Source organism: Sphingobium sp. YR768, assembly GCF_900111125.1.
Taxonomy (GTDB): domain Bacteria; phylum Pseudomonadota; class Alphaproteobacteria; order Sphingomonadales; family Sphingomonadaceae; genus Sphingobium.
The window spans coordinates 57,672-110,401 of the sequence record NZ_FOGE01000001.1; the positions used below are offsets into that span (position 1 = coordinate 57,672).

At 62.9% G+C, this 52,730-nt stretch carries 68 protein-coding genes (2 of these 68 cut by a window edge); 36 read left to right on the top strand and 32 right to left on the bottom strand.

The annotated features are described in order from the left end of the window. The 3 genes in view from BMX92_RS00210 to BMX92_RS00220 are tightly spaced (each overlapping or abutting the next) and all read left to right on the top strand, a layout consistent with a single transcriptional unit that may run on beyond the window. Positions 1–585 carry the 3' portion of a hypothetical protein gene (locus BMX92_RS00210; RefSeq protein ID WP_093010306.1) on the top strand. The gene continues 495 nt to the left of window position 1, outside the view, so 585 of the gene's 1,080 nt are visible here — the last part of the coding sequence; its start codon lies off the left edge, out of view; its stop codon occupies positions 583–585. Then, positions 585–1,010 (top strand): hypothetical protein, encoded by a 426-nt coding sequence (locus BMX92_RS00215; RefSeq protein WP_093010308.1) that lies wholly within the window; start codon positions 585–587, stop codon positions 1,008–1,010. The genes BMX92_RS00210 and BMX92_RS00215 overlap by 1 nt, the downstream gene beginning before the upstream one ends. Beyond that, positions 1,000–1,623 carry a hypothetical protein gene (locus BMX92_RS00220; protein WP_093010310.1) on the top strand — a complete coding sequence of 208 codons (624 nt, stop codon included), beginning with the start codon at positions 1,000–1,002 and terminating at the stop codon, positions 1,621–1,623. The genes BMX92_RS00215 and BMX92_RS00220 overlap by 11 nt, the downstream gene beginning before the upstream one ends. A 307-nt stretch (positions 1,624–1,930) precedes the next feature. On the opposite strand, the gene BMX92_RS00225 is transcribed toward BMX92_RS00220, so the two are convergent. The 5 genes from BMX92_RS00225 to BMX92_RS26770 form a co-directional block, all read right to left on the bottom strand. Further along, on the bottom strand, positions 1,931–2,191 hold the full coding sequence (locus tag BMX92_RS00225; RefSeq protein WP_093010312.1) for a hypothetical protein: 261 nt from the start codon (positions 2,189–2,191) through the stop codon (positions 1,931–1,933). A 245-nt stretch (positions 2,192–2,436) separates the two neighbouring features. Further along, positions 2,437–7,407, bottom strand: coding sequence for a thermonuclease family protein (locus BMX92_RS00230; protein WP_143066687.1), 4,971 nt, complete (start codon positions 7,405–7,407; stop codon positions 2,437–2,439). A gap of 92 nt (positions 7,408–7,499) precedes the next feature. Further along, positions 7,500–8,618, bottom strand: a complete 1,119-nt coding sequence (locus BMX92_RS00235; protein WP_093010316.1) for a hypothetical protein — start codon at positions 8,616–8,618, stop codon at positions 7,500–7,502. After that, entirely contained in the window at positions 8,615–9,055 is a 441-nt protein-coding gene (locus tag BMX92_RS00240) for a hypothetical protein (RefSeq protein WP_093010318.1), read from the bottom strand. The genes BMX92_RS00235 and BMX92_RS00240 overlap by 4 nt, the downstream gene beginning before the upstream one ends. Next, on the bottom strand, positions 9,052–9,201 hold the full coding sequence (locus BMX92_RS26770) for a ribbon-helix-helix protein, CopG family (RefSeq protein WP_177184884.1): 150 nt from the start codon (positions 9,199–9,201) through the stop codon (positions 9,052–9,054). The genes BMX92_RS00240 and BMX92_RS26770 overlap by 4 nt, the downstream gene beginning before the upstream one ends. 248 nt (positions 9,202–9,449) lie before the next feature. On the opposite strand from BMX92_RS26770, the gene BMX92_RS00245 reads away from it, so the two are divergent. From BMX92_RS00245 to BMX92_RS00275, 7 genes are all read left to right on the top strand, one after another. Then, positions 9,450–9,635, top strand: a complete 186-nt coding sequence (locus BMX92_RS00245) for a hypothetical protein (RefSeq protein ID WP_143066689.1) — start codon at positions 9,450–9,452, stop codon at positions 9,633–9,635. Positions 9,636–9,790: 155 nt separating this feature from the next. Next, a complete protein-coding gene (locus tag BMX92_RS00250; protein ID WP_093010321.1) occupies positions 9,791–10,252 on the top strand; it encodes a hypothetical protein in 462 nt (153 codons plus the stop codon). A gap of 109 nt (positions 10,253–10,361) precedes the next feature. Further along, positions 10,362–10,664 (top strand): hypothetical protein, encoded by a 303-nt coding sequence (locus BMX92_RS00255; protein WP_093010323.1) that lies wholly within the window; start codon positions 10,362–10,364, stop codon positions 10,662–10,664. A 489-nt stretch (positions 10,665–11,153) separates the two neighbouring features. Beyond that, positions 11,154–11,624 (top strand): hypothetical protein, encoded by a 471-nt coding sequence (locus BMX92_RS00260; protein ID WP_143066690.1) that lies wholly within the window; start codon positions 11,154–11,156, stop codon positions 11,622–11,624. Continuing rightward, the gene (locus BMX92_RS00265; protein ID WP_093010327.1) at positions 11,621–12,034 is read left to right on the top strand and encodes a hypothetical protein; all 414 of its coding nucleotides are present in this window, start codon (positions 11,621–11,623) and stop codon (positions 12,032–12,034) included. The genes BMX92_RS00260 and BMX92_RS00265 overlap by 4 nt, the downstream gene beginning before the upstream one ends. Continuing rightward, positions 12,034–12,255 carry a hypothetical protein gene (locus tag BMX92_RS00270; RefSeq protein ID WP_093010329.1) on the top strand — a complete coding sequence of 74 codons (222 nt, stop codon included), beginning with the start codon at positions 12,034–12,036 and terminating at the stop codon, positions 12,253–12,255. Before BMX92_RS00265 ends, BMX92_RS00270 begins: the two co-directional genes overlap by 1 nt. Beyond that, the gene (locus BMX92_RS00275) at positions 12,255–12,611 is read left to right on the top strand and encodes a hypothetical protein (protein WP_093010331.1); all 357 of its coding nucleotides are present in this window, start codon (positions 12,255–12,257) and stop codon (positions 12,609–12,611) included. The genes BMX92_RS00270 and BMX92_RS00275 overlap by 1 nt, the downstream gene beginning before the upstream one ends. A gap of 198 nt (positions 12,612–12,809) precedes the next feature. Here BMX92_RS00275 and BMX92_RS27210 read toward each other — a convergent pair whose 3' ends face one another. Continuing rightward, complete coding sequence (locus BMX92_RS27210; protein ID WP_177184885.1) at positions 12,810–13,097, bottom strand: hypothetical protein; 288 nt, start codon at positions 13,095–13,097, stop codon at positions 12,810–12,812. Here BMX92_RS27210 and BMX92_RS00285 point away from each other — a divergent pair. From BMX92_RS00285 to BMX92_RS00300, 4 genes are read left to right on the top strand one after another with little or no spacing between them, the layout of a single operon-like run. Further along, positions 13,096–13,365 carry a hypothetical protein gene (locus BMX92_RS00285; RefSeq protein ID WP_093010335.1) on the top strand — a complete coding sequence of 90 codons (270 nt, stop codon included), beginning with the start codon at positions 13,096–13,098 and terminating at the stop codon, positions 13,363–13,365. The two genes, BMX92_RS27210 and BMX92_RS00285, sit on opposite strands and share 2 nt — an antisense overlap. Further along, a complete protein-coding gene (locus tag BMX92_RS00290) occupies positions 13,359–13,706 on the top strand; it encodes a hypothetical protein (RefSeq protein ID WP_093010337.1) in 348 nt (115 codons plus the stop codon). The genes BMX92_RS00285 and BMX92_RS00290 overlap by 7 nt, the downstream gene beginning before the upstream one ends. A 2-nt stretch (positions 13,707–13,708) precedes the next feature. Beyond that, positions 13,709–14,191, top strand: a complete 483-nt coding sequence (locus BMX92_RS00295; RefSeq protein ID WP_093010339.1) for a hypothetical protein — start codon at positions 13,709–13,711, stop codon at positions 14,189–14,191. Next, positions 14,188–14,379, top strand: coding sequence for a hypothetical protein (locus tag BMX92_RS00300; RefSeq protein WP_093010340.1), 192 nt, complete (start codon positions 14,188–14,190; stop codon positions 14,377–14,379). Before BMX92_RS00295 ends, BMX92_RS00300 begins: the two co-directional genes overlap by 4 nt. Before the next feature lie 334 nt (positions 14,380–14,713). On the opposite strand, the gene BMX92_RS27215 is transcribed toward BMX92_RS00300, so the two are convergent. Beyond that, the gene (locus BMX92_RS27215) at positions 14,714–14,884 is read right to left on the bottom strand and encodes a hypothetical protein (RefSeq protein WP_177184886.1); all 171 of its coding nucleotides are present in this window, start codon (positions 14,882–14,884) and stop codon (positions 14,714–14,716) included. 562 nt (positions 14,885–15,446) lie between these two features. On the opposite strand from BMX92_RS27215, the gene BMX92_RS27220 reads away from it, so the two are divergent. From BMX92_RS27220 to BMX92_RS00315, 4 genes are all read left to right on the top strand, one after another. Then, the gene (locus tag BMX92_RS27220) at positions 15,447–15,623 is read left to right on the top strand and encodes a hypothetical protein (RefSeq protein WP_177184887.1); all 177 of its coding nucleotides are present in this window, start codon (positions 15,447–15,449) and stop codon (positions 15,621–15,623) included. A gap of 139 nt (positions 15,624–15,762) precedes the next feature. Beyond that, a complete protein-coding gene (locus BMX92_RS00305; protein ID WP_143066691.1) occupies positions 15,763–16,041 on the top strand; it encodes a hypothetical protein in 279 nt (92 codons plus the stop codon). A gap of 89 nt (positions 16,042–16,130) precedes the next feature. Continuing rightward, complete coding sequence (locus BMX92_RS00310; protein ID WP_093010344.1) at positions 16,131–16,400, top strand: hypothetical protein; 270 nt, start codon at positions 16,131–16,133, stop codon at positions 16,398–16,400. Between the two features lie 83 nt (positions 16,401–16,483). Continuing rightward, positions 16,484–16,783, top strand: a complete 300-nt coding sequence (locus tag BMX92_RS00315) for a hypothetical protein (protein WP_093010346.1) — start codon at positions 16,484–16,486, stop codon at positions 16,781–16,783. A 24-nt stretch (positions 16,784–16,807) separates the two neighbouring features. Here BMX92_RS00315 and BMX92_RS00320 read toward each other — a convergent pair whose 3' ends face one another. The 12 genes from BMX92_RS00320 to BMX92_RS00370 form a co-directional block, all read right to left on the bottom strand. Further along, positions 16,808–17,062: a helix-turn-helix domain-containing protein gene (locus BMX92_RS00320; protein ID WP_093010348.1), complete on the bottom strand. Its 255-nt coding sequence runs from the start codon at positions 17,060–17,062 to the stop codon at positions 16,808–16,810. Continuing rightward, on the bottom strand, positions 17,059–17,397 hold the full coding sequence (locus BMX92_RS00325) for a hypothetical protein (protein ID WP_093010350.1): 339 nt from the start codon (positions 17,395–17,397) through the stop codon (positions 17,059–17,061). The genes BMX92_RS00320 and BMX92_RS00325 overlap by 4 nt, the downstream gene beginning before the upstream one ends. 164 nt (positions 17,398–17,561) lie before the next feature. Continuing rightward, entirely contained in the window at positions 17,562–19,082 is a 1,521-nt protein-coding gene (locus BMX92_RS00330; RefSeq protein ID WP_256213225.1) for a DUF3987 domain-containing protein, read from the bottom strand. Beyond that, positions 19,079–19,996, bottom strand: a complete 918-nt coding sequence (locus tag BMX92_RS00335; RefSeq protein WP_093011211.1) for a DUF7146 domain-containing protein — start codon at positions 19,994–19,996, stop codon at positions 19,079–19,081. Before BMX92_RS00335 ends, BMX92_RS00330 begins: the two co-directional genes overlap by 4 nt. 47 nt (positions 19,997–20,043) lie before the next feature. Next, positions 20,044–20,199: a hypothetical protein gene (locus BMX92_RS27225; protein WP_177184888.1), complete on the bottom strand. Its 156-nt coding sequence runs from the start codon at positions 20,197–20,199 to the stop codon at positions 20,044–20,046. After that, positions 20,196–20,516 carry a hypothetical protein gene (locus BMX92_RS00340; protein WP_093010355.1) on the bottom strand — a complete coding sequence of 107 codons (321 nt, stop codon included), beginning with the start codon at positions 20,514–20,516 and terminating at the stop codon, positions 20,196–20,198. Before BMX92_RS00340 ends, BMX92_RS27225 begins: the two co-directional genes overlap by 4 nt. After that, positions 20,509–20,718, bottom strand: coding sequence for a hypothetical protein (locus tag BMX92_RS00345; protein WP_093010357.1), 210 nt, complete (start codon positions 20,716–20,718; stop codon positions 20,509–20,511). Before BMX92_RS00345 ends, BMX92_RS00340 begins: the two co-directional genes overlap by 8 nt. Beyond that, positions 20,711–20,905, bottom strand: a complete 195-nt coding sequence (locus BMX92_RS00350; RefSeq protein WP_093010359.1) for a hypothetical protein — start codon at positions 20,903–20,905, stop codon at positions 20,711–20,713. Before BMX92_RS00350 ends, BMX92_RS00345 begins: the two co-directional genes overlap by 8 nt. After that, positions 20,898–21,110, bottom strand: coding sequence for a hypothetical protein (locus tag BMX92_RS00355; protein ID WP_093010361.1), 213 nt, complete (start codon positions 21,108–21,110; stop codon positions 20,898–20,900). Before BMX92_RS00355 ends, BMX92_RS00350 begins: the two co-directional genes overlap by 8 nt. Next, on the bottom strand, positions 21,110–21,298 hold the full coding sequence (locus BMX92_RS00360; protein WP_093010363.1) for a helix-turn-helix domain-containing protein: 189 nt from the start codon (positions 21,296–21,298) through the stop codon (positions 21,110–21,112). Before BMX92_RS00360 ends, BMX92_RS00355 begins: the two co-directional genes overlap by 1 nt. A 143-nt stretch (positions 21,299–21,441) precedes the next feature. Then, a complete protein-coding gene (locus BMX92_RS00365; protein WP_143066692.1) occupies positions 21,442–22,164 on the bottom strand; it encodes a hypothetical protein in 723 nt (240 codons plus the stop codon). Next, positions 22,161–23,336: a tyrosine-type recombinase/integrase gene (locus BMX92_RS00370; RefSeq protein WP_093010367.1), complete on the bottom strand. Its 1,176-nt coding sequence runs from the start codon at positions 23,334–23,336 to the stop codon at positions 22,161–22,163. Before BMX92_RS00370 ends, BMX92_RS00365 begins: the two co-directional genes overlap by 4 nt. A gap of 265 nt (positions 23,337–23,601) precedes the next feature. Here BMX92_RS00370 and BMX92_RS00375 point away from each other — a divergent pair, with 265 nt between their 5' ends. Further along, complete coding sequence (locus BMX92_RS00375) at positions 23,602–25,623, top strand: calcium-binding protein (RefSeq protein ID WP_093010369.1); 2,022 nt, start codon at positions 23,602–23,604, stop codon at positions 25,621–25,623. A 152-nt stretch (positions 25,624–25,775) separates the two neighbouring features. On the opposite strand, the gene BMX92_RS00380 is transcribed toward BMX92_RS00375, so the two are convergent. The 4 genes from BMX92_RS00380 to BMX92_RS00395 all read right to left on the bottom strand — a co-directional run bounded on the left by BMX92_RS00380 (position 25,776) and on the right by BMX92_RS00395 (position 31,213). Further along, entirely contained in the window at positions 25,776–27,392 is a 1,617-nt protein-coding gene (locus tag BMX92_RS00380) for an NAD(P)/FAD-dependent oxidoreductase (RefSeq protein ID WP_093010371.1), read from the bottom strand. Beyond that, positions 27,389–28,684: a PepSY-associated TM helix domain-containing protein gene (locus BMX92_RS00385; RefSeq protein WP_093010373.1), complete on the bottom strand. Its 1,296-nt coding sequence runs from the start codon at positions 28,682–28,684 to the stop codon at positions 27,389–27,391. The genes BMX92_RS00380 and BMX92_RS00385 overlap by 4 nt, the downstream gene beginning before the upstream one ends. Next, positions 28,684–30,720 carry a TonB-dependent receptor family protein gene (locus tag BMX92_RS00390; RefSeq protein WP_093010375.1) on the bottom strand — a complete coding sequence of 679 codons (2,037 nt, stop codon included), beginning with the start codon at positions 30,718–30,720 and terminating at the stop codon, positions 28,684–28,686. Before BMX92_RS00390 ends, BMX92_RS00385 begins: the two co-directional genes overlap by 1 nt. A gap of 82 nt (positions 30,721–30,802) precedes the next feature. Continuing rightward, positions 30,803–31,213, bottom strand: coding sequence for a DUF2946 family protein (locus tag BMX92_RS00395; protein WP_093010377.1), 411 nt, complete (start codon positions 31,211–31,213; stop codon positions 30,803–30,805). A 105-nt stretch (positions 31,214–31,318) separates the two neighbouring features. Here BMX92_RS00395 and BMX92_RS00400 point away from each other — a divergent pair, with 105 nt between their 5' ends. Continuing rightward, positions 31,319–31,729, top strand: a complete 411-nt coding sequence (locus BMX92_RS00400; protein ID WP_093010379.1) for a MerR family transcriptional regulator — start codon at positions 31,319–31,321, stop codon at positions 31,727–31,729. A 48-nt stretch (positions 31,730–31,777) separates the two neighbouring features. Continuing rightward, the gene (locus tag BMX92_RS00405; RefSeq protein WP_093010381.1) at positions 31,778–33,580 is read left to right on the top strand and encodes an acyl-CoA dehydrogenase C-terminal domain-containing protein; all 1,803 of its coding nucleotides are present in this window, start codon (positions 31,778–31,780) and stop codon (positions 33,578–33,580) included. A gap of 124 nt (positions 33,581–33,704) precedes the next feature. Here the strand turns inward: BMX92_RS00405 and BMX92_RS27230 are convergent, their stop codons facing one another. From BMX92_RS27230 to BMX92_RS00415, 3 genes are all read right to left on the bottom strand, one after another. Continuing rightward, entirely contained in the window at positions 33,705–33,854 is a 150-nt protein-coding gene (locus BMX92_RS27230) for a hypothetical protein (RefSeq protein WP_177184889.1), read from the bottom strand. 186 nt (positions 33,855–34,040) lie between these two features. Further along, positions 34,041–34,565: a GNAT family N-acetyltransferase gene (locus BMX92_RS00410; RefSeq protein ID WP_093011214.1), complete on the bottom strand. Its 525-nt coding sequence runs from the start codon at positions 34,563–34,565 to the stop codon at positions 34,041–34,043. Positions 34,566–34,596: 31 nt separating this feature from the next. After that, positions 34,597–35,448: a metal-dependent hydrolase gene (locus BMX92_RS00415; protein ID WP_093010383.1), complete on the bottom strand. Its 852-nt coding sequence runs from the start codon at positions 35,446–35,448 to the stop codon at positions 34,597–34,599. 54 nt (positions 35,449–35,502) lie between these two features. Here BMX92_RS00415 and BMX92_RS00420 point away from each other — a divergent pair, with 54 nt between their 5' ends. The 4 genes from BMX92_RS00420 to BMX92_RS00435 all read left to right on the top strand — a co-directional run bounded on the left by BMX92_RS00420 (position 35,503) and on the right by BMX92_RS00435 (position 39,519). After that, the gene (locus tag BMX92_RS00420) at positions 35,503–36,120 is read left to right on the top strand and encodes a TetR/AcrR family transcriptional regulator (RefSeq protein ID WP_093010385.1); all 618 of its coding nucleotides are present in this window, start codon (positions 35,503–35,505) and stop codon (positions 36,118–36,120) included. A gap of 131 nt (positions 36,121–36,251) precedes the next feature. Further along, positions 36,252–37,349, top strand: coding sequence for a GTPase ObgE (obgE, locus tag BMX92_RS00425; RefSeq protein ID WP_093011217.1), 1,098 nt, complete (start codon positions 36,252–36,254; stop codon positions 37,347–37,349). Positions 37,350–37,468: 119 nt separating this feature from the next. After that, positions 37,469–38,599: a glutamate 5-kinase gene (gene proB / locus BMX92_RS00430; RefSeq protein WP_093010387.1), complete on the top strand. Its 1,131-nt coding sequence runs from the start codon at positions 37,469–37,471 to the stop codon at positions 38,597–38,599. Positions 38,600–38,622: 23 nt separating this feature from the next. Further along, positions 38,623–39,519, top strand: coding sequence for an NAD-dependent epimerase/dehydratase family protein (locus BMX92_RS00435; RefSeq protein ID WP_093011221.1), 897 nt, complete (start codon positions 38,623–38,625; stop codon positions 39,517–39,519). Between the two features lie 80 nt (positions 39,520–39,599). Here BMX92_RS00435 and BMX92_RS00440 read toward each other — a convergent pair whose 3' ends face one another. Together BMX92_RS00440 and radA are read right to left on the bottom strand one after the other, a co-directional pair. Beyond that, positions 39,600–40,118, bottom strand: a complete 519-nt coding sequence (locus tag BMX92_RS00440) for a CvpA family protein (protein WP_093010389.1) — start codon at positions 40,116–40,118, stop codon at positions 39,600–39,602. 137 nt (positions 40,119–40,255) lie between these two features. Beyond that, the gene (radA, locus tag BMX92_RS00445; protein ID WP_093011224.1) at positions 40,256–41,623 is read right to left on the bottom strand and encodes a DNA repair protein RadA; all 1,368 of its coding nucleotides are present in this window, start codon (positions 41,621–41,623) and stop codon (positions 40,256–40,258) included. A gap of 88 nt (positions 41,624–41,711) precedes the next feature. On the opposite strand from radA, the gene BMX92_RS00450 reads away from it, so the two are divergent. The 3 genes from BMX92_RS00450 to BMX92_RS00460 all read left to right on the top strand — a co-directional run bounded on the left by BMX92_RS00450 (position 41,712) and on the right by BMX92_RS00460 (position 45,475). After that, a complete protein-coding gene (locus BMX92_RS00450) occupies positions 41,712–42,410 on the top strand; it encodes an endonuclease/exonuclease/phosphatase family protein (RefSeq protein ID WP_093010391.1) in 699 nt (232 codons plus the stop codon). Between the two features lie 225 nt (positions 42,411–42,635). Further along, on the top strand, positions 42,636–44,969 hold the full coding sequence (locus tag BMX92_RS00455; RefSeq protein WP_093010393.1) for a patatin-like protein: 2,334 nt from the start codon (positions 42,636–42,638) through the stop codon (positions 44,967–44,969). Beyond that, positions 44,966–45,475 carry a hypothetical protein gene (locus tag BMX92_RS00460; RefSeq protein ID WP_256213226.1) on the top strand — a complete coding sequence of 170 codons (510 nt, stop codon included), beginning with the start codon at positions 44,966–44,968 and terminating at the stop codon, positions 45,473–45,475. The genes BMX92_RS00455 and BMX92_RS00460 overlap by 4 nt, the downstream gene beginning before the upstream one ends. A gap of 48 nt (positions 45,476–45,523) precedes the next feature. Here BMX92_RS00460 and BMX92_RS00465 read toward each other — a convergent pair whose 3' ends face one another. After that, positions 45,524–45,865 carry a hypothetical protein gene (locus tag BMX92_RS00465; RefSeq protein ID WP_093010395.1) on the bottom strand — a complete coding sequence of 114 codons (342 nt, stop codon included), beginning with the start codon at positions 45,863–45,865 and terminating at the stop codon, positions 45,524–45,526. A 90-nt stretch (positions 45,866–45,955) separates the two neighbouring features. Further along, positions 45,956–46,246 carry a 4a-hydroxytetrahydrobiopterin dehydratase gene (locus BMX92_RS00470; RefSeq protein ID WP_093010397.1) on the bottom strand — a complete coding sequence of 97 codons (291 nt, stop codon included), beginning with the start codon at positions 46,244–46,246 and terminating at the stop codon, positions 45,956–45,958. 39 nt (positions 46,247–46,285) lie between these two features. On the opposite strand from BMX92_RS00470, the gene BMX92_RS00475 reads away from it, so the two are divergent. From BMX92_RS00475 to BMX92_RS00490, 4 genes are all read left to right on the top strand, one after another. Then, a complete protein-coding gene (locus BMX92_RS00475; protein WP_093011230.1) occupies positions 46,286–46,693 on the top strand; it encodes a metallopeptidase family protein in 408 nt (135 codons plus the stop codon). After that, on the top strand, positions 46,690–47,301 hold the full coding sequence (gene ccmA, locus BMX92_RS00480) for a heme ABC exporter ATP-binding protein CcmA (RefSeq protein WP_093010399.1): 612 nt from the start codon (positions 46,690–46,692) through the stop codon (positions 47,299–47,301). The genes BMX92_RS00475 and ccmA overlap by 4 nt, the downstream gene beginning before the upstream one ends. Further along, a complete protein-coding gene (locus BMX92_RS00485) occupies positions 47,298–47,945 on the top strand; it encodes a heme exporter protein CcmB (RefSeq protein WP_093010401.1) in 648 nt (215 codons plus the stop codon). The genes ccmA and BMX92_RS00485 overlap by 4 nt, the downstream gene beginning before the upstream one ends. Positions 47,946–48,318: 373 nt before the next feature. Next, the gene (locus BMX92_RS00490; protein ID WP_093010403.1) at positions 48,319–48,570 is read left to right on the top strand and encodes a hypothetical protein; all 252 of its coding nucleotides are present in this window, start codon (positions 48,319–48,321) and stop codon (positions 48,568–48,570) included. A 207-nt stretch (positions 48,571–48,777) separates the two neighbouring features. On the opposite strand, the gene BMX92_RS00495 is transcribed toward BMX92_RS00490, so the two are convergent. After that, complete coding sequence (locus BMX92_RS00495; RefSeq protein WP_093010405.1) at positions 48,778–49,062, bottom strand: DUF6881 domain-containing protein; 285 nt, start codon at positions 49,060–49,062, stop codon at positions 48,778–48,780. 215 nt (positions 49,063–49,277) lie between these two features. On the opposite strand from BMX92_RS00495, the gene BMX92_RS00500 reads away from it, so the two are divergent. Next, positions 49,278–49,472 carry a hypothetical protein gene (locus BMX92_RS00500; protein WP_143066693.1) on the top strand — a complete coding sequence of 65 codons (195 nt, stop codon included), beginning with the start codon at positions 49,278–49,280 and terminating at the stop codon, positions 49,470–49,472. Here BMX92_RS00500 and BMX92_RS00505 read toward each other — a convergent pair whose 3' ends face one another. Next, positions 49,473–49,856, bottom strand: a complete 384-nt coding sequence (locus tag BMX92_RS00505; protein WP_143066694.1) for a DUF6966 domain-containing protein — start codon at positions 49,854–49,856, stop codon at positions 49,473–49,475. Between the two features lie 105 nt (positions 49,857–49,961). On the opposite strand from BMX92_RS00505, the gene BMX92_RS00510 reads away from it, so the two are divergent. The 3 genes from BMX92_RS00510 to BMX92_RS00520 all read left to right on the top strand — a co-directional run. Then, on the top strand, positions 49,962–50,852 hold the full coding sequence (locus tag BMX92_RS00510) for a DMT family transporter (protein WP_093010411.1): 891 nt from the start codon (positions 49,962–49,964) through the stop codon (positions 50,850–50,852). A 283-nt stretch (positions 50,853–51,135) separates the two neighbouring features. Next, positions 51,136–51,753 carry a hypothetical protein gene (locus BMX92_RS00515; RefSeq protein ID WP_143066695.1) on the top strand — a complete coding sequence of 206 codons (618 nt, stop codon included), beginning with the start codon at positions 51,136–51,138 and terminating at the stop codon, positions 51,751–51,753. A 375-nt stretch (positions 51,754–52,128) separates the two neighbouring features. Next, a protein-coding gene (locus BMX92_RS00520) for a cupin-like domain-containing protein (protein WP_093010415.1) crosses the window boundary here: on the top strand, positions 52,129–52,730 show its 5' portion. The gene runs 343 nt beyond the window's last position; 602 of the gene's 945 nt are visible here — the first part of the coding sequence; it begins with the start codon at positions 52,129–52,131; its stop codon lies off the right edge, out of view.

The following is a 52,730-nucleotide window of genomic DNA, read 5'->3' on the forward strand; positions in this document are numbered from 1 at the left end:
ATCAGGCATATTAAGCGTCAGGCCATGGATGTGGTATGGATCCCCGCTGAAGGCGGCACGATTGATGTCCGTATCGATTTCCCGCGCGGCATGTTGATTGAACAGGGGGTTTTCGCGCACGATCAACTGCGCGAACAGCTATCTTTGCTCATTGGGCAAGACCATCTCGCAGCCCCGGTTAATCTCTTCCCTGTCGTAGATAAACTCTATCGGAATCCGACCGATGGAATAGTGGTCGAGCTTGCATTTGGCACTTCAACCGCTTCTTTGAAGCATGAGAAGATGCGGCGGACAGCTATATGCCTGCGGACCGAGACATACCATATGGGTGGAACCGCTGCTCTCACTGTTCCCATTGAACCCTATCGCATCAGTGTGCAGTGGGACTGCGAACATGGTGGAGTGAGTTCGCGTCCGGAGTTGAGTTTGCAAGGGCAATTCCGCATGACGCATTTAGTCGATTCACCGTTGAATGAAGCCGTGATTAGGAAGTGCCTCGATACGGACGATTATAACTTCGTGCGCGCGCGGGTGGAATCCTATATGGATGAGGAAGAGGCTCAAGGATCTGCCCCGGCGGCGTAATGAGTGAAATCGAAGACATTAAACAAACGATAGAAGCAAGCTGGCCCGCCCTTCCCGGTGCGGAGCTTTCTATTCGTTTGCTCGATTTTGTCGTTCACCTGCCAGAGCCAGAAACGCGCCTGCTTACCATGCCAATGCTGGCCAAGGGCATTGGCCTAAAAGGCATCGACGATAATCTGCTGACCGCCATCACCATCCTGATCAGTTCCCGGCTTGAGCTTTTGCAAGCCAGAGCGATGTTTATAGAAGATGATGACAGTGAGCACGATTTCGGACCGGCAGATTTAGCCGAGGCCCGGCGCGAGGGCGCCCTCACCCACCCAGAAACCGGTGAAGCAATCCAAGACTTTGAGGACCGACTATACCCGTTCTTTGTTCCGACAGACCGTTTGAAAGCAATCATGCAGAGTGAGCATGGAGCTTAGTTTCACCCTCCGCGATCTCGAAATGATGACGCGAAATAACGAGCCGGATCAGATCCGCGTGGGGATGTGGTTCGCCACCACTCATGACGAACGCCGCAAGCTGGTCGAGCGTGCGATTGACTGGGTATCGTTGGAATTCACGAGGACGCGGCAAGATCGCCAGGATCGGACGGAAGATGCCCTTACCGGTGATGTCGTAACGGCTCTCAAAGCCATGGGCTTCCAGGCCAATCACGACACCAAGATTGGTGGGCACTGTGACCTCATCATCGAAGCAGCGGGCAACTTCATGTGGCTGGGCGAGGCAAAGATCCATGGGGCATACGACTGGCTGGTAAGCGGTTTTCAGCAACTCGATACACGGTATGCAATGGCTCTCCCCGGACAGGATCACGGCGGGATGATCATCTTTTGCTACAATAAGAACACCAAGGCGCTGATGGATGAGTGGTGCAACAGGCTGCGCGCCGCACGTGCAGACGTAGAAGGCGGGTTCGATGAGGAGGCTCCTTTAGTCCTTCGAACGCGCCATATTCACCAAGCCACCGGCCTGCCCTTTAATGTAAGACACACTCCAATATCATTGAATTTCGAGCCAGCAGATAAACGCTGACGGGGCATTGCCTCCGCTCAATAGATCATGAGCAACCACAGCTTATGGCAGTGACAAACGCGGGGAGAGTAGTAGGCACTAAGGGCGCGATGCGCCTCTACGCCGCCTCCTGACCATCTTCACCTGCTGCTCGGCTTATTCGGCAATTCCCGAAAAACACTGCCAGAGGGTGACGAAACCCCATATCCCAGCACGCGACATGGCCGAACGCCCGGAAATCTTGCGGTAGTTGACCGGCGCGGAAAAAGGTTGGGATCGCCAACATTAATGGGTGAAGGAGGTCGGGATATGTCGCTTTGCGGGGGCCTCAGTGCGCTGTCACCGGATTGACGAACAGCAGCGCGCATCGTCGTTCGGTGCGAGCGCTGATCACTGCGCGAGCCGTCAACTGGCCGGCGATGATCGTCACCGGTTCATGCAGCGCCGGGATGCCCTTGCCTGAGAATACCACGCCATACTCAGTGACTTTGTGGACCGTGATCGGGCTGACAACAGGCCCATGCTGCACCTCAGCGTAAAGCGCTTGGGGATTGATTTGAAACTGTGACAGGATGAACGCCGCGTCCACATTCGCCTCCGCTGGATGAGCTGTCACAAAGCGCGCGGGCTGCTGAACCCGTGCTGCATAGTCATGGTTAACCGCGCAATAGGGATCTTTATGACCTGCCCCTGATCGAGGTTAGGCACTTCCGTCTTGCGCGCCAAGCCGCCCTGTGGCCTCATGCTCAGGCAAGCCCACCTCCCATGGACTTGCCCTTTCGATACGGTCCCGCCTCATCCCCTCCCAGAGGCGGGGCTTTCGATTCCAGGCTGTTACTGCACTGGCGTCCCCGGCCAAGCATCAGCGCCCGTCCGATTTGGCGACCGAGAGAACTTACCAAACATCCCGATCTTGGTCTGCTTGCGCGCCTTGGTCGCGAGCGACCGGATCTCATCCTGCCTGTCGTCAAGCGGCATCGCCAACCAGTCAGGCGATGCCAGCAAATCCGCCACGCCGTTATAGGTTAGGGCGCCCGCCTCTTCGCGAAACCGCCCATAGTCAGCCGATGACATGCCGTCACGGCGGAAGTCTGGAACGGTCAAATCCTGATCGAGGAGCGCGTTATTCACCGAATCGTTTCGCCGCGTCGAAAGCCAGATAGGAGAAACGATATCCGGGCCTATGCCGCCCTCACTTGTGACCGGTTGCCCCCACACGTCGCGCCGCTCAGGCAAGGACTGCGAAAGGCCAGGCACACGACGACGCACCGCGTCTAGGACCGTGTCCGCTTCCCGAAGGGTCGGATCAATCGTGCGCGCGACCTGCGCAACCCCGGCCGGCACCGCCAGCGATCCCGCCGTGCGTTTCATCCAGCCTTTCGCATAACGGGCCGGGTCATTCACCGCGTCAACCAGATCGCCCATTCCCGATAGCCATGTCTTGGACGAGAGATTCTGCATGACCGAAGCCGTCACCAGCAGGGCGACATCCTCTTTCTGCTTGTCGGTCATATGGTCCTGCAACTCGACCATGCCCGCAGCCACGCCGAGGGTTGAAGCGAAGGGGTCAAGCCGCTGATAGCTGACATACTGGTCCCCGATCTTGATCGAATAGGGTTGCCACCCGTCTGCCAGCAGGAGATTGCGCGCCTTCTCGTCAGCGGGTCCGTTGCCGGTAATCATGCCCTGCGAGGCCATTTCCGCCACCAGCGCGCCAACGCCACTCCCAACAAGCGCGCGAGACAGCGCAAGGTCGCGCTTGGCACCGCCGGCCCGGAAATCCTTACGCCATTCTCGCAATAATGGCGCGGCCGGAGAGCGCTCCAGCGAGAATTTCAGCAGGTTGGTCGGCGTCCGAACGAACGGCAGCACCACCTTCATGACCGGGCTGGAATTGCTGAGCATCGTCGCGGCGGTGCCGACCTTGCCAAGCGGACGCTGGAACGTCAGATAGCGCCCATAGTCAAACGCCTGATCCAGCATTTCATCGGAAGGATTGGCGACCAACTCAGCCGCCCGACGCTTCCCTTCCTCGCCGCGCAGCCCCTCGGCAGCGGCCTTGCGGACGGCGAGGCCGTTCAACTCCATGCGCCGCGCCATGCCTTTGAACAGCTCGTCAGCCGATGACAAAAGGCGCGTGGGCGTGCGAATAATCTTGCCCTTCACTCCGCTGATCGCGTCCCGATGCACCGTGTCGATCTTGTTGGCGAAATCCGACCCTTCGCCAGTCCGCAAGGTGCGCGCCGCCTGCCGCAGGCCGTCCTTCACCCCTTGCAGCAACCCCACAGATCGCGCGCCCAATTCGGTGAACAGTACCCGATCGGACACCCTGCCACGCGCGGCCAGGTTGCGGACGCCGCCCATCCCAGCCGCGATGGCGTGTTCCGGGATTTGCGCCAGTGCCGTCATCGTGTTCGACACAGCATTGACCACATGCGTTTGCGGCCCAGACAGGAGCGAGTTGATCCACAACTCCTTGAACTTGTCGCCCCATCCCGGCTTGAGCGCATCGCGCGCGGCACGGTTGATCGATCCGGGATCAATTGCATTACCCTCAAGGATCAGGTCCGCCGCCTCTCTAAGGCCAGTCCTCCCGCCTCCCCCTTCAGAGAGAGCATTGAGGACATTCCCGCGCACGTTGCGACTGTCAGCCATCATGCGGAACTGCGCCAGCGCGCGGCCCGCTTCTGCCGTCGCCCCCGAAATCTGCTCCTGAATCGCGACATGGCGGACAAGCGCCCGCCGAAAGGCCGCTAGCACCTCTTCGCCGGGATCATCCAAACGCTGGATGCGACGCGCCATGTTGACCAGCTCATTTGCCGACTTGGCGAGGATTTGACGAGCAGCCAGCGCCTCTTCCGCATTGAACGCCTGCCCCTTGCGGCGGGATAGAAGCTGGTCCGGCGTCATCCCCAATTCGTTGGCGAGACTTTGCGTTTCAGCCTGGGTGATGCGCCCACGCCGAGCTGCATCGAACCCGCTGGTAACGGCCTCCGTCTGGGCCAATGCGCGTTGGATCGACTGCGGGCTGTCTAGATTGGCGAGACGGATATTTCCCGCGAAGTCCGGCGCCTGCTCGCCCCATTCCTCATAGGCCGAAGCGGGCGGCTGGTTAGCCTCCAGATCATCCATGCTGACCGGCTGGCCGCGATCTTCTGCCAGCGGCGCGCCCTGTTCCCGCGCCCGCTCGACCGCAAGACGCTGGTCGCGAGCCGCATTGAACGCCTCGACTTCCGCCAGATCGTCGGGACGGAACGACCGGTTGAGGCCCCGGTTCGTGTTGTCGATCGCGTCCAGAAATTCGGAAATGGTCGGACGCTCAGGATGATCGGGGAAATAGCCGGCGCGCCACGCCGCATCGGCCGCTTCATCCAGCGCCATGCCCTTCTCGTTATCGACCAGTCGGCCAAAGCGCTGCTCGCCGCGCGCAAAGTCGAGATCGCGACCGGCATTGTCACGGATGCCCAGCGCGCGCAGTTCGCCGCCCTGATCGACCATGCCGCCACGGCTGCGCAGGAAGGTGATGAGGTCGGCGGGACCACGCTTGACGACCTCGCGCGCGGGATCATCGCCACGCGGCAACACGCGGCGCTCCAGCGCGGCGGCCTCGTTGGGAGCCTGCACAGGCGGGTAGAGGCCAGCAGCGATCCGGGCCGCCTCGTCCTGACTGGCGACGACATTGGAGGGGATCGGCATCACGTCACCCGGATTGACCCGCTCCATCTGGGCCATGCGCTCCATGTCGCTGGCCGGATCGAGCAACGGGCGGGCGCGGTTGTTGACATCGATGCGATCGACGGTGCGCGGCGAAGTGATGGAGGGCAGCGGTTCCGCCCCCTCATTCGCCATGGCGGCAGGCCGACGCCACACGGTTCCGCCATCCTCCATCGGCTTGGCGGTCCAGCCCTGACTTTCCAGATCGCCCAGGATCATATTCAGACGCGAGCGCTCAGTTTCCGGCATCGCCGTCAGGGCATCACCCTTGATCCTGAAACCCTTGAGCGCGCCTTGCATCGTCTCTTGCGTGACATTGTTGGTCGAATATTCGCCCATGCCGTTGCGCCAGACCATCGCCATATTCGGCTTGTTGAATTGCGGGCGGCCGACGAATGGCGCGGCGTCAAATTCGAACAGGATGCCCTTGTTGGCACCCTGACCGGTCGCCAGTTCCGGCGTGTCGGCGAACATCAGATTGTCCGTACCGCCCTCATTCCGCCAGCGTGGCGCAAAGCGAGACGGGAAAGGAAGCTGGCCGAAGCCGTCGCTGTTGAAACCCATTTCGCGCCAGATCGTGGGCGTCCAGTCGGTCAGTGGGGCGCGATCATAGCGGGGTGCCACTTCCCGCCCCGCATAATGCGGAAGCGTTCCGGTTTCGAGCGGGTCAGAGGGCCGCGCCTGCGGTTGCGGCGCTGTGCGCTGCATGGCGACGTTGGAACCCTCATTACTGGTGAAGGGGACATCATCAGAAACAGAGCGCGGGCTGGACGGGGCCACGCCATCCATTACTTCGCGGCCACGGACACGGCGCAGAGCCGACCGCGCCAACGGGCCAAGTTCCTGCGCCAATGCGCCGGTGCCATAGCCCAGCGCGCTACCGGTGACCGCACCAATACCAGCGCCGGGAAGGCGATCGACAAAATCACCCTCCCCCTGCCCGAAGCCAGCCAGCCCACCATATGCAGCTCCGGCCACAGAGAGGCGCTGACGCACAGCCGCCTTCGCCGCCGCTTCCGCCGCAAACCGGGTGCCACCGTTGCGCAGGACTTGGCGAGCAGCCGCCAGCCCTACGCCCTCGACCGTCCCGCCAGGCAGGACGATGCCGCTCGCGAACTGGCCGCCCATGCGGGCATAGGGATGGTTCGCCTCGTCAAAGGCAAGGATGCTGCGATTCTGATCGAGGTTGTTGTAGAGGATATCCCCGAACCTTCGGCCACTGTCCCAGACGTTTTCTCGGCCTTCGGTGCCGCCCAGCGTATCGACCACCGCGCCCATTTCATCGAGCATGTTGATCGGATCGGACAGGCCGCGAATGGCCGAACCCGTCGCCCCATCGCCTCGATCGGTCAGGAGGCGCGGTGGATCGGTATATCGGATGGTCGGATCAGCGCCGCGCTTGGCCCGCTCGCCATAGGATTTGCGCACCGTATCCGGGTCGATGATGAAGCCGTTCGTCTTGGCATAGGCCAGCAGATCGTCAGGCGAGGATTTCGGGTCGGTCCAAATTCGCTGATAGCCCTCCGCGACTTCCGGCCGCAGCCCTTGGAATGGGGTCGGCTCATCATGGAAGACCGCGATGCTGCCCGGCTGCGGCGCATCGATCCATTCGGGTTTGGCCCACGGATCGGGCGCCCCCTTGCGAAAGTCGGACGGGTTCTGGAACTGCCCGGCATAAGCGCCGCGTCGGTTGAGCCGGGCGATCCGCTCAGCCTCCATATAGGGCGTCAGGCGAGAATCGCCGCGCAGATATTCGGGCGCAGCCACACCCATCCCTTGATTGAGCAGCCCCAGCCCGGCATCGCGCCCGCCCTGTTCCAGCGACACGACGGGACGGCCATAGGTCTGCGATCCTGTCGGCGTCGCAATGCTGTCAGGCCGCAGATAGGGAACCAGCGCGTCGCGCGATTGCTGGCCCAGCGGAACGAGATGGCCGTTCTCCATTGCCTGCTGCTTCAGCTCGAAAGCATCGACGCCATAGAGCCGCCCGTTCTGCCCGGTGTTGAGGCGGAAAGTGTCCCCGTCATGCGCCTCTCCTGTGACCGTCAGAGGCGTTGCAGGCGTTTGCCTGTTCGCGTTCCGGAATGCCATGCCAGCGCGGGGCTTTGCCGGCTCTGGAGTGCCGGGCCACTGGTCGGCCGCAATCTCATCTGCCGGTGATCCCGGCCACTGCTCTCCCGCCATTAGCGCACCATCACCCTTCCATCAGGAGTGCGATACCGCGTACCCTTCGCCAGCTGGGCAGCATCAGCGGGTGTCTTTACGGTAGGGATGCTGCCAGCGCCGCCAGCGGCTCCACCGGCACCGCCTGAACGGTTGCCGCGCCCGTACATCGATATGACCTGCTGTTCGCCCGGCGTGAGCGCCTGCCCCGCCGCCAGCTTCGCGAGGATAGGAGCATAGACATTGCCGGTCGTGCGCGGCGGGCGACCGCCGCCGTTGCCGCCCGATCCGCCGCCAGCGGCAGGCCGGGGGTGCAGGTTCGCATAGGTGGGCATCTGGCGCAGAGCCGCGCGGTTGCCTTGTCTGACACCCTCCAGATCCACCCGGTTGCCTTGGCGCACCCCTTCCAGCGCGACACGGCCAGCCTGCGCAGTAGGCCCGTTGGACCGGAGGACGAAATCCTGCATCGCCTCGTCATATTCGTCGCTGCCCGGCTCCAGCCCAAGAAGGTCCGCATACTCCTGAAAGTCGGTCGCCCCGTCATAGACAACCTGCGATTGCCCCGTAGCGGGATCGAAACGCACCCGATCGCGACCCGACATGAAATAGTCGGGCTGGTTCCGCTTCCAGTCTCGATCTTCTACGGCCCATTCGCGATCCTGCCGACGCAGCGCATCTTGCCGATCCCATTCCGTCTGTTGCTGACGCTGGCGCATCTTCATGGGTCCATACACAGGCTGACCGCCAGCGGCCCCCGCCAAGGCGTCACCCAGAATCCCCACCACGTCACGGAAGCCGCCGCCGCTTTCGAAGAACCCCGGCTTCTTCGGTTGCACCCCCGGCAGTGGGGACAAAGCCTGAGAATCAAGCCCAGATGGTGCCAGAGGAGTATCGAGCGACATAAGGGATGCGGGCGCACCGGTTCCAGCACGACCACCGCCCCGAAATGCCATGCGCGAAGGTCCGCCAGCCGACGCATCCACCGGCTGGCCGGCGGGCGCGTTGTCGAACGCCGCGGGGCCGGTATCGAAAGCCATCCCCCGCAGGAGATCGTCGCCAATGCCGGGCGTGCCATAATAAGGCGGCATATCGAACAGCCCCGCGTTACGGCCACCACTGGCGAAAGCCATCGCCATCATGCAATCTCCTTGGCTTGCTGAAAGATATGGGGGGCAAAGCGCTCTGCCATTTCGTTGATGGCGGTCGCGGCTGCTTCATTGCCATGCGCGGCAAGGCTATTGAGGATGGCAATGGATTCCGCGAGGAGAGCATTGCCCCATTCGGCGCGCGGATCGCGGCGATCATAGCCCCAATACTCCGCAAGCGAGACGAGTACCGCCGCGAGCATCACAGCGTCATCATCATGTCCGTGACTGGCGGCAAGGCGCGCCCAGAACATCGCTTCCGCCGCATGCCCCTGCCCCATGGCATGATCATTGCGCGCGTTGGCGGCGTACATGTCCTGCAATGCCAGAGAACGCCCCGCGCGCTGCGCCTCAAGATCGCCAGCGCCGGCCGCCTTGATGATAGACGAGAGATCGCCAAGCGCGCCGTTCGCATCGCACCCTTCCATCATGCGACCTCCCGCACTTCCTTGCGCAGCGCGTGCCGCATCAGTTCGGACAGGCTCATGCCCTCGCGCCGGGCTTTAAGTGCGGCCTGCGCGACTAGGGCGTCATTCGCCCGAAACTTCACCCACGAATTATGGACCTGACCTTGCATGACCGCCTCCATTCAACGGGTATCTGAATACCACATATGGGGTCGGTCAACAAGCAGACCGAGGGCGATGACTGCTGGCGAAATTCGCGCTCAGAGGGCCTTTTGGCCCTATTGTCCCTATTGTCCCACGGGTCATGTCGCGCTCAGGGTGATCCGGCGGAAGAAGAAGCCGCGACGATTTGACGTAACGCTCTTCCGTACGACCTTTTGGGTCGATATTCTTAGCCTGCTTCAACAGGGAGATGACCATGACCGATCAGTCGATATTCGCGACCAAAGAGCAGCTTTTCAAACATGTCGTAGATCTCGTCGTCCAAGACGGCCCTGCCCAAGCGCTCGGCCTTCACTGCCAAGTGGTCCGCGAGGCTGATGGTAAAATGACTGTGACGTTCCACGGGAAGGCCGACTACCTGAAGGCCGCTGCGCCTGGGTGACACGCATCACCACGCATCCGGCGCGCGACAAAGCATTTCCCACGCTGCGACGGGCTTTTCCTCCAACGGAGGTAAAATGATAACGCCCGGCAAGCCCTTTACCGAACGCTAAGCTCGGCCGCCTAACATGCCCACGAATAACTACGGAGGGTAGAATGCTGGCGGTGATGTTGGCGCTGACGCTGGCCTGCGGGGGCGGCGGAACTGCGGTGAAGCCGGATGCGCGGACAGTCCAGGGGAGCAGCGATATCAGCGGCTCCTACGACTATGGCCGTGGGCAATTCGATGGCACCGCCACGCACAGCGGCACAATCATGGGAACGCGCCAGCAGGGCTATGCCGATCAGGTGGATATCGAACTGACCGACGCCGGGGGCCGCATAAGACTGCCCCGCGTGACGCTCCCGGTCCTGCGCGGGGGTGAAGATGGCTGGTTCGTGCTGAAGGATTTGCAGATCACCGACCGTTCCATTGACGCGAAGGCTGGCGTGAACCTTATCAACAATCCCCGCATCCACATCGACCGCGTGACCGGCACGATTGCCATTACCGGAAAGGGCGGGGATTATAGCGGGCGCTGCCAAAAGGTTGATGTGAGCCAGCAGGCGCAGTTCTGAAGGCGCATCGCGCTGGATATCGGGGCGAGCCGTCATACGTGTGAGCCAGCGCAGGGCGGCGCCTTGCCACGAAATGGAAGGCGTGAGACATCAATGGCGGAGGTGGGACATGAGCAGAGGTAAGACCGGCGCACGCGCCGGGGATCTGATTGAGCGGTGGAAAAGGGGCGCGGCTTTGCTGCTGTTTTTCATACTGATCGGGGCCTCGGCTCTCGTAGCCGCCGGCATTCCAATGATGCTGATTGCGGAAGTTACTGGCGATACTCGATGGTCCTCGATCGCCAATATATCCACAGTTGCCGCGATTGCCATATTCCCATGGATAGCAACCTCCAGCGGGACGGTAGGGGCATTTCAGGCATTATTTCAGACGCAAAGCGATGCCAATCGGGATCGCGCCGCCCGCCGTTAGGATTTCGGAGGCGGGTTCAGCACGGCGTCAACTAGGCCGCCAACTTTAGCCAGAAAAGCGCGATCCGCTGGCGGCAACGAAGCGGGGTAATTGGCGGCGTCCGCACTGCGGGGAAGCTGGTTTATCCAGTTCGAGGGGCGCTGACGGCAGGTCGCTAATACCTCCGCCCACGGCTGATATTGGCTCTCCCAGCCTTCACCCCATTCAGCGATCATACCCTCATGGAGCATCTGCGCTGCGCGTCGAATGTCGGCTGGCGTTACGCACTCTTCAAAACGCTGCTGTTTCCGCTGACGAAAGCGGGCCTGCTTCTCTGCATTGGATAGGGCCATACCCTGCAGATAGCGGAAAGTGCGACTAAAGGCAACATGGTTACGTAACCCTGTTGACATAGTTAATGCGGCTGGTTACGTAACCAACGAGCCGAACGGAAGCTACCAACGACCGCCCGGCTCTAACCGCAACCCCTGTCTAAGAGGGATTGAAGCTATGCACGAAGTAGCAACTTCGCGGCGCGCCGTCATGTGCGCGTTCGCTCTTACTCCACTTTATGCCATCCCGGCCGTTAAAGCTGCCCCAACAGACGCTATTAACGCGCCTGCCATCTCCATGACAAAGGTTGATAGGACCGCGTGGGATGCTGCGTTGGAGCAGTATACCGCCGCCAGATATGCGGAAGATACTTTTGACCGCCATACTTGGACGCCCGCCTATGAGCGCGAGAAAAGTGGCAAGTCCAAGATACCGGACAGGGTATCGGAAAAGATGGATCGCCTGACCGATGTGCGGTGCGACGCCGAAGACCGGCTGATCGCCACCGCCTCGCCCACTCTGTCGGCGGCCATCTGGAAAATTGAATACGCCCGCAATCGCTGGGCCGATTTCGTGGACTGGCCTGACGACTGGTGGATTTCGGTGATGACCGATCTGCGCCGCTTTGCAGGGGAGGCAGTGGCATGACCCGGCCCCTGATTACCTCTGCCTTCATCGCGAAACTGCTCGCGCCCCTGCCCGCAGAAGATCGTGCAGCTATTGAGGCTGATGATCGCTCGGAGCGTGCCAAATGCTGGCACCGCAACTGGCTTTTGGCGAGGCGAGATATCCGCAAATACGAAGCGGCCGAGTTGGATCGAATCCACAACGTCTTTTACGGCGACAAGACCCAGCGGAGTACCGCTGACGCCCAGCGCGCGGCCTTCAACGCCGTTGGCCGCCTCGTCCTCACGCCGGGCACCTCGCAGTCTGACATCAAGGATAAGCGCACGCTGGCGCGCAAGGTCGCGGGGGCCGAAAGTCGGTGGCCTGCGGAATGGGCCGTAGCGCTCGCCGAAGACGAGGCATTCCTCGCAGCCAAGAAGAGGAGGGCGTGATGACCAAGCGCAAGTTCATCCGCCTGTCGCTCAAGGTTCTCGCACCGGAAAGTGAACGCGATCTGCTGGATCAGGGCAAGGCGTTGGCCTTCGATGCCGGCTGGAAAGCTGAGCAGAGCGGCGACCTGATGCAAATTGGCAAAGGCCCGGCATGGATTGCTGGATATTTAGCTGCCGAGCAGGCCCGCCACGCTCGTCACTTTGCAGTCAGGAGGGCGTGATGACCGACCGTCGCACCTTCCTCACCGGCCTGGCGCTCGCCTCGATCGCTGCGCCAGCCGCCGCCCAGACGCTCGTCTGTACGGCTTCGCCTTTCGCCGTCGCCCTGGCTGAATATCGCAGCGCCCGCGCTGTGTTCGACCGCAGCATGCACCTGCCAGACGCCGACGCCTGCACTCTGGCGGGCAACGCTTCGGACGATGCCTTTGAGCGGATGCTTCTCGCGCCCGCCAGTTCCATCGCGGACATAGCCACCAAGCTTGAAATTGCCCTTGTCGAATATGAGGGCTGCGATTTCGATGAGAAGCGGCTGGCCATCATCGCCAAGGACGTTCGGCGTCTGGCAGGGGAGGCCTGACCGATGGACATGGCAAAAACTCCGGGGGCTTCGGCCCCCCTCCGTTCCGTGCGCCCTATTGGCGAGGCCAGCCCGGCTTATGACCTGCTACCGCGCATCGAAAAGGCGATACGCCTCCGCAACTGGCGCCCGACCCGTTTCGGCCGCAGGGCGACGGGTGATCCCCGCCTTGTGTTCGACATCAGAAACGGCCGGAAACTAAGGGAGGATACCCGCCTCCGCATCCTCGCATTGCTGGCAAGGCTTGAAGCCCAGCCCAGCGCTGACAGCAGCTTTGACCCTCACCTGTGGCTTGACCGGTTCAAACAGGCGGGTGGCATGGTTGATGTTCAGAATGGGGTGGTCGTTCTCGCCTGCCCCCTCACCTCGACCGCTCCAGTCCGACAGGCAGAGCGCGGCAGGCTGGTGGAAGTCGTCAGCCAGGACGACGCTAAGCGCGATGCCGTCTGCACCCTCATTCTCGATATGGCGAAGGGAGGCGCACATGACTGACGCCCAACAAGGCACGTCCATCATGGAGACGGCTCCGGTCGCCTTCGATCCAGCCGCATGGCTTAGCGCTTATGTCGAGCTGGGCGGCGGATACACTGTCACCGGCGCAAGCTGCTGCTTCCACTCGCCCAACAGCCTGTCCCACGTCGAGCGAACCGCATTGGCAGCGCATCAACTGCCCTTGCTGGCCGATCCTGCGAAGCGGGAAGCCGTGAGGGCATATCTCACCGTTCGCAGCCCCAAGGAGGCGCTGGCATGCTGATCTATCGCACCAATCTGGCCGCCCGTGGCGAACCCAAGCCCTATAGCCCGTCGATCGATATGGACGACCTCCCAACGGTCTACATCCGACCACTTCGCGTGTCCGCCAAGCGCAAGAGGCGCGGCACTACCAGTCCGGTTGGCCTGACGCGGGCTGCACCCGACTTGTTGGCCCGCATCGATCGCCTTGTTTTAAGTCATGCCCTTTCGGACACGGCGATCGGTTGCGCGGCGCTCAATGATCCGAATGCGGTGCTCGCCATTCGCGATGGCCGGTGCATCCGCGATGCGACGCGAGCGCGGCTCGTCCAGTATCTCGACAAGCTTGAAGGGAGGGGCTGATCATGGCGAGCAAACCAGCCAAACCGGCCCCCTATCGCCCCCGGCACAAGAGGGCATGGGTCCGCCGCAACGATCGACGCTCACGCTTCCCCGCGCCGACCGTCGCCACCTTCCTGCTATCCATGCCGACGCTGCGTCATGAAGAACTGGGCAGGATCGCGGAACGGGCTATCGAACGCATGGACGCAATGGACGGCGATGCCGACCTTGAGAACGCCACCAATCTTGAGGATGATTTCACGCTGACCACAGCGGCAGTCTTATCCTTCGATCGCAGCCCCGGTTGTCCGATCGCGGACGCTGGGGGCCAATGCGACGAGGATGAGATAAACACCGCGTTCGGCAACAAGGATTGGGAGGCCGTGGGAGGGGCGGGATGCCCGATTAGCGATGCCGGGGGCGGCAACGTGGAGGATGAGGGGCAGATCAATGAGGTTGCTCCCTATACCGGCCCGCTCGCGATCGAGAAGGGCTCGGCGATATGAGGGAAGCCCAGCCCCGCTTGCTGGTCGGCATCAGCGCGATAGCGGCCCACAGCCGCATTACCGAGACGCTGGCCAAGCAACTCATCAATCAGCGCGCGTTGCCCGTCTGGCACAGCGCCGGGCGACCCATGACCACGGCGAACGCGCTGGAAGAATGGGGGCAGTTGCGCCGCGCCGGTAAATTCTGACCTGATCCATTGCCATCATGGCAATGCCCAGCGCCCCGGTTCGAAAGGATCGGGGCGTTCTTTTTAGCGCCTGACAAAAATACCCGCCATCGGTGCAAGCAGGACATGACTCATACTGTCCAGCGCAAGAATTTTGTCTGATCTGTGCAAGGCGACTCAGTCAAAAACCGATAATCGTCCGCCGGCGACCCGGAGGCTTGTAGCCTTCGAAAACTGGCCTGCTCGCATAACGGGCAGGCCTTTTTCGTTTACGCGATCACGGCGCTGCGCCTGCGTCGGCTCACGATAACCCCGCCAGTCAGGCGACGGCGGGGCAAGGTGTCGGACCTACATATCAGGCAACCTCTGGCTCTTTAGCCTCCTCCAGCTTTTTGAGATGGTTCCAGTAGCTCGCCGCCAGCGCGAGGTGAACGCGCTTGGATGCAGCATCGTTGGTCATGTTGGCTTTTCGGATTTCAGCCCTCGCCCGGCGCTCATAATAGGCTTTCGCGGGAATTTTGCGCACTTTGCTCCTCCTTGAGTTGAACAAAGGCCGTCCACCTTGGGTAGAGGCCATCCGCGAGGGGCGTCCTCGCGAACGGCGCCAATTTACGAAGGCCAGCGTGATTCTTCAAGGAGGTGGGGCGCCACCACCGTGGTTATCGCCTCGTTTTTTAAACCTATCTCGCCTCTAAACCGCCTGCACTTTACAGGTCGCACGCTCGTTTGCGGCGTCGCATAAAAGCCGATCCCCGGCACCGCGTTTACTACTTTTTGCTACTTTTGAAATCGGCGTCACAGCAGGCGGCACCGATCCGTATCGCATCCCTATTTTGCGGGCGGCCCTTTGATATCCATTGATTGTTTATCAAAGGCCGGGGCATCCCCTCGCGCGCGCGCGCGATGCGTCCGGTTTCTACCGGTCATCGGCCCTTGCCGCCGCCCGCAAGTCGTCTCTAAGGGTTCCGGCTGTAGAGCGGACCGGGCGCAAGCGACCAAACATCGCCGCTCTATCCATAATTCACTATCCCGGGTAGCGGACATGGAATTGGGCCGCTAACTCAGATCGTCGTTGTAAAGGGGGCTGTATGCAGATTGAGATTACACCGGATGAACTGCGATATTTGATTAAGTGTGGGGCAGCCTTGGCGCAAAATATACCGGAAAAATCACTCATCACATACTGCGGCTTTGATAAGCAGCAGATCATTGATTTTTCCGAGAAAATGCGTCGCGAATTGGACACATCCGGACTGGACATGTGAGCATGCAGTCCGACCGCGTCGGCTATCTGGCTTTTCGAAGAAATGCCCGGCGCGAAACGACCATTTATTGCCGTTTATACCGCTTGCAGCGCTACCCAGAAGCAGACACATATACCGTCGCTAATCAGCGTGAGGAAATATGAAGGCGGCATTCTGGCGTTTCGCACACATGCGTTACCAAGGGCGCAAGCCTATGCTTCTCACCGACATAGCCGCCTTCACTTGGTTTACCTTCTTTGCGCTGGTGTATGGATGTGCCGTGCTGGCTGGTTGGAAGCCGGGCATCGCAGAAGCTCTCGTAGGGATCGTATTGGTTGGTCTCCCGCTCGTTGGGGGTGTGCTTCATCGCCGCATTAGGCTGGAGGCCGCAAAAGGACCGGACGCTCTTTATCGGAAGCGCATTGAAGCAAGCAGGTGATCAGGCAACGAACGACCATTTTTTGCCGCTCGAAAACGCCCTACAATTTCCTGATTGCGGACGTTCGTTGAGCGAGGCAGCATGTCACGATGACCATCACCCCTGCCACCCTCGCTCAGCTACAACTGCCTGACATTGATGCGGTCATCTTCTCCAAACGGGATGAGATTGTCACCGACCTGATCTGCTGCGATGTGGATATTGCAGGTCGCGTATGGACGTTCCACGAGGAAGTGAAGGGATGGGATATCCTAATCGCACATTTATCAGCACTGCCCGGCTTCCGGGCTGATTGGTATGAAGCCGTCGTCAAACCTCCCTTCGCGGCAATCGAGACGGTTGCGTTCGATCGACGCTGAACGACCATTTGTGGCCTCTTGCTACATCTACGCGATTCTTCGAAAGCAGACGTTCGAAGCTATTATCAGAGATTGAGCATCGTATGTTTGTAATGCACACCGTTGACGATCTTTGGGACCACATCGCCTATGTCTTAGGTTATGCTCCTGACCGCTTTCCTTATCGTGATTTCTTGCCCGATGACCAGCAAATGACGCTGGGCCGAGCCTTTGAGCAGCTACACGAAGGAATTGCGATCGCTTATCCAGAAGCGCGGTCGGAGCAAAAAAGACAGGAACTTCATGCCATTCTCGATCAGTCTCACGCAGCTTATCGGAGTGGCGAAGAAATTGCGGCGGGCAAGTTTCTAAATGAGTTCGAAAGCCAGATTTTCAAACGATAGTTGCCTGTCAGCTTTCCACCCAAGTTAGCCGTTCTCGACCTTTGCCTGCGCATCCCGCGCCGCCTCTGCCATCCCGTTCGGGTCGCGCTCAATGGCCGCCACGATCAACCGCATGGCGGGCGTCGGCTTCGTCACGCCCTGCTCCAGATCACGGATGGCAGGAAAGCCCAGGCCATAGCGCGCAGCAAAAGCGCGCTGGCTCAGCTTCAACTTCCGAAACCGGAGCCGGAACAGATCGCGCGCGAACCCCACCTTGCCCCGGTCTGGATCAAAGCTCATTCGCCCAACTCCCACACCGGCACCCGCTGCCCGACCATTCCCCCGATATAGCCCCGCGCGAAGCGGCTGGTCTGGTCCGAGAATGGCCAGCGATAGGCAGCGCCCACATCATCCATAAACACCACGCGCCCACCATCCAGACGCCAGATGAGGCCGCCCAGTCCGTCACTGGCAGCACCACCAGCAGGGAAGCCGAACAGGTCTTCCGTCGTCCAGCCCATCATCGCCGCGCCCTTGCCAAACTCGTTCAGCAGCCGGTCGCAGTCGCGGATGACCCGTTTCCATCGATCGCGCGGATAGCCGCCAAGGGGGCGTTCAAGATCAAGGGATGCCACCCCATCCTGCCATGAAAGCAGCAGATCGCGAGGAGAGAGGGCCGGGACGTTAGGGACATTAGGGACAAAACTACCCTGATCAGCCCTATCGTCCCTATTGTCCCTAACGTCCCCGGTATCCGCTTTCGTTTCGAGTGCCTTCGCACGCTCAAGCCATCGTCCCATCAGTTGCCTCCGAACACAGCAGGGTTGACCAGATAATCGCCGCGACTGCGGCCAGTGAAATCGCCACCACGCCCGCCAATCTCGACCAGCCATCCGGCATCGCAGAGATAGGCCACGGCATCGTCCAGCGGTTGGGCCGTGCGCATGGTCGGCAGATGGCTCTTGTGGGGCGAGCGCTTGAGGTCGCGCTTGTTCACGCGGTCCATCCTCAATTTGAGGATATAGCGCGCCAGCACGGCGGCGTTGCGCTCGACCAGCGGTAGAGAGGCGTCGCCATAGACCCGCAGCGCCATGGGCTTGGCGTATTCATCCACCCATTCCGCCGCCGCACCGACAGAACGGGCGCTGACGGTTTCAGGCTCAGGCCCGCCCCGAATAGCCCAGGCCGTCAGTTCCGACACCAAGGCGAGACGCAGAACGGCCCCATCCAGCTTGCCGCAGAAGGATTTATAGAGCGCCCCAGCATCCTCAATGCCCTCGCTATTCGACCGGCCCCATTCATAGAATAGGTCGGACGCTTCCGGGGCCAGTGGGATCGTGATCGAAGTTTGGTTGCCCGCTTCGTCGCGCCCCCACTGCAAACCGTCCAGCCGCCGATAGATCGCTTCAAGCTGGCCGATATCTGCCAGTTGCCGAGGCCGACGAAACGGAACCGGATCAGGCCATGCCCACAGGAAGCGGGCCACTAGGCCATCATCAACCGCCCCAAGCAGCGCATCCGCCATCTTCGCCGGCTGGATCCCGCCCAGCACCGACACCCCGTTGAACGATATCCGCAGCGCCGCCTTAGCGCCTTTGCGATCGATGACGAACGGACGCCCACCATATGCCTCCAGCCAAAATTCACGGCCACCTGGCGAATAGCGTTCAAAGCTGGTGAGCCAGCCCGCCAGTTCGTCACGGAAATGCATGGTGCCTGCGGGGTTGCCCGCAAGAATAGCGCCCACCGCTTCGGGCGTGGCATCCATGATCATGGTGCGCCGACGCTGCGGCTCTTCCGGCTCGACCGCCGCCAGCGGCATGGATGGCGTGCCCATGCCGTCCTTATGCGCGGCCTCGACATTCTTCTGCCATGTCTGCTTTTCGACCTTCGCTCGCTCGCAGTCGGCAAAATAGGCCAGCATCCGGGTCTGATGATCAAATGCGTGGTCGGCTTCAATGACCCGCATCGGCCCCGTGATAGCGTCCAGAACAGGCGATTTCTTCGATGATGGATCACCCACCGCGCCAGCCCAGATGATGCAAGGCTCCGACCATGGCGTTTCCGCATAAGGACGCACCCGCCGCTTGCCACCGATCAGGCTGGCACATGCCGATATGAACCCGACCGCCGCATAATCTACCGGCGCGCCCGTTCCTTCCGCCACATCGCTGACAAGCTGCCATGCGTCCCCGAACAGATCGGCAGGCATCGGCACGGCCTGACGCCTGCCCCCGCGCAGAACGTCCATATCCGGGATGCCGAAGGGCGACGTGGCTTCGGCGCTGTCAAAGCGCTCTTTCATGCTTGCGACGCTCACTTGCGCGCCTCCATCAATTCAGCATTGAAATCCTTGGCGGTGACAGGGAAGAAAGTCCGCGTCTCCAGCCCGCGAGAGCGGAAGGCGTTGGCCGCCTTCTGCGCGGCGGATCGCCCCGCCTCGTCATTGTCGCCGCCGATCGCGACCGAGCGAACAGCCGCGGGAAATTGCATCGACGGCAGCATGCTCGCACCCGCCGCGACCCAAACGGGACGGCCAATTTCCTGCGAGAGCGTCAGGCCATCCTCCAGCCCTTCACAGACGATCAGCACCGGCGCGATATCGGCCAGACGGATCGCTCCCCCCGCCACACGGCCAAGGCTCAGCTTAGCCTTCGGAACTGGCGCTTTCCCGGTCCCGGCCGGATTGAGATAGGTCCGCTGGATACCCTCGATCCGGCCCGACACGGAGGATACAGCCGCGATCAGCGTCGGGTACACCTCGTCCCGCTTGCCATAACGGAGATGGGCGAAGCGGATGCTGGGCGGGATCGGAAGATGCAGGCCCCGCGTGCGCAGATAGGCTTCCGCAGGCGTCCCGGTCGCAGGTTCAGCCGCCTTCCAGATCGCCAAGGCTTCCGCGCTCCGATCGTCGTCATCGCGCTTCTGCATCACCGGGGCGGCCACGATAGGGATCAGGCCCGAATTGAGCATGCCCAGCGCTTCCATCAGAGTCACGCCTTCCGCGCGCATCACATAGTCCAGCACATCGCCATTCGCGCCGCAGCCGAAGCAGTGGAACCGCTCGCCCCCGGCGAAGATGGTGAAGCTGGGGCTGCGATCCGCATGGAACGGGCAGCAGCCTTTCAGCTCGTTCCCGGCGCGAGTCAGCTTCACCGACTTGCCGACGATGCCCGGCAGAGGGTTTTCGGAGCGGACGCGGGCCAGCACGTCATTGAAATCGGTATCTGTCATCTGGCGACCGTGATGCCGATTGTGATCATGGTAGGAAAATGTGGATATCATGCCGCACCTCCCGATGGATCGAAGGCAGGGCCAGCGATGTCATCCAGCGTCAGGTGCAGCGGCTTTGCCTGCTTCCGCCCTGTCTCATTGCGAAGATGGCGACGCTGCTGGGCGGCGCGCCAATGGCGGCGATCGAGGATCACGGCACTCATGCGGCACCGCCATTCTGGGCATGTTCAGCCAGAACCCAGACGATAGAGGCGATACCCGACTGGCTCTTGCGACGCCGGCCACTGTCCACAATCTTGCGCATCACACGCAGTTCGCTGGTGCGCGGGCGGACCCGGAAACGCTCCCAGCCAAGGCGCTCGGCAATCTCATCGCCGGTAGCGCCATAAGTGGCGACGTCGCGCAGCACGCCAAGGATCAGCTTTTGCAGATAGGACACAGCGGGCGCGATGGCGTCGGCCGCAGCCAGCGCGGTATCGATCGGATAGGCGCCAGGATGGTGCGGATAATTGTTAGCCATTGGAAACCTCCGCGACAGGAGGAAGCCCGGCCCGATCCAGCAGCGTGGCGAGCCAGTCGGATTGAGCGGGCGTCAGGGGCGTGGGGTCGACCACACATTGCCCTAGGAACGATCCAGCCTTTCTACTCTGCCGTTCGCCCCGGTTGAGCAGCGCCAACGCGGCGGCGCTATGGTCGATGAAGGGGGGAATGGACTTAGCCATTGGTGCGGCCCTCCCCCGTCTTGTCCTCGATCGGCCAGCCGTGGACCTGCCGACGCGCCTCAGCACAGCGCATCGCTTCACCGTGCGCCCTAAACTCCAGGCTAGGCCAAGAGATTGAGCGCGGTTCAAAGGTGACGACATAGCGGCCACCAATCGGCGCTTTGGTGATGGTGATGCTGTCAGGCATCGCGCGCCTCCCCGAAATGGAGAGCAAAGATCAGGCCGCTGATGCTCGGCGAAACATGGTGACGGAGCGACAGGAGTTGCGCGCGCCAGTCATTGCCTTTATCCTCAAGCCCGCTGATGTGATGAATTTGGAAGTGGCCGCTCTTGCCGGGGCGGCCCTTTCGTTTATCGGCGCTTTCGGCGCGCCGGGCCGTGGCGACCGGCATTAGGCCGCAGCCTCCGCAACGCGCTTGGCTACGTAGTCTTTGAGACTCGCAGTGGTGATGCGGGTGGCCCGGCCGACCTTGAACGCGATCAGTTCACCGGCGTTGATAAGCTCATAGCCCTTGGTGACGCCTACGCCGAGTGCAGCGAAAGCGTCTTTGGGCGGAACTGCGATTGGCTCGATTGACATTCGTGTCGCTCCATAAAAGCCAGCGCGAAGGCTGGCGGGCGACAGGAAAAGTGTGCGAATTTAACGAGCGAATCCAAGGAACTATTTCCCCGAAACCATCCGGAGCATCGAGCGCTAATTGCTCCGGATGGAATTAGCGATTTTCATCCGGCTTTGGAGCGCAACGCTTCTACATAGCGTCGTCCCGCAGATGCCAACCCTTGCCTCCAACTATCGCCAGGTGTCGGCTGTAGGGGCAAAACTCTATCTCCTGTGTCGGGGACGGCATCCCGAACCAACTCGCCGTCCTCTTTCGCCTCCTTGATGCTCATGGCAGCGCCGTCCAACAGCGAGATAGCCTGCGCACCCCATCTTGAAATAGTGTCCCACTCCTGTCCGTAAGCATCAGCTATCGCACCATGCCGTGATGCCGCAGATAGTCCTATGCCTTCCAAATAGGCGTCCCATTTCAAAGCCTGCAACTTCTCGACAGCCACGCGCACGGCTTTGCTTCGCCCTCCGATCTCGGCGAACAACCGAGGTTTGTCACCTCGGCGGACAAAGAACGCTTCCTGTGACACTTGCCCTATTAGATCGTGATCAGCACCTTCCAACCCATTGAAGAACTGAGCTGCGATTGCCATCTGTCGCTGAATGGATTTCAACACTTGGTCGCGATCATTTGGATCTGGCGGGATGCCACACGCGGCGCGCAGTGCTTTACGCCCTATCAAACTTGCTGCGAATTGAACGGCTTCTAAAGCAGCATGGAAATGTTGAGCATCAGTTGCTTCCGTACCAAAGCAACCAGCGACTTCGAGGTCATTCAACAATTCATCTAATGCGGCATGCGCGGCTTCTCTATTCGGATATCCGGCCGCCATCATCCGACCTCCTTCAATTTCACAACGTTAGATTCGCCAACTGCATATCGGCCCCAAGCATCGAGCAGCTCGCGCCGCATCTGCATGAAAGCTGTTCGCTTATAGGCGGCCACCACCTTGTCAGGCACCGCATGTGCCAATGCCGCCTCTGCAACAGGATCGGGGATCGATGGCATTTTCTCCGCCGCCCAGTCACGGAAGGAAGAGCGGAAACCATGGACGGTATAAGCCTTGCCAGCATCACGCATGACCTTTGTCAGCGTCATATCCGAGATTGGCTTGCCGCGTGTGCCGGGGAAGATCAGGCAATCCGCTCCAGTTGCCCGCAGCGGTGCCGCCCGCTCCAATATCTCGATCGCCACCGGGCTTAGCGTGACCTCATGCGCTTCGCGCGACTTCATCAATTCCGCCGGCCGCCGCCAGACCTTCGCCTCCAAGTCGATATGGCTCCATAGGGCGGTCCTTACCTCGCCCGACCGGGCGGCGGTTGCGATCGTGAAGAGCAGCGCCATGCGCCCCACCGTCTCCACCTTGCCCTGCGTGTCGGTAAAGAAGCCCGGCACCTCCACATAAGGCATCGCGGCGAAGTTCTTGCCCTTTGGTTGGCGTGATAAGCCGACCGAGACAGAGCGGGTCGGCGCCTCCGTAGCGCGCCAGCCTTTCGACTTGGCGAAATTCAACACCGTGCCGATCCGCTGGCGGACCTTGCGGGCAATCACCGGCTTCTCGATCCAGATCGGCGCGAGGGCATCGCGGATGGTGGACGCCTCGATATGGTCGACGCGGATATTCCCCAGCGACGGAACAGCATGTTCCTTGAGGGAGGCGAGGAAGGCCGCAGCATATTTGTCCGTCCAACCTTTGCTCAGTTCCGCATGACATTCGTCCGCCGCCTTGCGGAAAGGAGGCACTGGCCTGCGGTCTTTGTCGCGTTCCTTAATGGGGTCGCCCCCGGTACGCGCTACCTTGCGGAGCCGCGCCGCCGCTTCGCGCGCTTCCGCCAATGTAAGGTCGGAGAAGCCTCCCAGCCCGATGTCTCGACGTTCACCGCCAACCTGAACCCGCAGCAACCACGATTTGGCCCCGGTCGGCTTGACTAACAAATACAGACCCGCGCCATCTGCATGGCGGCCAGCCTTCGCGCTGCGCGCAGAAACGACGGTGAGCTTGCCCATTTCGGTTCCCTCATATGTTCCCTCGTTTTTGCACGGCTGTTAGCGAAGGTCAACGAATGTTCACGGAATGGTCACGGAGAACGAAAAGGGATGATCGGCAGAAATGCGACGGATGACGAAGGACGGCGAAAATGCGTTATAATCCTTGTCGGGCATCCAAAACTTTCCCTCTGCTATATTTTCCCCCGCCCCGCAGGCTTGTCCTTGATCGCCTGTTAAAAGCGTCATAACCCTTTGACGGGGTTTATGTTCACGGGCGGGGCAGATGGCGATTATCACGGGCACGACGGGCAATGATCGCCTGACCGGAACCGGCAACGACGACATCTTCCACCCCCTTTCCGGCCAGGACAGCGTCAATGGCGGCAATGGGTCTGACCGGCTGATCGTCGATTACACCGCCTTTCAAGCCTATAACTATCAAAATGCATCCACGATGCGGCTGGACGCCAGCGGGCTGACCGGGGCTATCCGGTCGCGAGTATCGAACGACAGCGTCTCCTTCTCCCGCGTCGAGGCGCTGGACGTCTTGCTGGGCAGGGGCGACGACTATCTCTCCTTCCGCGCCGAGATCGCCATGGTCGGCATATCCCTCGTCATCGATGCCGGTGGCGGCCGGGACCAGCTTACGCTCGCTCTCGCGCCGATCGGCGACGTGACCTTCACGGTCGATGCGACCGGCCTTGCGACGAGCAGCTTCGGCGGCCGCTTCACCGCGTTCGAAGATTTCAACCTGACGCTGGGCAATGGCAACCACCGCATCACCACCGGCGCGGGGCATGATCGCGTGCTGCTGAGCGCCGGAACCAGCCGGGTAAACACTGGTGCAGGCGACGACACCATCATCACCAGCGGCGGACGCAATGTGATCAATGGCGGCAGTGGCTATGACAACTGGATCATCCGTCTGGGCGGCACGACGGACGCAACGTCCCTGACAGTCAACGGCAAAACCGGCATGGCGGATATGGCTGGCGGAACCAGCGCCATGAATATCGAGCGTATCGACGCCAGCCTGGGGTCGGGCGCGGACACCATCACCCTGACCGATGCGAACGCGGGCTATGTGAAGGCCGGCGCCGGCGCGGACCAGTTCATCCTGCGCCGCCCGGGGGCGGTGGAGATTGACGGCGGCAGCGGCATCGACACGGCCAGAATCAACATGAGCGGCACGGTGCGCCACTTTGAAAGCGCGCTCACATCCAATGGCGCGGGCGGGTTTGATGGCAATCTGAGCTTCTATAATGGCGTCACCCTGACGTCGATCGAGCGGCTGATCGTGACGCTGAGCGATGGTGTCGACATCATCCACGTGGATGGCGATGCACTGGCCCGTGGGGCGATCCTGACGCTGAATGGCGGCGTCGGGCAGGACACTCTCTGGCTTGACCTGTCGGCGCTGACTGCGGTCACGCTGACGCCGACGGCGGAGGGCGCGTTGCAGCTTCTGGGCAGCAGCTTTTCCGGCTTCGAAGGCCTGCGCCTGACCGGGACGGCGGGCAATGACCGGCTGGGCGGGATAACGGGCAGCAACTATCTCGACGGCGCAGACGGGAATGACATTCTGATCGGCACGACCGGCAATGACCTATTACTGGGTGGCGATGGCGACGATCGCCTCTATGGCATGGGCGGTCGGGACGAACTCTATGGCGGCGCAGGCAATGACTATTATTATATCGACACCGACGATTACAGCACGCTGATCTATGAAAATGCCGGCGAAGGCCTGGATATTCTCTACTCCAGCGTCAGCGCGGGCCTGTTCGAAAATGTCGAGCGGCTGCAACTGACCGGATCGGCGGACATTGCGGGCACCGGAACCGATGCCGACGACATATTGGTCGGCAATGTCGGCGACAACCGGTTGCAGGGTCTGGGCGGGAAGGACATTCTGAGCGGCGGCGCGGGCATGGACATGCTGATCGGCGGGGGTGGCGCCGACAGGCTGACCGGCGGCGCGGGCGCCGATATGTTCTGGTTCGATACGCTGGGCAGCGCAGCCGATCGCGACGTCATCACCGATTTCGCACCGGGCACCGACTGGCTCTTCTTTGTCGCCGATAGCTTTGCCGGCCTGTCCACCCTGCCCGCCAACCATGCCATCCCCGCCAGCGCCTTCGTCGCGGGAATCGCGGCGACCAATGCGGCGCAGCACTTCATCTATGACGAGGGCAGCGGCAGCCTCTATTATGACAGCGACGGCGCGGGCGGCGCCAGCCAGACGCTGGTGGCAATGTTCACCGGCCTGCCGCACCTGACGGCCAGCGACATCTTCATCGCCTGAGAGTCTGTTTGAAAAATGCGCGAAAGAGCGCATTTTTGTAGCCGCACCAGCCCACACCCCCGCCCGACCGCCCATCAGGATACCATGTCTGGGCGGTCGGGCGGGGGTGTGGGCTGATGCGGATGCGCCAGAGGCGCGTCTCCAAAAAGGCCCTACACCATGGCGAGCGCGGCAGCCTCCGCCACCTTGATGCCATCGATCGCGGCGGACAGGATGCCGCCGGCATAGCCCGCCCCCTCGCCTGCCGGATAAAGGCCAGCGACGTTGAGGCTCTGGAAATCCTTGCCCCGCGTGATGCGCAGGGGCGAGGAGGTGCGGGTTTCCACGCCGGTCATCACCGCATCGGGATGATCATAATTGGCCAACTGGCGGCCGAAGACCGGCAGCGCCTCCCGGAAGGCGTCGATCACGAAACCGGGCAGGCATTGCGACAGGTCGGTCGGCGTCACGCCGGGCTTGTAGGAAGGCGTGACCGATCCGAGCGCGGTCGAGGGGCGACCCGCCAGGAAATCGCCCACCGTCTGCCCCGGCGCCCAGTAGGAGGAGCCACCCGCCACATAGGCCAGGCTTTCCCAATGGCGCTGGAAGTCGATCCCGGCCAGCGGCCCGCCGGGATAGTCGCGTTCCGGATCGATGGCCACGACCAGCCCTGAATTGGCGTTGAATTCAGCGCGGCTATACTGGCTCATGCCGTTGGTGACGACGCGCCCCTCTTCCGAGGTCGCGGCCACGACACGGCCGCCCGGACACATGCAGAAGCTGTAGACGGTGCGGCCGTTGGCGCAATGATGCGCCAGGCTATAGGCGGCCGCGCCCAGATCGGGATGGCCGGCGCAATGGCCGTAGCGGGCGCGGTCGATCCAGCTTTGCGGATGCTCGATCCGCACGCCGATGGAAAAGGGCTTGGCCTCCATATGCACGCCCTGGCGATGCAGCATTTCGAAGGTCGGGCGCGCGCTATGGCCGACGGCCAGCACGACATGGTCCGTCTCGATCACGCTGCCATCCTGAAGGACAAGGCCGCGCAACTGCCGCGTGCCATCGCCCTGCTTTTCCAGCACCAAATCGTCGACGCGATGCTGCCAGCGATATTCGCCGCCCAGCGCCTCGATCTGCTTGCGCATCGATTCCACCATGGAAACGAGCCGGAAGGTGCCGATATGGGGATGCGCTTCCCAGAGGATGTCGTCGGGCGCACCGGCGGCGACGAACTCCTCCAGCACCTTGCGGCCCAGGAAACGGGGGTCTTTCACCCGGCAATAGAGCTTGCCGTCGGAGAAGGTGCCCGCCCCGCCTTCGCCGAACTGGACGTTGGAATCGGGATTGAGTTCGGCCCGGCGCCACAGGCCCCATGTGTCCTTCGTGCGTTCCCGCACCACCTTCCCCCGATCGAGGATGATCGGCCGGAACCCCATCTGGGCCAGAAGAAGCCCCGCGAACAGGCCGCACGGGCCCGCGCCGATCACCACCGGCCGCCTGGCGCTGCTGCCCTGCGGCGCATGGGTGACGAATTTATAGCTGGTGTCGGGTGTCGGCCGGACATCATGGTCCTTGGCGAAGCGCGCCAGCACGGCTTCTTCGTCGGTCAGGTCGACATCAAGCGTGTAGACAAGCTGGATCGCACTGCGGCGGCGCGCATCATTGCCGCGCCGGACGAGGCTGTGGCCGCGCAGTTCCTGCGGTGCGATGCCAAGGCGTTCGCAAATGGCGACGGGCATCGCATCGGCCGGATGGTCGAGGGGCAGTTTCAGGCCGGAAAGACGGATCATGCGCCGCCCATAGTCCTTCCCGGCCCGAAAATAAACCAGGCCCGCCTGATCCGCCCCACCAGCCACTCCCCAGTGAGCGCCGCGACCATGCTGAGGCCCGTCAACGGGAAGAGCAGGCCCAGCGCCAGCATCATGCCCGCCACCATGCGCAAGGCGCCGGGCTGCGCTGGCGGCGGGGCGCCCAGGCCGCGTTTCCACCAGAGGAGCGGCGCGGTGAGGCAGAGCGCCAGCAGGCACAGGCATCCCGCCAGCATCAGCAGTCGATTGGCTTCGCCATATTGCTGGCCCATATGGGTGGCGACGCCCCATTCCACCGCCTTCGCGCCGATGCCGAATTGCCGCCAGTCCGCATCCTGCACCACCGCGCCGTCGGCGGCGGCGATGGTGATTGCGCGGGCAGCGTCGGCACGGGTCGCGATCGCGCTGACCAGATAGGGCGCGCCGGGGCTGGCGGGCAGGAAGAGCTGATAGCCCGAAGAGAGGCCGCGCCGGGCCGCGATGCGGACGACCGCATCGACGCCGATATCGCCGGAGGCCCCGGCGGTCGCGCCGCCTTCGCGCAGGGTCCAGGGCAGCGCCTGCTTTGCCGCCGGGGCCCAGGGATTGACCTTCATCGGCGGACGGCCCGCCCCATTGGCGGCGATGACGGCGCGCAACTCTCCACCCCAAACGTCAGTCCAGGGCATGCCCGTCACGGCCAGAAACAGGATCACCAGCGCCGAGGCAAAGCCCAGCGTGCCATGCAGGTCGCGCCAGAAAAGCCGCCCGCTGGGCCGTCCCCGGACCGCCAGCGCGGGCCGACCGCGCCGGGGCCAGCGCAGATAGAGGCCGGTCAGGCAAAGCAGGATCGCCCAGCCCGCGACCACCTCCACCAGCCGATTGCCGACCGGACCGGTCAACGCCAGACTATGGAGGTCGCGCACCAACTGCATCAGCCCGCCATTGCGCATTTGCCCAAGGATGCGACCGTCGAAAGCATCAACGAAGTAGACTATTGTTTGCCCATCGGCGGCGCGGGTCGTGACGCGCCAGCTTTCCGTGTCTGAGGCCGGCCTTAGCAACTGGGTTGGCTTCGATCCGGCATATCGTTCCACTATCGAAATGATATGTGAAGGCGACAGCAGTGACTGTCCATCTTGCTGTTGCACATGCACCGGATAGACCAGCGCCTCGATCTCCGGCTTGTAGAGATAGAGCGCGCCGGTCACCGCCATCAGCGCCAGCACGGGCAGGACGATCAGCCCGGCATGGAAATGCCAGCGCCAAATGGCGCGATAGAGGCCCTGCGCCATCAGAAACGCGCCCGCACGCCAGCGTAGAAGGCGCGCCGTTCGATGGGATAGAAGGTGACGCCGCCTTCATCGGCAGCGGTGGCCGGATTGTCGGCGGCATATTGGACCAGCGCGCTGATGTCACCGACCGCACGCTGCTGCGTCAGGTTCCGGGCGTCGAGGAACAGGGTGACGCCATCCCGAACCTGCGCCTGCGCGCCCAGATTGAGCAGCGCATAGCCCCCCACCCGCTTGCTGTTGGCATAGTCGATCCACGCACCCTGCGGCGTCCATTCCACGGCGGGGGTGATGCTGAGCGCATCGCTGCCCAGCTTCAGTTCCGTGCGATAGAAGTGGCGCGGCACCACGGGCAGCCGGTTGTTGCCGAACTGGCTGTCATGGCGGAAGCGGAAGTCGCTGTAGCTATAGACCTGTCGCAGCGTGGCCCAGCGCGTCAGGGTCAGGTCGAGCCCGGCTTCCAGCCCCTGATGGCGGGTATGATCCGCGTTGAAGGTGGCGGCGGGGATGGTGCCGGCGACGACACTATATTGCAGCATCTCGCCCCGGATATCCGCGCGATAGAGGCTGATGTCCCAGCCGATGATACCTGCCCGGCCGCGCGTGCCGATTTCCGCCGTCCATGCCCTTTGCGGGTCGACCGGGGTGAAGCCGGGCACGCCGCCAGTCGGCGTCTGGGCCAGTTCGGTCAGGCCCGGCAATTCCACCGATCGGCTGTAATTGGCGTAGAACTGGATCGTTTCGCCCGGCTGATAGAGCAGGCCGAATTTGGGCGCGAAGGCATCGAAACTGGCGTCACCGCTGCGAGCGGCGGCAAGGCGGTTTTCGATCTTGCGCTCACCATGGGTGTAGAGGCCGCCCGCAATCAGCCAGACATTGGCGACCGGCGCGATGCGGGCTTCGCCATAGCTGTTGATCGTCTGCGCCTTTTGCACCGCATCGGCGGTCAGGGCGCCGGCCTTGCCATTCACATTCACATATTGGCGGGCGACGGTGCGGCCGAACCGCGCCTGACTGCCCAGGCTGAGTTCGACCGGCATCGCACCCAGATGGCCCGCCAGGTCGAGGCTGGCGAACAGGCCGCCATTGCCGGATGTCTGGTCGATCAGTTGATAGATGGGATGGACCAGATGTTTGGCATTGTAGAACAGGCCGAAGGCGGCGGTGCCATTGCCCAGATCGATGCTGGTGCGGTTCTGAAGCCGGATCGAATCGATGTTTCGCGCCTGATCGCCAACGCTGTTGCCCTTGGCGGGATTGGTCAGCACGTCCTTCTCGCTCAGCGCCCCGGCCAGATGCTGGCGGATCGTCTGGGTGCTGGCATAGAAACGGGTTTCGACCGCTTCGCTGAGCTTCAGCCCGACATTGCCGTTGAAGCGCAGCGCCTTGCGATCGCCATGGGCGCGGTCGCTGTCGGACGTGTCGGCGGTCAGCGCGGCATAGGCGTCGCCCCGATCATCGGCATAGCCATAGGCGATCTTGCCCCGCAACGTACCGAAACTGCCGCCGTCGATGCGGGCTTCCGCCCCCGGCGCGCTGCGTCCGGTCGGCGTGACGGCGTTGATCGCGCCGCCCAGCGTCGACCCGCCATAGCGCAACGCATTGCCGCCCCGATACACTTCGATATGCTGGAAGACCTGCGGGTCGAGTTCCTGGAAGTCGCCATTATCGTCCGCCGCGTTGATCGGGATGCCGTCCTGCATCAGGGTCAGGCCGCGCATATGATAGCCGCGCGACAGGCCGGACCCGCGGATCGAAATCCGCACCTCCTGCCCGAAACGCGGCTGGGTGTAGACGCCGGGCGAGAAGGCCAGCGCGTCGCGCAGCGATACGGCCAGTTTATTCTCAAATTCCTGCGCGGCGACGACATCGACACCGCCGGGGGTGCGCTGCACGCGGGCGGCGGCTTCCTCCACGATCGGACTGGCAGTGACGATGATCGCGCTTTGATCCGCCTCTTCGGCAAAGGCGGATGTGGCGGACAAGGTGAAGACAAGGGCGCACAGCGGCAGGCTGCGCGCGGCATGGGTGAGACGCATGGATCGGGTAACTTTCTGAAAAATATGCAGAGGGTCGCGCCCTTGTTTCAACAAGCGCAGCACGACCGGAGGTTTTTGCTTTTCAGAAAGTGGCGGGCGGTCCCGATGAAGGCGGGGGCGGCGCGGCAAGGCGCGCGATCAGGCCGGTCTTGAGCGCGAAGGCGATCGCGCCGAAGGTCAATGTCCAGGCGGCAAGCGGCAGGTCGGCCGCGATCAGCGGCGGCACGACCGGCTGCACCGACGCGGCGAAGGGGCAATGCTGCTGCCCGGCCATGCCATCGTCGGAGGGATGACCGCCCTTTTCCGGCGCATGCCCGCGCGGCACCACGACATTGACCGGCCCGGTGCCGGTACAGAGCGTCACCACGACGCCCCGTTCGGTACGGACCGGCATGAAGCCGGACGGCGCGATCAACTGGATGGCCAGGACGAGCAGCGCCAGCGCGGCCAGCAGGCCCCGTGCACCTTCAGACTGTCTAATCGCCCCCATCATGCCGCTGACGTAGCGGCGGCGGGCCGCCCTGTCACCCAGACAAAAGGTCCAAGTCGCTTCTTACTGACCTTGACGTAAACGTAAGGCTTAATTACACCTCTTCGCATGAACACGCGCAGCAGCATCGCCGGAATCGAACTGCCCGACCATAGCGAACGGCAGAGCTATAGCATTACCGACCTGTCCGAGGAGTTCGGCGTTACCGCACGGGCGCTGCGCTTTTATGAGGATGAAGGGTTGATCTCGCCCGAGCGGCAGGGGCTGGCCCGCATCTATTCGCGGCGCGACCGCGCTCGGCTCGCCTGGATTTTGCGCGGCAAGCGGGTCGGCTTCAGCCTGACCGAGATTCGCGAGATGATCGACCTCTACGACGCCGACGAGGCACATGAGGCGCAGCGCCGCGTCACCGTGGACAAGTGCAAGGCGCGGATCGACCTGCTGACCCGGCAGAAGGACGATATCGACGCCGCCATCGCCGAGCTGGCCAGCTTCGTCTCAGCCATCGAACAACAATAATCCCCCTCCCCCGATCGGGGAAATTCAAAGAATAATCAGGAGAAGATCATGCCCAGCTATGCCGCCCCCGTTCGCGACACCCGTTTCGTACTGGACCATATCGTCGGGCTGGATCGCTATGCCAACCTGCCCGGTTTCGAAAATGCCACGCCCGATCTGGTCGAGGCGATCCTGACCGAAGGCGGCAAGATGGCGGCCGAAATACTGTTCCCCCTGAACGCGGTGGGCGACAAGGAAGGCTGCACCCGCCACCCGGACGGCAGCGTGACCACGCCCACCGGCTTCAAGGCCGCGTTCGACCAGTTTGTCGCGGGCGGCTGGACCACCATTCACGGCCCGGCCGAATTTGGCGGACAGGGCCTGCCGAGCGTGCTGGCGACGGCGGTGGACGAATATGTGCTGTCGGCCAACCAGGCGTTCGAAATGTATCATGGACTGACCGCCGGCGCGGTCGCGGCGCTGATCGCCAAGGGCAGCGCCGAACTGCAACAACGCTACATCCCCAAGATGGTGTCGGGCGAATGGACCGGCACGATGAACCTGACGGAACCGCATTGCGGCACCGACCTTGGCCTCATCAAGACCAAGGCCGTGCCGCAGGCCGATGGCAGCTTCAGCATCACCGGCACGAAGATCTTCATTTCGGCGGGCGAACATGATCTGGCCGAGAATATCATCCACCTCGTCCTGGCCAAGACGCCGGATGCGCCGGAAGGCAGCAAGGGCATCTCCCTGTTCGTGGTGCCGAAATTCTTCGTGGGCGATGACGGCGTGCCGGGCGACCGCAATGCGGTGTCCTGCGGCTCGATCGAGCATAAGATGGGCATTCACGGCAACGCCACCTGCGTCATGAACTATGACGGCGCGACCGGCTGGATCGTGGGCGAGGAGAATAAGGGTCTGGCCGCGATGTTCATCATGATGAACGCGGCGCGGCTGGGCGTGGGCCTTCAGGGGCTGGGCCAGGCGGAGATCGCGTTCCAGAACGCCGTTCACTATGCGAAGGATCGCCGTCAGGGCCGCGCGCTGACCGGGCCGAAGGAACCGAACGAGAAGGCCGACACGCTGTTCGTCCATCCCGATGTGCGCCGCATGCTGATGGAAGCCAAGGCGATGACCGAAGGGCTGCGCGCGCTGATCCTGTGGACGGCGTTGCAGGTCGACCTGTCGCATCATGCCGCGACCGAAGAAGAGCGTCAGGCGGCGGACGATATGCTCCAGTTACTGACCCCGGTGGTCAAGGGCTATGGCACCGATCGCGGCTTCGACGTGGCGGTCGCCTGCCAGCAGGTGTTCGGCGGCCATGGCTATATCTGGGAAAATGGCGTGGAGCAGTATGTCCGCGACGCGCGCATCGCCCAGATTTACGAAGGCACGAATGGCGTGCAGGCGATGGATCTGGTGGGACGCAAGCTGCCGATGAACGGCGGCCGGGCGCTCCAGTCCTTCCTGAAGATGGTGGGCGAGGAAGTTGCCACCGCCAAGACGGACGAAAAGCTGGCGCCGATCGCCGAAGCGCTGGAAAAGGCCAGCGGGCAGTTGGGTGCGGCGACCATGTGGCTGATGCAGAATGCCATGAAGAACCCCGAACATGCCGGGGCCGGCGCGCATCACTATATGCACATATTGGGTATCGTGGCGACGGGCCTGATGTGGCTGCGCATGGCCAAGGCCGCCACCACGCTGATCGCGGCGGGTGAAGGGGACGCCAAATATCTGGAAGCCAAACTGGTGACGGCGCGCTTCTTTGCCGAACGGGTCATGCCCGATGCCGGATCGCTGCGCCGCAAGATCGAGGGCGGCGCCGATGCGCTGATGGCGCTGGACCCGGATATGTTCCTGGCGGCCTGATCGGACCGGTCGAAACAATAGTCATGCAATGGGCGGCTTCCGAAAGGACAGCCGCCCTTTTTGCAAAGCGTTCTTTTTCCCGCGTTCTGCGAGCCGTCGGCTGGCCTAGCCGACTTCAGAAGGCTTATGCCGCCAGCGGCAGTTGCTCTTCGGCCGGAACCGGGGTCACGTCGTCAGCGACCGGTGAATCAGCCCTGTTGAGCGCAGCGATATAGCGCTCGGCAGAGACGACATCACGACGATAGGCGAAATAGAGCGACAGCAGGGAAAACATGACAAAGCCTCGATTGGGGATATTTGCTGCGTTGCAGCATCCAAGCCTATTTGGGCTTTGGGCGGGCTTTTCGCAAATGCAATGGAATCGAACACGATTGCAGGAAATGGAAGATTGGGTAAATTTATGTGGCCTGCTCGCCGCGCCCGGTACGGCGCGATAAATATCCGACCACAAAGGGCAACGTCAGCGCGTCGGACGGTCGAAGACCCGCGTTGGCTTGCCGCCATAATCGGTGTCGACCAGCGCGTGGAAGCCCAGTTTCTCGGCGACCTTGATCGATGCTTCATTACCGGGATCGATGATGCAACGGACCGAGGGGCTGTCGAGATGCGCGTCGGCCCATTCGAGGATGGCGTGCATCGCTTCGGTGGCGATGCCCCTGCCCCAGGCATTGGGGCCCAGCACCCAGCCGGCTTCCGGCACGCCTTCCAGTTCCGCGATGCCGCGCTCGGCGCTGAGCAGGCCAGCTTCGCCCAGAAAGGCGCCGCTGTCGCGCTCCTCTATCACCCACATGCCATAGCCCAGCATCGACCACATGCCGGCATAGCGCAGCAGGCGGAACCATACCGCCTGTGCGTCCTGCGACTGGCCGCCGATATGGCGCACCACATCGGCATCGGCCCATAGCGCCTTGCAGGCGGCATAATCCTCCACCCGGTGCGGGCGGAGGATGAGGCGAATGGTTTCGAGCGTGGGTGCCTGGGACATGGAGCGATTAAAGGCCGCTCCGGGGCTTTGGTCAAGCGGCGGACGGCAGCGGGCCACCCATGCGCGCAGCGGCATAGAGCGTATCGGCCAGCGCGATCAGGGCGCGATCGTCTACGGCCCAGGGATGGAAGCCGGGCAGGAAATAGCCGAACCATGGTCGGGCCACCCGGCGCAATATGCCCGGCCGCACCAGCGCATAATGGAGCAGCCCGCCCCATGCGCGCCGACCGGTCACGCCATCCTGCTGCAACAGATCCATCATGCCCCGCGCGCGGTGGTGGAGAAAATGCTTCGTCACGACCAGCATCATGGCGCTCTTCACCCACCAGCGTTTGAAGCGGCTCCAGTCTCGGGTGGCGTGGACCCATGTGTCATGGGCGACGCCCTTATGCTCGATCTCCTCGATCGCGTGCCAGCGCCACAGCGCGGCGATTTCGGGGTCAGCCCCATCCAGATGGCGCGGGTCGCTGAGCAGTTCATGCGCGAGGATGGCGGTGAAATGTTCCAGCGCCATGGTCGCAGCCAGACTGGCGATCGGTGGACGCTGTTTCGCAAGATCCAGCACCATTGTCACATCGGCGTCGAGGCGCGATACATCATAGCCATGATCCGTCACCTGCCGGTTGAAGGCGAGATGTTCGCGGCTGTGGACGACTTCCTGTTTAATGAAGGCCGCAATCTCACCGGCCAGCTTGTCCGGCACGCCATCGCGAAAGGCACGGACGCTTTCTATGAAATAGGCCTCGCCGCGCGGGAAGGTGATCGACAGGGCATTGAAGAAAGCCGTGGCGATCGGATCGCCGTTCAGCCAATGTCGCGCGGCCCGGCGATCGCGTGCAAAGCGTCGGTCGCGGGGCGTGATGGTGAGGTCAGTCGGGGTCAAGGGGATGCCTCCGGTTGTTACTTACATTTATGTAAATAGGAGTAGCTGACATCCATGTCAATTAAACGCGCCCGCCTCAGCCCGGATGAAAGCCGCCTCGTCGCCGTGGAGGCCGCCCGCGACCTGCTGATCGAGGCGGGACCGCAGGCGGTGACGCTGAAAGCGGTGGCCGGGCGGGTCGGGCGCACGCATGCCAATCTGCTTCATCATTTCGGGTCGGCGGCGGGATTGCAAAAGGCGCTGGCGGCGCATCTGGGCGAGACGATCACCGCCAAGATCGGCGAGGCGGTGGATGCCGCGCGGCGCGGCGAAGTCAGCCCGCGCATCATCGTCGACATGACGTTCGACGCCTTCGACCGGGAGGGCGCGGGCGCGCTGGCAAGCTGGATGCTGGCGTCGGGCAATGAGGATGCGCTCGATCCTGTGGTGGAGGCGATCCATCGGCTGGTCGACAAGCTGGCGGCGAGCGCGCTCAACGCCAACCTCGCCGAGCTGATCCGGGAGAATACGCTGATGCTGGTGCTGCTGGCGCTGGGTGATTCGCAACTGGGCGGCGCGATGGCGGCCGCGCTTGCCCTGCCCCGCGAAAAAGCACGCGAAATCGCGACGCGCAGCCTGACTTTCGCACTGATGCAGGAGGCTGCGGCGATCGCGGCGAAGGGCAAGGTTTAATTTTCTGCGTTTAGGCGCTATGGGCGCGGGCAGGATGGGCGATCCCGGCATCGCCCTGTTGTTTCTTGTTTACCGCATTCTGCGAATCGGCGGCTGTTTCAGTCGCCTCCAGAATGCTCTATGGGCGCGCCATGCATTTTCTCGATCAAGCTAAAATCTACATCAAATCCGGCTGGGGCGGCCCCGGCGCGGTCAGTTTCCGTCGTGAAAAATACGAGGAATATGGCGGCCCCGACGGCGGCAATGGCGGCAAGGGCGGCGACATCATCTTCGAAGCGGTTCAGGGCCTCAATACCCTGATCGATTTCCGCTATACCCAGCATTTCAAGGCGCAGCGCGGCACGCCGGGCATGGGCAAGAACCGCTATGGCGCCGGTGGCAGGGACCTGATCATCAAGGTGCCGGTCGGCACCCAGATATTGTCCGATCCCAAGCCGATCGAAGGCAGCGAGGACGAGGACGGCTATCCTGAGTATGAAGATCAGGACCTGCTCGCCGACTTCACCGAAGTTGGCCAGCGCGTCACCTTCCTGCGCGGCGGCGACGGCGGCCGGGGCAACATGTCGTACAAGACCAGCACCAACCGCGCCCCGCGCCAGCATGGCACGGGCTGGCCGGGCCAGGAAATGTGGGTGTGGCTGCGGCTGAAGCTGCTGGCCGATGTCGGTCTGGTTGGGATGCCCAATGCGGGCAAGTCCACGCTGATCAATCAGGTGACGAATACCAAGGCAAAGGTCGGCGCCTATGCCTTTACCACCACGAAGCCGCAGCTGGGCGTGGTGTTGCATCGCGACCGGGAGTTCGTGCTGGCCGACATTCCCGGCCTGATCGCGGGCGCAGCCGAAGGCGTCGGGATCGGCGATCGGTTCCTGGGGCATATCGAGCGGTGCCGCGCCTTGCTGCACCTGATCGACGCGACCACGGACGATCCGGTCGAGGCGTTCCATATCGTGACCGAAGAACTGGCGGCTTATGGCGAGGGGCTGGACGAAAAGCCGCAGATCGTGGTGCTCAACAAGGGCGACCTGCTGGGCTCGGAATTGATGGAAGACATTGCCGACCAGCTGCGCGAGGAAGCCGGCGTGGAGGATGTGTTCATCATTTCCGGCGCGACCGGCGAAGGCGTGAGCGCGCTGCTCGACGCGGTGCTGCTGATGATGGACGACGACGCACGCGATGACGAGAGCGACGGCGGCGCGGAAGACGAAGCCGGCTGGTCGCCGATTTAATGTCTTCACCCCTCCCCTTCAGGGGAGGGGACGGGGGTGGGGCCTGCCCCCACGAAACTGCGCCTGTTGCCCGCCCCCACCCCCTCCTCTGAAGGGGAGGGGCTTATTTGGACCGTCGAATGACCTCTTCCCTCTCCGGTTTCCCCCCTGCCCTCGTCCGCCGTCTGGTCATCAAGATCGGGTCGGCTCTGCTGGTCGATCCGGCTGGGGAAGTGCGGGTGGACTGGTTGCGCACGCTGGTTGCCGATGTGGCCGAGCGCAAGGCGGCGGGGCAGCAGGTCATCATCGTGTCGTCGGGCGCGATCGCGCTGGGCGCGCGGCGGCTGAAGCTGCCCAAGGGCGGGCGCGGGTCATTGGAAGATGCGCAGGCGGCGGCGGCCACCGGGCAGATTGCGCTGTCGCAATGCTGGGCCAGCCTGCTCGCCGAAAAGGGCATTACCGCCGCGCAGATGCTGGTGACGCTGGACGATCTGGAGAACCGACGGCGCTACCTGAATGCCTCGGCCACGCTGGAGCGGCTGATGGCGCTGGATGTCGTGCCGGTCATCAACGAGAATGACAGTGTGGCGACGAGCGAAATCCGGTTCGGCGACAATGACCGACTGGCGGCGCGTATCGGACAGGCGGCACGGGCTGACGCGGTTGCGCTGCTTTCCGATGTCGACGGGCTTTACACCGCCAACCCGCACGTCGATGCCAGCGCGATGCTGATTGAGACAATCGAAACGATCGACGCGCGCATCGCGGCGATGGCCGACGGCGGCTCTGCGTCGGGCATGGGATCGGGTGGCATGGTGTCGAAGATTCAGGCGGCGCGCATCGCCACCGGCGCCGGCGCGCACCTCGCCATCATTTCGGGCAAGGTGGATTCGCCGCTGGCGCATTGGGCCGATGGCGGCAAAGGCTCCATCTTTCTGGCCGCGCAGGGCAAGGGTGCGCGCAAGGGCTGGCTGGCCGGGCGGCTGACGACGCGCGGGCGGCTGATCGTGGATGCGGGCGCGGAAAAGGCGCTGGGCAAGGGCAACAGCCTGCTGCCTGCCGGGGTCGCCAGCGTCGAAGGCCTGTTCGATCGTGGCGATGTAGTCGATATCGTGGCGCAGGACGGTCGGGTGATCGCGCGCGGGCTGATCGAATATGACAGCGAAGCCGCCGCGAAGATCGCCGGGCGGCGGAGCGAGGAAATCGCCGCGCTGCTGGGCGAAATGCCGCGATCGGTACTGGTCCATCGCGACCATATGGCGATGGTCTGAGCATGGCGCCCTTTCGTATCGCCATGACCGGCGCGACGGGTTTCGTCGGCGCCGAGGTGCTGGAGCAGGCGCTGGGGGACGGGCTGCGCATCAATGCGCTGACCCGGCGCGCCCAGCCACCACAAGCCCGGCTGAAATGGGTGCCCGGATCGCTGGAGGATGCGGCGGCGCTCGACGTGCTGGTGCGTGATGCCGACGCGGTGGTGCATATTGCGGGCGTGGTGAATGCGCCGGATCGCGAAGGATTTGAAGCCGGCAATGCGCGCGGCACCGTGGCGGTGATCGATGCGATGCGGCGGCGGGGCATCAAAAGGCTGGTGCATGTGTCGTCGCTGGCGGCGCGGGAGCCGGGTCTGTCCGACTATGGCTGGTCCAAGGAACTGGCCGAGAAATATGTGAAGTCGAGCGGGCTGGACTGGACCATCGTCCGGCCACCGGCCATTTACGGGCCGGGCGACAAGGAAATGCTGGAACTGTTCCGCATGGCCAAGCGCGGCATCATGATGCTGCCGCCGGGCGGGCGACTATCGGCGATCCATGTGAGTGATCTGGCCCGCTTGCTGCTGGCGCTGGCGCAGGAGCGCGAGAACAGCCTGACCCGCACCTATGAGGTGGATGACGGCACGCCGGGCGGCTGGGATCATAAGGATTTCGGCGCGGCGATCGGGCGTGCGGTCGGGCGGCCGGTCAGGACAGTGGCGACGCCGGAATGGCTGCTGACCGTCGCGGCGCGGATCGACCGGATGGTGCGCGGCAAGAAGGCCAAGCTGACCCCGGACCGGGTCGATTATTTCTGCCATCCCGACTGGGTCGTCGCCAAGCGGATGCAGCCGCCCAAGCGCCTGTGGTTGCCGCAGGTGAAGACCGAGGATGGGCTGAAGGAAACGGTGGCTGCCTATCGGGAGAAGGGGTGGCTCTGAAACCGTTCGCCCTGAGCGAAGTCGAAGGCATTTCGCTCCGCTCGATGATGGGCTTCGACTTCGCTCAGCCCGAACGGATTTCACTGATCCTCCGCCGCCGGTTTCTTCGCACGCTGCTCCGCCAGAAATTCGCTGATCGCCTGACCGCTGGCGTTGAGCAGTGGATAGGTGCGCGCATCCGATAGCCAGTCGGGGCGGCGGGCGCCGCTGCCGTAGAAAGTGTCGTAGACGAGACTGAAGGCGAGGAAGAGGATGGTCGCGCCGATCAGGCCCTTCACCGCGCCGAAGCCCGCGCCCAGCACCCGGTCGACGGGGCCGAGGATAGACTGGCGGGTGCGGCGGCCGATGGCGTGGGCGATCAGTTTCCCCACGCCGAAGGTGACGCCGAAGACGAGAACCAGCGCCAGCATCGCAGCCCCACTGCTGTTGCCGACAAAGGCGCTAAGCAGTTCGGCGGCGGAGGCGTGGAACAGGCGGATGGCGAAGATCGCCAATATCCAGGCGATAAGCGAGAGCGTTTCGAGCACGAAACCGCGCATGAGGCCCAGCACGGCGCAACCGCCGATGGCGAGCAGGACAAGAATGTCGATGGCGTTCATTGGCGGGCCTGTATTTCCTGACGCTGTTCCCCGGCGCAGTTGATGGGAGGCACGTGACTCCCATCAAGGTCCAGTCCTACGCTCTCAACTGGACCCCGGCCTTCGCCGGGGAACAAGCTGGAGATTTCCCGCCGTCGCTATCCGCGTCCCAGCATCTGGTCAACCAGTTGGGCGAGGGTGCGGAAGCCGCTGACCGCGATTCCCTTTACCCCGTCCGCCGCCGAGGCCGGGATATAGGCGCGGGTGAAGCCCAGCTTGGCCGCTTCGCGCAGGCGCAGGGGAGAATGGGAGACGGGGCGGATTTCGCTCGACAGCGCGATTTCGCCGAACAGGACGATATCGACCGGCACCGGCCGTTCCGCCATGGCGGAGATGAGCGCGGCGGCGACGGCCAGATCAGCGGCCGGATCGGTCAGGCGATAGCCGCCCGCGACGTTGAGATAGACTTCGCAGGTCGAGAAACTGAGGCCGCAGCGCGCCTCCAGCACGGCGAGGATCATCGCGAGGCGTCCACTGTCCCAGCCGACCACCGCGCGTCGGGGTGTGGCGCCGCTGGAAAGGCGCACGACCAACGCCTGTATTTCGACCAGCACCGGCCGCGTTCCTTCCAACGCCGGGAAGACAGTCGCGCCTGTCACCGTCTCGTCGCGGTTGGTGAGGAACAAAGCGGATGGGTTGGCGACCTCTTCCAGCCCTTCGGCAACCATGGCGAAGACGCCGATCTCATCCGTGCCGCCAAAGCGGTTCTTGACTGCGCGCAGGATGCGATATTGGTGGCTGCGCTCGCCCTCGAAGGCCAGCACGGTGTCGACCATATGTTCCAGCACGCGCGGGCCGGCGATGCTGCCATCCTTGGTCACATGGCCGACCAGGATCAGAGCGGTGCCGCGCTGCTTGGCGAATTTGATGAGTTCCTGGCTAGAGGCGCGGACCTGGCTGACGGTGCCGGGCGCCCCTTCGATCAGGTCGCTGTGCATCGTCTGGATCGAATCGATCACGAGCAGCGCGGGCGGCGGCCCCTCCCCCAGCGTCGTGAGGATATCGCGGACCGAGGTGGCGCTGGCGAGTTGGACCGGGGCGTTGCCGAGGCCGAGACGCTGGGCGCGCAGGCGCACCTGATCGGCGGCTTCCTCGCCACTGATATAGGCCACGGACAGCCCGCGCGAAGCGATGCGCGCGGCGGCTTGCAAGAGGAGCGTAGACTTGCCGATGCCCGGATCGCCGCCGATCAGGGTCGCGGAGCCATGGACGATGCCGCCGCCCAGTGCGCGATCAAATTCGGCGATGCCGGTGCTGGTGCGGGGCGGCAATTCGACATCGCTGTCGAGGCCGACCAGCGTGATGGCGCGTCCGCCATTTTGCAGGTCATGCCGGGAAGAGAAGACCGTCTCCGCCGCTTCCTCGACGATGCTGTTCCACTCGCCGCAATCCTCGCACTGGCCCTGCCACCGGCTGGCGACGGTGCCGCATTGCTGACAGACGAATTTGCGTTTTGCCTTGGCCATGGTGCAGATATGCCTAGCAGGCGCGAACATTGCAAGAACATCGATGCGGTGGCTGGAAACCTCCGCCGCGCTGGCGCATTGATACGGCATGAAAACGATCCGCGTCGCGAGCTATAATATCCGCAAGGCCATAGGCACTGACCGGCGGCGGATGCCCGAACGGGTGCTGGAGGTGCTGAACGAGGTGGATGCGGATATCGTGGCGCTCCAGGAGGCCGACCGGCGCTTTGGCGTGCGGTCCGCCGCCATCCCGCCGCTGTTGATGGACAATCAGAGCGGATACCGGCCGGTGCCGCTGAATGTGCAGATGGATAGCATGGGCTGGCACGGCAACGCCCTGCTGGTGCGCAAGGCGGCGGAGGTCGCCCGGCATGACGTGCTGCACCTGCCCTATCTGGAACCGCGCGGGGCGACCATGGCGGAGGTGATGGTGAAGGGCGCGACGCTGCGCGTGTTCGGCATGCATCTGGACCTGTCTGGCCTGTGGCGACGACGGCAGGCGGCGGCGGTGATCCATGCGGCGGCGCAGGGGGCGGAGATGCCCACGGTGCTGATGGGCGACCTCAACGAATGGAGTGCCGGGCGCGGGTGCCTGGCCGATTTCGCGCGCCATTATAGTTTCGCGCCATGCGGGCGCAGCTTTCATGCGCGGCGGCCTGTGGCGCGGCTCGACCGAATCATGCATTGCGGGAAGCTGACGCTGAAAAATTGCGGCGTGCATGAGAGCGCGGCGGCCCGCAAGGCGTCCGACCATCTGCCGATCTGGGCGGATTTTGCTGTTGGTTGAAGTTTCGTTCATTCCCCTTTCCCCGTTCGGGCTGTTCGATCGAATCGCTTGTCTCAATCGAATGTCGACACCCACTCCGTTTCTAAAGAAGTACGGCCCCCTTCGACGCCGCCTGCGGCGTCGCTCAGGACAGGCTTCGACAGGCTCAGCGCGAGCGGGATTGGGAAAGTATTTCCAAGCCCCAGAGCTATCGACAATTGTCCCGCCCTCTGCGAGGTTTACGCCATGAAGGAGCGGGAACTGCGGCTGGCTTTGGTCTGCTATGGCGGGATCAGTCTGGCCGTCTACATGCACGGCATCACCAAGGAAATCTGGCGGCTGGCGCGGGCGAGCCGGGCCTTTCATGACCATGCCCCGCAGAGCGACAGCAGCGAAGCCATCTATCGGCAGATGCTGGAAGCGATGGAGGCGCAGAGCGGCATCCGGCTGCGCGTGATGCCGGACATCATCGCCGGGGCGAGCGCGGGCGGGATCAACGGCATATTCCTGGCGCAGGCGATCGAGACAGGACAATCGCTGGAGCCGCTGACCGCCATGTGGCTGGATAATGCCGATGTCGACCGGCTGCTGGACCCAGACGCGCGGCCGGCGCGGGCGATGACCAAATTCTGGGCGACGCCTCTGGTATGGATGGCAGCGCGACGGCCGGGCGATGCGGTGGAGCGCACCGTCGCGCCGGACACGCGGGAGGAAGTGCGGATGAAATTGTCCCGCTTCATCCGCTCCCGCTGGTTCGAGCCGCCCTTTGGCGGAGAGGTTTTCTCCACCATGTTGCTCGATGCGTTCGATGCGATGGCGGCGGCGGAAAAAGGGCCGCCGCTGCTGCCCGACGGGCATCCGCTCGACCTGTTCGTGACCGTCACCGATTTCGAGGGGCATCCCCAGAGCCTCAATCTCAACAGCCCGGCGCAGGTGATCGAGACGGAGCATCGGCTGTCGATCGGGTTCCGGGCGCGGGGGCGCGGGGACCGGCTATTTGCCGATGCGGCCGAGCTGACTTTCGCGGCGAGGGCGACGGCGAGCTTCCCCGGCGCGTTTCCGCCCTTCACCGTGCGCGAACTGGATCGGGTGTTGAAGCGCCGCCATCGCGGCTGGCCGACGCGGGACGCCTTTCTGGCGCGCGCCCTGCCCCGCCATGCCGCGCGCGGAACGGCCGAGGATGCGGTGCTGATCGACGGATCGGTGCTGGCCAATGCGCCCTTCGCGCAGGCGATCGGCGCGCTGCGCAACCGGCCGTCGCGGCGGGAGGTGGACCGGCGCTTCGTCTATATCGATCCCAAGCCGGGGCATCGCTCCATCCGCCTTAATCGGGAGGGCGAGCAGGTGGACGCGCCGACCGGGGAGGACGCCCCCCTGCCCGGCTTCTTCCGCACCATCTTCGGCGCGCTAAGCGACATTCCGCGCGAGCAGCCGATCCGCGACAATCTGGAAGCGATCGACCGGCATTCGACGCGCATCCGGCGGATGCGGCGGATATGGGATGCGCTGCGACCGGGGATCGAGGCGGAGGTGGAAAGCGCGGTCGGGCGGATGCTGTTCCTCGACCGGCCCAATCCGGCGCGCCTGTCCGCCTGGCGCGCCAAGGCGCAGCAACGCGCCGCGAGCGCGGCCGGTTTCGCCTATCCGGCCTATGGCCATATGAAATTGTCCGGCATCGTCGAATCGCTGAGCACCCTGCTGTTCCGCCTGTCGGGCGAGGAAAGCGCGATGATGCGGGAAGCCTATCGACAGGCGATCTGGGCCGACATCCGCAGCAACGGCGCGGACCAGCTAAGCGAGGAAGGCGGATCGGCCTCCGCCCCGGTCGCCTTCTTCCGCGCGCACGACCTGGCCTTTCGCGTGCGGCGCCTGCGCTATCTGGCGCGGCGGCTGGCGGACACGCTGGAGATGGAGAACGAGGCGGACGATCCGGCGGTGCAGGCGATGCACGACGCCATCTATGGCGCGCTCAGCCTCTATGCCGAATGCGAGGACAGCGATTTTCATGGGGCCGATGTGGTGGCCGCGGCCAAGACGGTGCCGACCGATGCCGGCGCAGCGCTGGAGGCAGTGGCGCAGGCGCGCGGTCTGAAGGCGCGGGACGAGGCGGCGGACCTGATGCTGGCGGAGGCCTTTGCGGGCCTGCCCAAGGCCGGGCGACGGACGATGCTGCTCGCCTATCTGGGTTTTCCCTTCACCGATATCGCCACATTACCGTTGCTCCAAAGTGACAGTCTGGATGAATATGATCCGGTGAAGGTCGACCGGATTTCGCCCGAGGATTGCACCGCCATCCGTAGCGGCGGCGCGGCGGCCACGCTCAAAGGCATAGAATTCAACAATTTCGGCGCCTTCTTTAGCAGGGTCTATCGCGAGAATGACTATCTGTGGGGGCGGCTGCACGGGGTCGAGCGGCTTCTGGACATCGTGAATATGAGTGTGCCCGTGGCAAGCCGTCTTTCGCCCGACATGCTGGCCGACTATAGGCGGGCGGCGTTTCTGGCGATCCTCGACGAGGAAGAGTCGCGGCTGCATCATGTAGCCGAACTTATCGCCAGCTTGCGGGAGGAAATCGGGTGAGCGGGCGTGTGGTGCTGGTTCCGGTGATGCTGATGCTGGCCTTTACGGCCGGCTGTCGTTCGTCGTCCGATGACAGTGCCCAGGCCGATAATGGCGCCGCATCGCCGCCGGTCATGGCCGCCGTCGCCGCCCAGCCCAAAGCGATCGCGCCGCTGCCCGACACTATCGCCGAACCGACACGGCCTTCCCCGACCGTGACGGTGCGCGCCCAACCGGCGCCGCGCAATGCGCTGGACCTGCCGCCGTCCGACGACGGGCTGGCCGCAGACCCGTTCCCGCAGGAAGTGACCGCCTTCATGGTCGATCGCGACGGGTGCGACCATTTCCGGGGCGAGTTACCCTATGACGCGGAACGGCGCGCCTATATCGCCGAAAGTGTCGCGGAACTGTGCACCGGCACCGACGCCCGGCTGGCGATGCTGCGACGGCGCTATGCCAATGACCCGTCGGTGATCGCTGCGCTCCGGACCTATGACGACCGGATCGAAAGCATGGCGACCTATTGAGGCTCGCCGGGCTCGGTAAATCAGCCCGTTTGAACCGTTATGTGCCCGTTATCGTGGCGGGTTGTCAGCAAAGGTTCCGCCACAGTAGGCTTGCAAGAACGAAGCCGTTGCCTGCGCCAAATGGTCCCGTTCTGAACGGATGACCAGAACCAGAGGCTCATGCTGATCGAGTGGATCGACATCGACGCGCTCTTCGCAATCCGGACGGAGGGCAACAGTCAGCTCAGTCCAGCCTCCCGCCAACGCTTCGTCGTCATTGCCATCGGAATCGAAGTCGCATTCTCTTCCCCACAGATGATAGGCGACCGAAGCGAAGTACGGCCGCTCGCCGGGAGAAATCAGATAATAGGTAAACATGCCGCCCCCCTGCGCGATTTCAATCTTCGTCATGCCCGGCCTGGCCCGGCATCCCGCTTCTCCTCAAGCGCTAACCAGGAAAGCGGGACCCCAGGGTGACGGCAGTAATCAAATCCCACAATCTCACCCCGTCAGCGCGTCGATCGCCTTTGCCAGATCGATATCGCGCTGGGACAGGCCGCCTGCGTCATGGGTGGTGAGGACGATGTCCACCCGGTTATAGACATTCGACCATTCGGGATGATGATCCGCCTTTTCCGCCATGATCGCCACGCGCGTCATGAAGCCGAAGGCGGCGTTGAAATCGGTAAAGGTGAAACGACGACTGATCCCCTCCGGTTCGTCCACCGGCGTCCAGTGCGGCAGCTCCGCCAGCGCGAGGGCGCGTTCTTCATCCGTCAATCTGCTAATCATGTCGCTTTCCCGATGTTCAGCTTCCGCTATATGGGAAGCATGTCGTTCAACGGTCAACCACCCCGCTTCGCTCCCACGCCGCAGGAAATAGAGACGCTGGCGCTGGCCGCGCTCAACCGCCTGCCCGCGCCCTTTACCGAGCATCTGGAAGGGGTCGTGCTGTTCGTGGAGGAATTTGCCTCCGCCGATATCCTGAAAGAGATGGATCTGACCGATCCGTTCGAACTGACGGGCCTCTATAGCGGCCGGTCCGTCGGGCAGGAGGCGCAGACCGGGGACATGCCGCCCAGCGTGCATCTGTTCCGGCGGCCGCTGCTGGACGAATGGGTGGAAACGGGCGTGCCGCTCGATGCGCTGATCACCCATGTCGTGGTGCATGAGATCGGCCATCATTTCGGCCTGTCCGACATCGACATGCATGTGCTGGAGGACATGGTCACATTATGACCGGCGCCGCATTGCGCCTGACCGATGTCGCCTGTCTGCGCGGCGGGCGGATGCTGTTCCGGGGGGTGACGCTGACGCTGGCGCCGGGCGACGGGGCGTTGCTGACCGGTCCCAATGGCGTGGGCAAGTCCAGCCTGTTGCGGGTCATCGCCGGGCTGCTGCCGGCCTTTGCCGGGACGATCGAAAAGAGCGGCGGCATCGCCATGACCGACGAGCGGCTGGCGCTGGACATGGACCTGCCGCTGGCGAAGGCGCTGGATTTCTGGGCGAAGCTGGACCGGGCCGACCGGGCGGCGGTGGCGGATGCGCTGGAAGCGATGGCGCTGGCCCCGCTGGCCGACGTGCCGGTGCGGATGTTGTCGACGGGACAGCGCAAGCGAGCGATGCTGGCGCGGGTGATCGCCAGCGGCGCAGGCCTCTGGCTGCTGGATGAGCCGGGCAACGGGCTGGACGTGGCATCGCTGGATCTGCTCGGCCGGGCGGTGGCGGATCATCTGGCGCGGGGCGGGATCATGGTCGCGGCCTCGCACCAGCCGCTGCCGATCGCGGCGCCGGTGACGCTGGCCCTGTCCGACTATCAGGCCGATTATCAGGCGGAAATGGCATGAGGCTGCTGTGGCTGCTGGCGGCGCGCGACCTGCGTCAGGCCTGGGCGTCGGCCGGGCTGTGGCTGCCAGTCGCCTTCCTGCTGCTGGTCGCCAGCCTCTATCCTTTTGCGGTCGGGCCGGATGCGGCTTTGCTGCGGCGGACCGGCGGGGGGATGCTGTGGATCGCGGCCTTGCTGGCCAGCCTGTTGCCGGTCGACCGGCTGGTCGCCCCGGACCGGGATGCGGGCGTGCTGGACCAGATCGCGCTGCGCGGCATTGGCGAGGAGATGATGGTGATCGCCCGGCTGATCGCCCATTGGCTGGGCTTCGGCCCGCCGCTGATGATCGCCACCCTGCCCGCTGCTGCGCTTCTGAAGCTGGACTGCGCGACGATCGTGAAGCTGGAAATCGGGTTGCTGATCGGGACGCCCGCACTGGCGGCGCTGGGGCTGTTGGTGGCGACGCTGACGGCGGGATTGCGGTCGAGCGGGGCGCTGGCGGGATTGCTGGCGCTGCCGCTGGCGGTGCCGCTGCTGATATTCGGCGCGGGCACGCTGGGCGATGGCAGCGGGGCGGCGCTGAAGTTTCTGGGCGCGGCGTCATTGCTGCTGGTGGCGATCACGCCCTTTGCCGGTGGCGCGGCGATACGGGCCGGGCGGGAATAGGATTTCTCGCGCTTAACTTCGCATATTTCCCGTGAGTTTCGACATTTTGTTGCATGAGCCCGATCCTATCGGAAAGCCGGGTGAGAGCATGGAACCGCCTGCATCATGGCGGGCAGGCAATATGTAGGACAGGGTTCAGGAATTTACCGCTAAAACGGACAGATGGGCCAGAAGCTCGCAGGCTAATTTCGTTCATTTCTTTTACGCAGACAAATGTTTCCGCAAGAAGAACGGTTAATTCAGGATAATATCTTCACCATGGGATTGATATTGCCCGGATTTTCTTCATCGCTCGGAATATTGACGATTGCCCGCGAATCGGGCAGATTCCGTTACGGCAGTCGAGAAACATCGACGCCGGGAGAGGATGTCCATGAACCGAATTCGCGCGAATTCCGGGAAGCTTTTTCATGAGCTTTTAGTGCGGTGTCTGGCGGAACAACATCAGCCCACCGCCGAAGAGATTGAACTGGTCGCCGGCAAGATCTGGCATGAGAGCCATGGCGCCAGGACCGGCCAGCCCTGGCCCGACGTGGCCCGCGGCAGCGACGCGCACCGGCAGATGATCGAGGCCGCGATGATGGCGCTCAATCCCCCTGCGCTGAGTGGGGCGGCGTTGCGATAGGGGGACGCGGACGCTTACTGAGCGATCTGTCGGCATGGCGGCATGGAGCGACTCTGCTTGACCTGACTGGCTCGCTTCGAGCGATAGCCAGAGCAGGCTGTCGAGATGTCAGCAAGCGAAAGTCGCAAGCGGCGTGGTATTAAGGCGTCGGCAGATGGCGAATGTGGGTGGGAAAGAGACGGTCTGCTTTTTGGACGAAGATGACGACTAGCGGACGCTGTTCTGCCAGCACCGATTAAAGTCATCGGCAGAGATTTCTTGCGGTTGAAATTCTGGGTCTAATGCGATCTCGGCCACCGCTGGAAGCGGGCCTTCTCCAAGCCGGGTTCCCCCTACTTCGCTCTCATAGGAGGCATAACCTACTCGTCCGTCACGCCAAATTTCAATCTTGCGGGTTTCTTCTCGGTCGGCGTTGAGTTCGCTCCAAAGGTCTATTGGCTCATCGGGCAAAGAGTGAAGCCAGCGAACTCGCAGATAAGTATATTCTGTCATCCGAACAGTTTCTATTCGTAAACTGATGCGGCCGCTAAAACGCCAGCAGCGTGCCGCCAAGGATTTTCGTCCGCCGGTCTATCCCAATCAGTTGCCCAAGCAGACATAGCGGTCAGAAACCCTCGCAGATCGGCATTCTGCCAACTCGATTGCCGGGATGGGTCGTCGAGTTCATCTCGAAGTTGCGCCACATACTGCGCAAAAGAACGAGGATCATGCACTTCATCGTGTTCCATAGGCAATACGATGGCCCACCGATCCAGCGTCTGCAATCCGGAAACGGAATTGTCGGTTTGATTGGCAAAAAATGGTCGATTTCACCCGGTCCGCTCTCTGACCCGAAACCAGACAGGCCGCTCGTGGCGACCATCAACGGCGAATCGGTCTGCCGAATTGCGGTCAGGGGTTGATTAGTTGCCGTTCACGCTAGACTGACCCCTCGCTAATGCTTGCGCCTGCTCCCAAGCGCTGCTCCGAAGTGCGTCAAACCGACCATTGGCTTCTACAGGAGCGGACCTACCGGCTTGCAGGACCACATCGTTCAGTGACCCCATTCCGCCGTAAAGACGGAGAAGCCGCTCAATGCCGTGGAAGTCGGATCGTGCGATGTTCGATCTACACCGTTCAATCTGCTCCGCCCATCCCTCGTTGCCGTGCTGTTTAAGCAACGCCACCATCGCTTCGAGCGTTTGAGAGAGCCGGGCAACTTCGGGATGCAGTATCATTTCCTCAACGTAACGGAGCAACCGGAGTTTCCTCAACTGCTCGCTTTCCGCCATGCCGAATTTGCTCACGCCGCCCAGACTAACGCGAATAGGATAGGCCCGCCCTGAAGCGCAGCCGCCCTTCTCCCTTCCGCCGCCTCGACAGGACCGTGCCCTTGCGCCAAAGGCAGCGGCATGTTTGCTGTCATCGCCCCCATCCTCTTCATCCTGATCTGGTCCACCGGCTTCATCGTCGCGCGGGCGATGGTGCCGCATGGCGCGCCGGAACTGATCCTGGCGCTGCGGTTGACGGCGACGGCAATGCTGCTGGCCGGGGCTGCACTCTATGCGCGGCAGAGCTGGCCGCGGGGCAAGCGGCTGGGGCTGCATCTGATGGCTGGGGCGATGCTGCATGGCTTTTATCTGACGCTGAGCTGGTGGGCGGTGAATAACGGGATGCCGGCCGGGATCATGTCGCTGCTGGGATCGCTGCAACCGCTGATGGTGGCGGTGGCGAGCGTGCTGTTGCTGGGCGACCGGTTGCAAGGGCGGGCCTGGGGCGGCCTGGCCATCGCGATATTCGGCGTGGGATGCGTGCTGATGCCGGCGCTGGAGCGGAGCGGCGCGGGCAGCGTCACCCTGTTGCCGGCGGTCGCGGGGATGCTCGCGGTGCTGGGCATGGCCGGTGGCACGCTGATCCAGCGCGGCGCGATCGCGGGGGATGGCATCGCGGTGTCGGGCGCGGTGCAGAATGCCGGTGGCGCGCTGGTGGCGATCGCCGCGACGCTGCTGGCCGGGGACTATCGCTGGGACGGGGCGCCGATATTGTGGATCGGGCTTGGCTGGTCGGTGCTGGGCCTGTCGGCGGCGGGCCTCTCCCTGCTGGTCTGGCTGGTGCGGCATCAGGGCGCGACGCGCATGTCGATGCTGTTGCTGCTGGTGCCGCCGCTCGCCGCGATCGAGGCGTGGCTATTGTTCGGCGAGCGGCTGGGGCCGGTGCAACTGGTCGGCTTTGCGCTGGCGCTGGGCGGGGTGCTGCTGGGGCGCTCGCAGGGGAAGAAGGTGGAGGTTGTGGAGCCGGCTTAGGGTGGGGCGGTGGATGCGAATGGGTTGGAATGGCCGATTGGGGGCCGTCTAGTTCTGAGCGGAGACTTGAAGATAGCTGCCCTTCGCACGACTGAGCGGGGGCGGCGGAATAGCCCCCCTGCATTATGCAGCTTCGTCTGCCGTGACTGTCCTTGCAAGAGTCTACTTCACTTCAAATTCGTAACTTATTACTCAGAATTCGAAAAATTGAGAGAACTGTCGCCAACACCGAAATGGCAACATATAGCGTACAAAATGGGACAATAAACGAGAAAAGAACTTCATGAACAAGATGACACTGTGGATTGGACTTGTCACGGCGATGTTGCTGGTGGGCTGCCAAAACCAAACCGACCCAGTTGCGCATCGAGATGATAATACTGGTTTTGAGCCATCGACAAGCGCACCGACTTCATCCCCCAGCACCTCCGAAGCATCCGAAAACAATTTTATCCAGACGTTTATGGGTAGCTGCGTCCAAAACTTCTCCGAATTTGCCCGCGTTGAAGCTGCTGCAAAGGTGCAAAAATGGAAGCTGATAACCGACAAAAACCAGTTGAAGATGATTGCCCCCCAAGACGATGGTGGCCAATGGAAGGCGTGGAAATTCAAGTCTGGGCAGGTCGGAGCCCTTTTGTCTGTCGGCTCCCGAGAATTTGAAGGAGAGAAAATAAACTTCTGCGTTCTGATCGCCAATCCCATCGACGGAAATGCAGTCCGTGATCGCATCGTCAAAATGCTTCACGCAAAAAAAGAGAGCGTTTCCCAGCAAGGTGGCCAGCGTTATGCGACATACATTTTCATCCATGACGGGAAGCCATTATTGCTGAATTTCATTGATGGCGTTCCCATGGGCTTGAAGACGCTCAATGCCAGCGTCACGACACGTCCGTCACTTTGACGATCCATGGCTCTGGCGCAGTTGCATAGCCTTCTCGATTTGCCATCGATTTAAGGAAGGACGCAGGATATCGACCAACGAGCGTTCCCGGCATGGCCGCTTTGGTGCGAGCGCCTGTGGCGGCGGAGTGACCTGCATAGGCGCCAACCGGAACTTAAATTCGCGCGGAGGCAGAACGCTTCACGACCCTTTGCCCGAACGAATTGGCCGGCACCTTCACGTCATCCCATTGTCATCTTCTGCAACATCGCTGTCATGATCGCACGATAGGGCATGTGCCGATGAGGATCGGCGCATGCCCTATTATTTTTTGTTTGTCGTGATTTCCGAGCCGTCAGATGTTCCATCTGACTTGAAATCACTTTGGCGGGCGGCATGAGCAAGCGCCCGCCTTCCCTCCCCGCCCAGGCTGCCGACATGGCGATGCAGATGGCCTTGCGGCAGATCGACTTTACCGCTGCGCCGCGCGTGGCCGTGCCAGCGCCCAAGCCGCAAAATGCTGAAGATGCGCTGGCGCTGAAGCGGCGGGACTGGTTGCTCGATGTGCAGGAGCGGCAGCGGGCCTTGTCGCCCTATGCGTCGGGCCTGCTGACGGCCGAGCAGCTGTCGGGCGAGGATTTCCTGCACAGCTTCTATGCCGCCGGGCGGCCGGTGCTGATCAAGGGGATGATGGCGGACTGGCCGGCGCTGACGCGCTGGACGCCCGATTATCTGGCCGAAACGATCGGCGACGCGGTGATCGAATATCAGGGCGGCCGCGCCGGGGCGCAGGATTATGAACTGAAGAAGGAGAAGCATCGCAAGCGGGCGCCCTTCCGCCAGTTTATCGCGGCCGTGCGGGCGGGCGGCAATGATGCCTATCTGACCGCGTCGAACAGCGCGACCAATGTACCGGCGCTGGCGCCGTTGCAGGCCGATCTGGGGCCTATCGACGCCTATCTGACGCGCGCGCCGGGCATGTTGTGGATCGGCGGCGC

Bases quoted from the DNA above. Each gene is read 5' to 3' on its own strand.
- BMX92_RS00215 (WP_093010308.1), top strand. From the start codon at position 585: ATGAGTGAAATCGAAGACATTAAACAAACGATAGAAGCAAGCTGGCCC.
- BMX92_RS00220 (WP_093010310.1), top strand. From the start codon at position 1,000: ATGGAGCTTAGTTTCACCCTCCGCGATCTCGAAATGATGACGCGAAAT.
- BMX92_RS00230 (WP_143066687.1), bottom strand. From the start codon at position 7,407: ATGGCATTCCGGAACGCGAACAGGCAAACGCCTGCAACGCCTCTGACG.
- BMX92_RS00235 (WP_093010316.1), bottom strand. From the start codon at position 8,618: ATGATGGCGATGGCTTTCGCCAGTGGTGGCCGTAACGCGGGGCTGTTC.
- BMX92_RS00240 (WP_093010318.1), bottom strand. From the start codon at position 9,055: ATGATGGAAGGGTGCGATGCGAACGGCGCGCTTGGCGATCTCTCGTCT.
- BMX92_RS26770 (WP_177184884.1), bottom strand. From the start codon at position 9,201: ATGCAAGGTCAGGTCCATAATTCGTGGGTGAAGTTTCGGGCGAATGAC.
- BMX92_RS00245 (WP_143066689.1), top strand. From the start codon at position 9,450: ATGACCGATCAGTCGATATTCGCGACCAAAGAGCAGCTTTTCAAACAT.
- BMX92_RS00250 (WP_093010321.1), top strand. From the start codon at position 9,791: ATGCTGGCGGTGATGTTGGCGCTGACGCTGGCCTGCGGGGGCGGCGGA.
- BMX92_RS00255 (WP_093010323.1), top strand. From the start codon at position 10,362: ATGAGCAGAGGTAAGACCGGCGCACGCGCCGGGGATCTGATTGAGCGG.
- BMX92_RS00260 (WP_143066690.1), top strand. From the start codon at position 11,154: ATGCACGAAGTAGCAACTTCGCGGCGCGCCGTCATGTGCGCGTTCGCT.
- BMX92_RS00265 (WP_093010327.1), top strand. From the start codon at position 11,621: ATGACCCGGCCCCTGATTACCTCTGCCTTCATCGCGAAACTGCTCGCG.
- BMX92_RS00270 (WP_093010329.1), top strand. From the start codon at position 12,034: ATGACCAAGCGCAAGTTCATCCGCCTGTCGCTCAAGGTTCTCGCACCG.
- BMX92_RS00275 (WP_093010331.1), top strand. From the start codon at position 12,255: ATGACCGACCGTCGCACCTTCCTCACCGGCCTGGCGCTCGCCTCGATC.
- BMX92_RS00285 (WP_093010335.1), top strand. From the start codon at position 13,096: ATGACTGACGCCCAACAAGGCACGTCCATCATGGAGACGGCTCCGGTC.
- BMX92_RS27210 (WP_177184885.1), bottom strand. From the start codon at position 13,097: ATGTGCGCCTCCCTTCGCCATATCGAGAATGAGGGTGCAGACGGCATC.
- BMX92_RS00290 (WP_093010337.1), top strand. From the start codon at position 13,359: ATGCTGATCTATCGCACCAATCTGGCCGCCCGTGGCGAACCCAAGCCC.
- BMX92_RS00295 (WP_093010339.1), top strand. From the start codon at position 13,709: ATGGCGAGCAAACCAGCCAAACCGGCCCCCTATCGCCCCCGGCACAAG.
- BMX92_RS00300 (WP_093010340.1), top strand. From the start codon at position 14,188: ATGAGGGAAGCCCAGCCCCGCTTGCTGGTCGGCATCAGCGCGATAGCG.
- BMX92_RS27220 (WP_177184887.1), top strand. From the start codon at position 15,447: ATGCAGATTGAGATTACACCGGATGAACTGCGATATTTGATTAAGTGT.
- BMX92_RS00305 (WP_143066691.1), top strand. From the start codon at position 15,763: ATGAAGGCGGCATTCTGGCGTTTCGCACACATGCGTTACCAAGGGCGC.
- BMX92_RS00310 (WP_093010344.1), top strand. From the start codon at position 16,131: ATGACCATCACCCCTGCCACCCTCGCTCAGCTACAACTGCCTGACATT.
- BMX92_RS00315 (WP_093010346.1), top strand. From the start codon at position 16,484: ATGTTTGTAATGCACACCGTTGACGATCTTTGGGACCACATCGCCTAT.
- BMX92_RS00320 (WP_093010348.1), bottom strand. From the start codon at position 17,062: ATGAGCTTTGATCCAGACCGGGGCAAGGTGGGGTTCGCGCGCGATCTG.
- BMX92_RS00335 (WP_093011211.1), bottom strand. From the start codon at position 19,996: ATGACAGATACCGATTTCAATGACGTGCTGGCCCGCGTCCGCTCCGAA.
- BMX92_RS27225 (WP_177184888.1), bottom strand. From the start codon at position 20,199: ATGAGTGCCGTGATCCTCGATCGCCGCCATTGGCGCGCCGCCCAGCAG.
- BMX92_RS00340 (WP_093010355.1), bottom strand. From the start codon at position 20,516: ATGGCTAACAATTATCCGCACCATCCTGGCGCCTATCCGATCGATACC.
- BMX92_RS00345 (WP_093010357.1), bottom strand. From the start codon at position 20,718: ATGGCTAAGTCCATTCCCCCCTTCATCGACCATAGCGCCGCCGCGTTG.
- BMX92_RS00350 (WP_093010359.1), bottom strand. From the start codon at position 20,905: ATGCCTGACAGCATCACCATCACCAAAGCGCCGATTGGTGGCCGCTAT.
- BMX92_RS00355 (WP_093010361.1), bottom strand. From the start codon at position 21,110: ATGCCGGTCGCCACGGCCCGGCGCGCCGAAAGCGCCGATAAACGAAAG.
- BMX92_RS00360 (WP_093010363.1), bottom strand. From the start codon at position 21,298: ATGTCAATCGAGCCAATCGCAGTTCCGCCCAAAGACGCTTTCGCTGCA.
- BMX92_RS00365 (WP_143066692.1), bottom strand. From the start codon at position 22,164: ATGATGGCGGCCGGATATCCGAATAGAGAAGCCGCGCATGCCGCATTA.
- BMX92_RS00370 (WP_093010367.1), bottom strand. From the start codon at position 23,336: ATGGGCAAGCTCACCGTCGTTTCTGCGCGCAGCGCGAAGGCTGGCCGC.
- BMX92_RS00375 (WP_093010369.1), top strand. From the start codon at position 23,602: ATGGCGATTATCACGGGCACGACGGGCAATGATCGCCTGACCGGAACC.
- BMX92_RS00380 (WP_093010371.1), bottom strand. From the start codon at position 27,392: ATGATCCGTCTTTCCGGCCTGAAACTGCCCCTCGACCATCCGGCCGAT.
- BMX92_RS00385 (WP_093010373.1), bottom strand. From the start codon at position 28,684: ATGGCGCAGGGCCTCTATCGCGCCATTTGGCGCTGGCATTTCCATGCC.
- BMX92_RS00390 (WP_093010375.1), bottom strand. From the start codon at position 30,720: ATGCGTCTCACCCATGCCGCGCGCAGCCTGCCGCTGTGCGCCCTTGTC.
- BMX92_RS00395 (WP_093010377.1), bottom strand. From the start codon at position 31,213: ATGATGGGGGCGATTAGACAGTCTGAAGGTGCACGGGGCCTGCTGGCC.
- BMX92_RS00400 (WP_093010379.1), top strand. From the start codon at position 31,319: ATGAACACGCGCAGCAGCATCGCCGGAATCGAACTGCCCGACCATAGC.
- BMX92_RS00405 (WP_093010381.1), top strand. From the start codon at position 31,778: ATGCCCAGCTATGCCGCCCCCGTTCGCGACACCCGTTTCGTACTGGAC.
- BMX92_RS27230 (WP_177184889.1), bottom strand. From the start codon at position 33,854: ATGTTTTCCCTGCTGTCGCTCTATTTCGCCTATCGTCGTGATGTCGTC.
- BMX92_RS00410 (WP_093011214.1), bottom strand. From the start codon at position 34,565: ATGTCCCAGGCACCCACGCTCGAAACCATTCGCCTCATCCTCCGCCCG.
- BMX92_RS00420 (WP_093010385.1), top strand. From the start codon at position 35,503: ATGTCAATTAAACGCGCCCGCCTCAGCCCGGATGAAAGCCGCCTCGTC.
- obgE (WP_093011217.1), top strand. From the start codon at position 36,252: ATGCATTTTCTCGATCAAGCTAAAATCTACATCAAATCCGGCTGGGGC.
- proB (WP_093010387.1), top strand. From the start codon at position 37,469: ATGACCTCTTCCCTCTCCGGTTTCCCCCCTGCCCTCGTCCGCCGTCTG.
- BMX92_RS00435 (WP_093011221.1), top strand. From the start codon at position 38,623: ATGACCGGCGCGACGGGTTTCGTCGGCGCCGAGGTGCTGGAGCAGGCG.
- BMX92_RS00440 (WP_093010389.1), bottom strand. From the start codon at position 40,118: ATGAACGCCATCGACATTCTTGTCCTGCTCGCCATCGGCGGTTGCGCC.
- radA (WP_093011224.1), bottom strand. From the start codon at position 41,623: ATGGCCAAGGCAAAACGCAAATTCGTCTGTCAGCAATGCGGCACCGTC.
- BMX92_RS00450 (WP_093010391.1), top strand. From the start codon at position 41,712: ATGAAAACGATCCGCGTCGCGAGCTATAATATCCGCAAGGCCATAGGC.
- BMX92_RS00455 (WP_093010393.1), top strand. From the start codon at position 42,636: ATGAAGGAGCGGGAACTGCGGCTGGCTTTGGTCTGCTATGGCGGGATC.
- BMX92_RS00465 (WP_093010395.1), bottom strand. From the start codon at position 45,865: ATGACGAAGATTGAAATCGCGCAGGGGGGCGGCATGTTTACCTATTAT.
- BMX92_RS00470 (WP_093010397.1), bottom strand. From the start codon at position 46,246: ATGATTAGCAGATTGACGGATGAAGAACGCGCCCTCGCGCTGGCGGAG.
- BMX92_RS00475 (WP_093011230.1), top strand. From the start codon at position 46,286: ATGTCGTTCAACGGTCAACCACCCCGCTTCGCTCCCACGCCGCAGGAA.
- ccmA (WP_093010399.1), top strand. From the start codon at position 46,690: ATGACCGGCGCCGCATTGCGCCTGACCGATGTCGCCTGTCTGCGCGGC.
- BMX92_RS00485 (WP_093010401.1), top strand. From the start codon at position 47,298: ATGAGGCTGCTGTGGCTGCTGGCGGCGCGCGACCTGCGTCAGGCCTGG.
- BMX92_RS00490 (WP_093010403.1), top strand. From the start codon at position 48,319: ATGAACCGAATTCGCGCGAATTCCGGGAAGCTTTTTCATGAGCTTTTA.
- BMX92_RS00495 (WP_093010405.1), bottom strand. From the start codon at position 49,062: ATGACAGAATATACTTATCTGCGAGTTCGCTGGCTTCACTCTTTGCCC.
- BMX92_RS00500 (WP_143066693.1), top strand. From the start codon at position 49,278: ATGCACTTCATCGTGTTCCATAGGCAATACGATGGCCCACCGATCCAG.
- BMX92_RS00510 (WP_093010411.1), top strand. From the start codon at position 49,962: ATGTTTGCTGTCATCGCCCCCATCCTCTTCATCCTGATCTGGTCCACC.
- BMX92_RS00515 (WP_143066695.1), top strand. From the start codon at position 51,136: ATGAACAAGATGACACTGTGGATTGGACTTGTCACGGCGATGTTGCTG.